The sequence below is a fragment of the Pseudomonas sp. 2,4-D genome, assembly GCF_030418155.1.
Taxonomy (GTDB): Bacteria; Pseudomonadota; Gammaproteobacteria; order Pseudomonadales; family Pseudomonadaceae; genus Aquipseudomonas; species Aquipseudomonas alloputida.
The window spans coordinates 1-56,615 of the sequence record NZ_JAUHUI010000012.1; the positions used below are offsets into that span (position 1 = coordinate 1).

Below are 56,615 nucleotides of genomic sequence, written 5' to 3' on the forward strand. Positions count from 1 at the left end.
GCCTCTTCGCGGGTAAACCCGCTCCTACGACGGCCTGTGCATGTGTGTAGGAGCGGGTTTACCCGCGAATACGGTGGCGGCGGCAACGGTGAACGGCGGGTGGAGATTGGCCAGCAAGGCCGGCCCATTCGCGGGTGAACCCGCTCCTACGAAGGCCTGTGCATTTGTGTGTAGGGGCGGGTTTACCCGCGAATACGGTGGTGCCGGCAACGGTGAACGGCGGGTGGAGATTGGCCAGCCGGCTTGGCCCATTAGCGGGTTTACCCGCGAAGAGGCCCGACCGGGCGACCGCTAGTTCAGATCACAGCCTGAACCGCCCAACCAACCCTTGCAAATGGGTACCCAACCGCGCCAGTTCTATGCTGGAGCTGGCGGTCTCCTCACTGGCCGCCGAGGTCTGGTCGGAAATATCACGCACATTCATCACGCTGCGGTTGATCTCCTCGGCCACCGCCGTCTGCTCCTCGGCCGCCGTGGCAATCTGCTGGTTCATCGCCTGGATCGACGACACCGTGCGGGTGATGGTTTCCAGCGAGCTGCCGGCGCGGCGGGTCAGCTCGACGCTGCTGTCGGTCAGTTGGCGGCTGTTGTCCATCACGCTGGCCACCCGTTGGGTGCCGCTTTGCAGGCCGGCAATCAACTCTTCGATCTCTTCGGTCGACTGCTGTGTGCGTTGGGCCAAGCTGCGCACTTCGTCGGCAACCACGGCAAAGCCACGCCCGGCCTCACCGGCGCGGGCGGCTTCGATTGCCGCGTTGAGGGCCAGAAGGTTGGTTTGCTGGGCCACCGATTTGATTACGTCGAGTACGCTGCCGATCTTGTCGCTTTCGGCCTTGAGCAGGTTCATCGCTTCGCTGGAGTTGACCACTTCGCTGGCCAGGCGCTCGATCTGTGCCACTGCCTCGCCCACCACGCGATCACCCTCGCGGGCCTGCTGGTCGGCCATCAAGGCGGCTTCCGAAGCCTGTTCGGCATTGCGTGCCACTTCGTGCACGGTGGCAGTCATCTGGTTCATCGCAGTCGCCACCTGGTCGGTTTCGACCTTCTGGTTGTTGACCCCGGCGCTGGTCTGTTCTGTCACCGCCGACAGCTCCTCGGCAGCGCTGGCGATCTGCGTGACGCCGTCGCCAATGCCGCCGATCAGTTCACGCAAACCTTGGGTCATGCGATGCATGCTGGCCTGCAATTGGCCCAGTTCGTCGCGGCGTTGTACCTGCAGGCTCTGGGTCAGGTCTCCACTGGCCACTCGCTCTGCGGCGCGCAGTGTTTGGCGCAGCGGGATGATGATTTGCCGGGTAATGGCCCAGGCGGCCAGCAGGCCAAGGGCCAGTGCCAGCACGGTGGCAGCTGTGAGCAGTGTTTTGGCCTGCGCGGCAGCGGCATCGCGCACCTCGGTTTGCGAGGTGGTCATCATCTGGCTGGCCTGCAGCAGTACCGTGCCTTGTTCAACCATGCGTTGCAGCGCTTGCTCGCTGGCCAACTGGGCATTGCCGAACTGGGTCACCGCATCGCGGTAGCCGCCCATGGCCGTGGCGGCATCATCCAGGCTGGCAGCATGTTCGGCTGGCACTTTGGCCGGCAGTGTACGCAGCTCGGCCAAGGCCTGGTCGATGGCTTTTAGTGCCGTTTGCTGGTAATCGGCATTGCCGCTGTAGGTGTAGCCACGCACCTGGAAACGCGCTTGTTGCAGCAGGGCGCTGACGTCCACCGCGTACTGGTACTGGTTGATGTTTGCGCCTTGCAGCAGGCTACGCTGTACGCGGCCTATCAACTCCACGGCTTTATCGGCGCTGCTCCCCAGTACATCACGGCTGGCTTCGCGGCGTTGGTCGGCTTGCTTAAGCTCGTTGAATGCCTGCTGGTAGGTGCGCACTGCCTCGCGTTGCTGTTCGAGGCGTTGGCGGTCGGCGGGCTGTTCGATCTGGCCAAGCATCAGCTGCACCTGGCGGTCAAGGCTGCTCAGGGCTTTTTCCAGTTCTGCCAGCGAAGCGTCGTCGCGGCGGCGATCATACTGCTGGCGGGCGATGCGCAATTCCTGGGTGTATTGCTGGATGACAGAGATGTTTCCCAGTTTGTCGCCACGGTCGATGATGCTGTCCATGCCGTGCCAGCCGGTCAGGGTAATCGCCAAGGTCAGCAGCAGCACCAGGCCGAAACCCAGCCCCAGTTTGCGATTGACGCTCACATTGCCCAGCGATTGGGCTAACCATTGATACATGTTCGACTCCCCGGCGGCTTGGCAGCACAAATAATTGTATTGTTGCCAAGGCCATCGGCCCGTGAGAGGGAAACTTGATGGGCGAAGAAGGGGTGTTTGTGTCAGAAAATACGCGAAAGCAGCGCGGTGACGGCGGTCTCCACCCGCAAGATGCGATCACCCAGCTGTACCGGCGCCAGGCCTGCCTTGCCCAGCAGGTCGATCTCGTAGGGGATCCAGCCACCCTCGGGGCCAATTGCCAGGGTAACGGCTTGTTCTACGGCGCGCGGACAGGTTGGGTAAGGGCCGGGGTGGCCGACCAGGCCCAGGGTGCCGGCGGCGATGGTGGGCAGGCGGTCTTCGACAAAAGGCTTGAAGCGCTTTTCAATGATCACCTCGGGCAGCACGGTGTCGCGCGCCTGTTCCAGGCCCAGGATCAGGTTCTCGCGAATGGTGTCGGGCTGCAGAAAGGGCGTTTGCCAGAAGCTTTTCTCGACCTTGTAGCTGTTCAGCAGGATCAGCCGCGGCACGCCCAGCGTGGCCACGGTCTGGAACAGCCGTCGCAGCATTTTGGGGCGAGGCACCGCCAGCACCAGGGTCAGGGGCAGCTTGGCCGGTGGCTGCTGGTCGAAGGCCACTTCAAGTTCGGCTTCGTGCTTTTCCAGGCGCAGCACCGTGGCCTTGCCCATCAGGCCATTGATACGGCCCACGCGCAGGTTGTCGCCCACTGCCACGCGGTGGATTTCCTGCATATGGGTGAAGCGCCGATCAGCAAGAACGACACGGTTGGCCGAGACGAAGTCGGCCTCTTCAAGAAGCAGCAGGTTCACGGTTGGGTCGCTGGTGGCTGGTCGTTATGGTCATCGGCGGTTTCGTCGTGGGCGCTGCGCTTGCGGATCAGGCTGCCGCACAGCACGCCGATCTCGAACAGCAGCCACATGGGCACGGCCAGCAGGGTCTGGGAGAAGATGTCCGGTGGGGTGAGGACCATGCCGACCACGAAGCAGCCGATGATCACATACGGGCGGACTTTCTTCAGGTACTTCACGTCGACCACGCCGATCCACACCAGCAGTACGACCGCTACCGGGATTTCGAAAGCCACGCCGAAGGCGAAGAACAGCGTCATCACGAAGTCGAGGTAGCTTGCGATGTCGGTCATCATCGAAACGCCTTCTGGCGTGGCGCTGGCGAAGAAACCGAAGATCAGCGGGAATACCAGGAAATAGGCGAAGGCCATGCCGGCATAGAACAAGAAGATGCTCGACACCAACAGTGGAATGGCGATGCGCTTTTCATGGCGGTACAGCCCTGGCGCGATAAAACCCCAGATCTGCTGAAGGATGAACGGGATGGCCAGGAACAGCGAGACGATCATGGTTAGCTTGAACGGCGTGAGGAACGGCGAGGCCACATCGGTGGCGATCATCGTTGCATTGGCCGGCAAGTGCTCGCGCAGTGGCGCGGAAACCAATGTGTAGATCTGCTGGGCGAAGGAGAACAGCCCGGCAAAGATCAGGAAAATGACGGCAACGCAGCGCAGCAGGCGGGTGCGCAGTTCGGTCAGGTGCGAAACCAGCGGCATTGGCTGGTCGTGTTCCGGGTTCTCGCTCATGGGGCTCGCGGCGGTTGAGGCGGTTGAGGCGGTTCAGACGGTGCGGCCGGGGCAGCGGGTGCTTCGACCGGCTTGGCTTCGAGCCCGGCAGGTGGCTGCACGCTGGCCGTGGTGACCGGCGGCTGCGCGGGTGGCGTCATTGGGTTGAGGATACGCTTGGCTTCCTCTTCCATCTGCAGGATGTGCTCGTTATGCAGTTGGCGGCGGATGTCGTCGGCGCCTATTTCGCGCTCCACTTCCATCTTGATGCTGTTGAAGCTGCGTTTGAGCCGGCCGATCCACAGCCCTGCCGTGCGCGCGGCACCCGGCAGGCGCTCGGGGCCGAGCACCAGCAGGGCGACCAGGCCGACGAGCAGCAGCTCGCTGAAACTCATGCCAAACATGGGTCAGTCTTTCCGCTGCGGCTCTTGGACCGGGTGGGCCTGCCCTTCGATGGTGTGGCCTTGCTGCGGCTGCGCGGTGTTTTGCACCGGTGGCACAGGTTGGGCAGGCGGCGGAGTCTGCTCGGCCGGCTTGGTCTCTTCTTCGTTCATGGCCTTGCGGAAGCCCTTGATCGACTCGCCCAGGTCGCTGCCGAAGTTCTTCAGCTTCTTGGTGCCGAACACCAGGACCACGACGACCAGCAGGACGATCCAGTGTTTCCAGTCAAAGATACCCATTTCGTACTCCTGAAAATTGTGTGTACAGCATATCGATCCGGCAACCCGGCGCCTATGGGAGCGGGCGTCCCCGATAAAACATCAGGCAGATGGCTGGCGTGCGGCCTTTTCATCATGCCCGGAAAGACCGAAGCGGCGTTCCAGTTCATCCAGCACGGCTTGCGGATGCTGGCCCAGCGCACTGAGCATCACCAGGCTATGAAACCACAGGTCGGCGGTTTCGTAGATGACATCGCTGTAATCCTTGCTGATCTGGGCATCCTTGGCAGCAATGATCGTTTCGACCGACTCTTCGCCGAGCTTTTCAAGGATCTTGTTCAGGCCCTTGTGGTACAGGCTGGCCACGTAAGAGCTGTCAGGCGCCGCTTGCTTGCGTTCTTCAAGCACTTCGGCCAGGCGGTTGAGGGTGTCGCTCATGTCAGTGTCCTGCGCTGTAAATGGCATCCGGGTCCTTCAGGACCGGGTCGACGATTTTCCACTGGCCGTCTTCATAGACGCGGTAGAAGCAGCTTTCACGACCGGTATGGCAGGCGATATGGCCCAGTTGCTCGACCATCAGGATGATCACGTCGGCGTCACAGTCCAGGCGCAACTCATGCAGTTTTTGCACATGCCCGGATTCCTCGCCTTTGCGCCACAGCTTGCCACGCGAACGCGACCAGTAGATGGCACGCTGCTCGGCGGCGGTCAGGGCCAGCGATTCACGGTTCATCCAGGCCATCATCAGCACGCGTCCGGTCTTGTGGTCCTGGGCGATCGCCGGTACCAGGCCATCGCTGTTCCACTTGATCTCGTCCAGCCAGTCTTTCATCGTCGACTCCAAAGCGGGCCCGCTCCTGTGCCGGGCCCTTTGCGCTAGTGTGCCAGCCACAGGCGCGGCTGGCTATTGGCGCACGATCAGGTAAAGGCCCGCAGCCAGCATCAGCCAGGCGGGCCAGGCGGCCGGGGCGGCCAGGCTGGCGGTTTCTGCAGCGCCTGCGGCCAAGACTGCGCCACCGCCGAGCAGACCGGCGCCCAGCAGGCGCAGCGCCCAGCGGTCGCCCTGGCGGCGTCGTTCCGGCAATTGTGGATTGTGCAGGTGAGGCTGCGACAGGCGTTCGAGCAGGTCGCGGGTCATGCCAGCCAGGTGCGGCAGTTGCTCTACCTGACTGTGCAGGTTGCCGAACACGGCCTTGGGGCTATAGCGGTCGCGCATCCAGCGTTCGAGGTACGGCTTGGCGGTGCTCCACAGGTCCAGGTCGGGGTACAGCTGACGGCCCAGGCCTTCGATGTTGAGCAGGGTTTTCTGCAGCAATACCAGCTGTGGCTGCACTTCCATGTTGAAGCGCCGTGCAGTCTGGAACAGGCGCATCAGTACCTGCCCGAAGGAAATATCTTTTAACGGTTTCTCGAAGATCGGCTCGCAAACGGTGCGTATCGCTGCTTCGAACTCGTTGACCTTGGTGTTTGCCGGCACCCAGCCCGAGTCGATGTGCAACTGCGCCACGCGGCGGTAGTCACGCTTGAAGAAGGCAAACAGGTTGCGCGCCAGGTAGTCCTGGTCCTCGGCGGTGAGGCTGCCGACGATGCCGCAGTCGATGGCAATGTACTGCGGGCTCCACGGTTTGACCGTGCTGACGAAGATGTTGCCGGGGTGCATGTCGGCATGGAAGAAGCTGTCGCGGAACACCTGGGTGAAGAACACTTCCACGCCGCGCTCGGCCAGCAGCTTCATGTCGGTGCGCTGGTCGGCCAAGGTGGCCATGTCGGTCACCGGTACGCCGTAGATGCGCTCCATCACCAGCACCTTGGGGCGGCACAGATCCCAGTACACCTGGGGCACGTACATCAGCTCGGAGTCTTCGAAGTTGCGCCGCAGCTGGCTGGCGTTGGCAGCCTCGCGCAGCAGGTCGAGCTCGTCGTAGATGGTTTTTTCGTAATCGCCGACGATTTCCACCGGGTGCAGGCGACGGGCATCCGCCGAGGCGCGTTCGGCGGCCTTGGCGATCAGGAACAGCCAGGCCAGGTCTTGGGCGATGACCGGCTTCAGGCCCGGGCGCACCACCTTGACCACCACCTCTTCGCCGGTTTTAAGGCGTGCGGCGTGCACCTGGGCCACCGAGGCCGAGGCCAGTGGCTCGACGTCGAAGCGGCTGAACACCTCGCCGACCTTCGCACCGAGCTGTTCCTCAATCAAGGCCACGGCTTGTTTTGGGTCGAACGGTGGCACACGGTCCTGCAACAGCATCAACTCGTCGGCGATGTCGGGGGGCAGGAGATCGCGGCGGGTGGACAGCAGCTGGCCGAACTTGATGAAGATCGGCCCCAGGTCCTGCAGTGCCAGGCGCAGGCGCGCGCCACGGCTGAGTTCGGTGGGCTTGCGTGGCAGCCAGCGCCACGGCATCAACAGGCGCAGGCTGGCCAGCCACCAGGGCAGCAAGGGTTGGTCGAACAGCAGGTCATCGAGGCGGTAGCGGATCACCACACGCTGGATGCGAAAAAGACGTCGGACGGCGAGCAGCTTCATGCGTTATCGCTGGTATCAAGGGATCGGGACAGGCGCCTGAGGCGCGCTTCGAGGCGTTCTGTATCAAGCTTCAAGGCATCGAGCTCGCTGAAGGCGGCTTCGGCCTCGCGCTTGCCGACCAGGGTACGGGATTCTTCGGCCAGGTACTCGGACAGGTTCTGGCTGAAACGTGCCAGGCCTTGGCGAGTCCAGCGAGCGCGCAGGCGGATATGACCGGCCAGCATTGCCGTGGCGACCGGGCCAAGCCAGCGTTGCAGCTCGTGCTCCCAGTCCAGCTCCAGGTCCTGCAGCACACCGAACAGGTCGAGCAGTACGGCGCTGTCGCCGTGCAGTTCGACCTGCGGGCTGTGCAGCACGGCGGTCTTGTCCTTGGCCAGGGCCAGTTGCGCCAGGCTACCGGCGGGGGCGCGCAGGCTGCAGTCGACCTCGCCCTGCCAATGGGCGGCGAGCATCAGGCCCTGCTCATCGGGCAGGATGAACACCTGCAGGGCCGGTTGGCGGCAGTCGATTTCGATGACCTTGCCTTCCAGCGCGGCCAGCCGCGGCAGGGCCGTGCTGTCCAGGCGCAGGATGCGGTTCAGGCCATGTTCGACGCTGGCGAGCAGCCCGGCCAGCAACATCAGGGTTTGATTCCCCGGTGCACGGCAACGATGCCGCTGGTCATGTTGTGGTAGGTGACGCGGTCGAAACCGGCCTCGACCATCATGCTCTTCAGGGTTTCCTGGTCAGGGTGCATGCGGATCGACTCGGCCAGGTAACGGTAGCTCTCGGCGTCATTGGTGATCAGCTTGCCAGCCAGCGGCATGAAGGCGAACGAGTAGGCGTCGTAGGCCTTGGACATCAGCTTGTTGGTCGGCTTGGAGAACTCCAGGATCAACAGGCGGCCACCGGGCTTGAGCACGCGCAGCATCGAACGGATGGCGGCGTCCTTGTGGGTGACGTTGCGCAGGCCGAAAGCGATGGTCACGCAGTCGAAGTGGTTGTCCGGGAACGGCAGCTTTTCAGCGTCGGCCTGGACGAACTCGATGTTGCCGGCCACGCCACGGTCAAGCAGGCGGTCTCGGCCAACCTTGAGCATCGAATCGTTGATGTCGGCCAGCACCACTTGCCCGGTCGGCCCGACAAGACGGGAGAACTTGGCCGCCAGGTCACCGGTACCGCCGGCGATGTCCAGCACGCGGTTGCCGCTGCGCACGCCCGACAGCTCGATGGTAAAGCGCTTCCACAGGCGGTGCATGCCGCCGGAAAGCACGTCGTTCATCAGGTCGTATTTGGCTGCCACCGAGTGGAACACTTCGGCGACTTTCTTCGCTTTCTGGCTTTCAGGCACGTCCTGATAGCCGAAATGGGTGGTGGGTTCGGCGTGGTCGCCTTTGCGCTGGTCGTTCATATCGCTTCACCGAAAAAAATTACCGCCATTCTAGGGCGAACGGGCGGATTTGTCTTGGCGGGGTGTGCCAGTGGGCAGGGGCGGGCATAATGCTCATTATGTCTACATCTTCAGGAACGCCCGCATGACCCAGATCAGCGTCGAACGCAAACACTCCCTCGGCCGTGATGCCGCCCGCGCCAAGGCCGAAGCGCTGGTCGACAAGCTCAGCCGCGAGTACGACCTCAAGGCCACCTGGAACGGTGACCGCGTGGACGTTGCGCGCAGTGGCGCCAATGGCAGCGTGCACATTGGCGACGACAGCATCCGCGTCGAACTGAAGCTGGGCATGATGCTGTCGATGATGAGCGGCACCATCAAGGGTGAGATCGAGCGGGCGCTGGACAAGGCCTTGGCCTGAGCCGGCGCCGCTCTCTGGCTACTGCGGCGCGTCCGTCGGGAAAGGAATGATGCCAATTACCTGCTCCAGGCGCAGATCGCCGCGGTAGATCGCGATGCGCTCGTGTGCGTCTGCGGCCTGCTCGAGCATGGCCTTGCGGCCCCTTACGCCTGCATCCCAGAACTTGAGGTGGCCCTTGACGAAGTCATGCCCTCTCGCTTCGAGGCTGGGATAGTGAAAATGCGCCTCCCACAGTAACCGCTGTGGCGCTTGCACATCGCGAATCTCGTAGACGTCGAGGTAATCATTGGCGTGACGTAGCTGCCGGCGAATCACGGTCTGCCTGATCCGAATCCGCTTCTGCTCAGCCAGGAAGCGAAGGGCCTTGCCGTCGGGATGGCGGGTGTTCAGATACGCGTCGGTGAGCAGCCGAAGCCTTTCGTGATGGATGCGGTCTACCGCTGCCCGAAGGAGGTCGACCAAGCTGGAATCCAGTGGATTGTTCAGCGCGGTCAGTTGCTGCTGCACTTCGCGCATGTCACCTGCTGGCCATTCCAGAAAGTCGGCCAGGCTGTTGGGCTCATCGGCATAGTGCGCGGCGAAGGCAATTTTCCCATCCACCTCTGCCAGCAGGCGGTTCGCTCGTTGGCGCACCTGGGCCCGGTCACGTTGGGTGGGCCGCGCTTGCTCAGGCACGGCATGCCACACCCCGTCGCGTTGCGCGAAACTGCCCGCAGGCTCCTGGTTGAATGCACTGCGCTGGATGGCCCGGTTGCCCATTTGGTCGATTTCCACCAGCAGCGGTCGACCTCGGTCAACACGGATGACCCGGCGCCTGATCGTTGCGGGGCGATGATAGGACGCTGGCGAGGGGGGACTGATGCCGCTGTCGAGGTTGGTCAAGGTCGCGCTCAGTTGCTGCTCCGTGATCTGGGTAATGGTGGACAGTTCGCGTATGTATTCGTCCAGCACGTCAGCGACCAGCGCAGGCGAGTCCAGTGTCCTCATGTATTGGGCGCGATCCAGCACGGTACGGTATTTCTGAAGGATATCCTCAAGCAGTTCGGCTTTGACCTGGGCCGTCTCTTCGGTGGCTGCCAGCCCGTCGTGGCTCCAAACCGTTCGGCTAAATTCGATGCCGCTGAGCGGCGCGCGCATCGCAAGCAAATGCTCGGCCGTGTCCGCAGAGAGCCGGGTCTTGTCCACGGCGAGGTAGGCCAGGTCACTGAGTAGCTGGGCCCGAATGACCAGTGTCGAATACGTCCTGCGTCGAATGGTCTGGGCGAGTTTCGTGGCTTTATTGGGAAAATCGATCTTGGGGTCCTGCAGTGCTTCCGCCAGGGTCCGGTCCAGCCGCTGGCTGACGACAAGCAGGCGGCGGCTGGCCTGACTAGAATCGCGTACCCGTTCGCGATAATCGAGGTATTGCTGTATCTGCTCGGCAGTCTCTGGAACGCGGGGCAGCCCGATGGACTGTGCGCTCAGTGCCTGGTGGTCGACCTGCTCCAGCAAGCGGCGGCACAGCAGCATGTCGTTCTCGATGGCTGCACCGTACCAATTGCCGTATCGGCGTCGACTCGGGGCACGGGTGTCGAATTTGCTGAATCGTGGTTCGGCCATCTCCTTGAATACTTCGATATTCCCATGCAGTAGCGTGCTCTGCCGTTCCAGGTAGAGTGCGGATGCCCTGATTTTCGGTAAGTGGCGTAGGCGCTGGGCTTTGAGTGCCTGCTTCTGAAGCTGCAATGCTGGCGGCGGTGTAGCACGCTCATGTGCAGGTAGTGCATCGACAGCCAGGCTGTATTCCAGAGCGAGGTCGTCATAAGCCTGCAGTTGTACTTGGCTGCGTTCCATAAGTGGCGCCATCTGATTCAGCTCTTGTTGGTTCGCCGCGGCGGTTGTAGTCAACGTGTCGAACCGCTGGCGGTTTTCAGCGTTGATGGATTGCCTGTTCCTTGGCATGCCGCCAGAGAGTTTCAGATTCAATGTCCATTGGCCATTCCAGCGCGTCAACCAAGGGCCTTTTTGGCGTTCACGACCAACGATATGGTAGCCGTCCCGGGCGCCATCCCATTGGGACACCCATTCGCTGCTGCTCGGCTCGGGGCCGATGATCTGCATGCCGTTCCAGGTCTCGATGACTTCATAGGCGCCATCGCCCAGTTTGACGTAGTAACGGCCGGCGATATTGAACAACCCACGCAAACGGCCACTTGCCAATGGTGCGTGCCCTTCCAGTGGCTGCAAGGCTTGCAGCTGTGCCAGTGACTGGCGCTCCTGTACTGACAGGTTGCTCAGGCGCTGCTCGTCATGCCAGCCATCTACACGCACGCGCGTGGGCTGCTGCGCCTCGACGGGGGCCTGCCACGGTTTCTCCTGTGGCTGCTCGAGCGCTGGGGGCGGGGATTCTTCCTTCGGCGCAGGGCCTGAAAAACGCAACGTAACGGCCGCTTCGCTGTTGGCAGGTGGCGTTGCGGGGCGGTGGGCAAGGAGCAAGGCCAGGTTGGTGAGCAGGTCTATGGCGGCGACGATCTTATCGTCACCGCTGCGCTTGATCAGCGCTTCTACGTCTTCCTTGGCCGCCGACAGTGCCACGACCAGCCACACCAGGGTGGTCATCGGGCCATGCCAAAGCTGGGTGACGGTATTGAAGATCGCCCAGGCAGCCTCCTTCACCAAAGCCCGCACTTCCTGGGCATTGGAGACGCTGTTGCTGGCTGAGGCCAATAACATGGTCTCGATGCGGGCATTGAACAGGTGAGTGTCCAGATCATCCGTCCAGGCCTGGAACGAGGCCTGGACCGGGCGTATTAGTCGTTGCAAAAGACCGTCCAGCAGCTCGACCGGCACATTGAGCAGGTGCGTCAGCGTGGTAATGTTCGGGTGCAGGTGGGGGTGCTTGAACCCGTCGTTCTGGTAAATCGGACGCGCGTCATCGTCGAGCCAGGCCAATACGCTCTCTTGCAGTTCGCCCCTGCGGCGGATTGCGTCCATCAGCAATTCGAGGGTCGGAAACTCCTGCAACGCCCTGTCGACATAGAAGGGGCGGTACAAGACCCAGCTGCCGCTTGCCGGTATTTCGATAATGAACATCCCGTGCGCCACATCGCTTGCCGAAGCGCCAGGTGCGCAAAGAAACGCCAGGGGGGCGATGCGCAGAAGGTCCGCGCCATTGTCCATGCCCTGGCAGAACCTTAGCATTGCCTGGCTTGCCGTTTCGCTAAGCTGACGCTCGATCTTGGCCTTCAGGGTGCTGAAGCGAAGGGCGTAACGCCACTCCCTGGCATGTTGCCTGATTCGTTGGGACCTGCGCGGTTCGGCTCTTACTTGATCTTGCAGGTAAGTGGCGTAGTGACCGCCGATATCGACCTGATGAATCAGCGCCCTGATCTGCTCGATGCTTAGCCAGTCCTTCACGGGCGAGCCATCCTCGAAACTGAGCCCGGTCATCACCTCGCCAGCCTCAAGGCGCAGGCGGGAGATCGCCAGGTCGGTCAGGGATACCGTGTGCAGGAACAGGGATTGCCCTTGCGTGCCAGGGCCGATGATGGCCTGGGAGATGCGGATGTGCACTTTGTCCGGGTCGTGTACCGCCTTGTCTGGATGGCTGGCCTGCAGTTGCTCGCGCAAACGGCGAGCGGCGTAGCGACGGATATCTTCGACATCCGCCAGCGATGTCGAGCCGTTCGACTGACCTTGGTTCGCCGCCAGGTCGAGCAGTGCGGTGTGATAGGCGTAGCGGTCCTCAGCGCTGGCATTGAGCAGCCATCGCGGCGGGCTGACAGCGGGTGCGGTTCGTTCCTGCGAAGGCAGGTCGAAGAAGTAAGCTGACGGGTCGCTCACCTGGCGCAGTTGTCGCTCTAGCTCGTCGACGGTTGCCAGGCCACCAAGACGCAGGTGTCCGATGTCGTCAAGGATATCGTTCAGCAGTTGCCTGGCCTGGAAGGCGAAAGGGCGTCCGATCACCGGTGTGTGCGCCCAGGACAACGCTTCGAAGCGATAGCGTTGCGCTAGCTGCCGTTGCAGCGCAGTGGCAAAGCTGGGCAGGTCGACATGGCGACGAACCGAACCGCAGGGCTTGCATTGCAGAACCAGGTTGCGGGTGCCACTTGTAGTGATGAGCAACAGATCCGGTAGGGTGACGGTGCGTGCCTCGCCATCCGTTCCGAGCGTGACTTGTATCGCCTCGACAGCCAGGCTGTCGAATACCCCGTCGAGCAGGGCGTACATTGCAGCTTTTTCATCATCTGCAAGGCCTTGACGAGGGAGGTTCTCGAGTAATGCGGCCTTGATGGTGTGTTCCAGCCAGAGCATGCGCGAGACTTGGCTGTCTTCGTCGAGTCCGTTCCAGAAGCCGATCTGGGCTTGCTGGAAGGCGGGTATCAACGCGCCAAGCACTGTATCGAAGTCATCGTTGAGCTTCGTCAGGTCCGGGATGATTTCGGGTTGGCGGATGTTGTCCTGGCCTTGCTCCTGAATTTTAAACACATGGGGCGGGCTGATGCTCAGCTTGTCTGCGGCGCTTGGTTGCGCACGTTCCTTGGCCAGAAAATGCCTGAGAAGCTCGTCCAGCAACCCGCTCTGACGTGGGAGATCACCTGTGCTGGCCGGTGCATGCAGGATGACGAAAGGATCGAGCGATGTGATGTGAGGGTGGTTGCGGTGCAACCATGGATACCGGTCGTTGAAAATCTGGAATGCTTCTTTTGATAAAACGTCCCGCACGCTGGGTCGTTTGGAGAAACAGGCTGCCACGCTTTGCTTGAACGTCAGCCTGGGTGGGTTTGCTACAGCAGTCATGGCGTCGATGTCCGTGAGGTGAAGCCTGCGACGCTAGCGCGATGGTCAACGGGGCTTGCGGTATATAGATGCGACAACGACGACCTTAGGGTGAGGTTTCTAATTTTCTTCCCTACCTTATGCTCAAGCCCAGCCTCCATGGGCGGTTTTCCACCACTCATGAGCATGAGGTACACAGCATGGCCAAAGTGATTGTGAAGAAAAAAGACGAAGCCCTGGGCACGCTTGGCGAGGTGCGCGGCTATGCGCGCAAGATCTGGCTGGCCGGTATCGGCGCCTACGCCCGCGTTGGTCAGGAAGGCTCTGACTACTTCAAAGAGCTGGTCAGGGCGGGTGAAGGTGTCGAGACGCGCGGCAAGAAGCGCATCGACAAAGAGCTCGATGCCGCCAACCACCAGCTTGACGAAGTCGGTGAAGAAGTGAGCCGCGTACGCGGCAAGGTAGAAATTCAACTCGACAAGATCGAAAAAGCTTTCGACGCACGGGTCGGTCGCGCCTTGAATCGCCTGGGTATTCCGTCTAAACATGACGTTGAGGCGTTGTCGATCAAGCTTGAACAGTTGCATGAGCTGCTTGAGCGCGTCGCGCACAAACCATAAGGAGAGCAGGATGGCTGGCAAGAAGAACACCGAAAAAGAAGGCAGCTCCTGGGTCGGCGGGATCGAGAAATACTCCCGCAAGATCTGGCTGGCGGGGCTGGGTATCTATTCGAAGATCGACCAGGACGGCCCGAAGCTGTTCGACTCGCTGGTGAAGGATGGCGAGAAGGCCGAGAAGCAGGCGAAAAAGACGGCTGAAGATGTTGCCGAGACTGCCAAGTCTTCGACCACTTCGCGGGTGTCAGGCGTGAAGGACCGTGCGCTGGGCAAGTGGAGCGAACTTGAAGAAGCCTTCGACAAGCGCCTTAACAGCGCCATCTCGCGCCTTGGCGTGCCGAGCCGCAACGAGATCAAGGCACTGCACCAGCAGGTGGACAGCCTGACCAAGCAGATCGAGAAGCTGACCGGTGCTTCGGTTACGCCGATTTCGTCGCGCGCTGCAGCAACCAAGCCGGCTGCAAGCAAGGCTGCGGCCAAGCCACTGGCCAAGGCAGCGGCAGCCAAGCCTGCGGCAAAAACGGCAGCGGCGAAACCCGCAGCCAAAACCGCAGCGGCAAAACCTGCAGCCAAGCCTGCAGCAGCCAAGCCTGCGGCGAAGCCGGCAGCGGCCAAGAAACCTGCGGTGAAGAAGGCTCCGGCCAAACCGGCAGCCGCCAAGCCAGCCGCCCCAGCGGCCAGCGCTGCGCCTGCTGCGACCACAGCACCGGCACCTGCCGCCACCCCGGCCGGCAGCACGCCATCGGCACCTACCGGCACCGGTACCCTGATCTGATACCGCGTTGCCCTCTTCGCGGGCTCGCCCGCTCCCACAGGTACAGCGCAGATCCGAAAATCAGCGCAGACCCTGTGGGAGCGGGCATGCCCGCGAAGGCCCCACCACGGATCTGCTCGGCCTAGCTCTCCAGGTACTTCACTGCCAGCTGCTCCGCCGCCGCCCGGGCCTGAGCCTGCAGATGCGGGGCCACCAGCATCATCACCTGGTACACCACGATCCCCACATCCCCCTCGCGCCCCAGCACACGCTGGTAATCCAGCGAGAACATCAGCGTCAGTGTGATCTGCTCAACCAGTTGCCCCAGCGCCTGGGTATCACTCTCCACCAGCCCTTGGCTCTTGAGGCTGGCCAACAGCGCCGCCAGCGTGCGTTTGATTGCATTGATCAGGCTGCGCATGCCTCGGGCGAGCTTGGGCAGGCGCCCGGTCAGGTTGGACAGGTCCTGGAACAGGAAGCGGTACTGAGCCATGCGCTCGACGATCAAGTGCAGAAACAGCCAGTAATCCTCTGCGTCCAGCCGCACCTCCAGCGGCGGGTCCAGCAACGGCATCAACGCTTCTTCAAAACGCTCGAACAAGCCCAGTACCAAGGGCTCCTTGCCATGGAAGTGGTAGTACAGGTTGCCTGGGCTGATGCCGAGTTCGTTGGCAATTTCCAGGGTGGATACGTTGGGTTCGCCCTGCTGGTTGAACAACTGCAGGGCGCATTCAAGGATACGGTCGCGGGTTTTCATCCAGTCAGCAGCTCATCGGGTCAGCACGTAGGTGCCTGGCGCGGGGCCTAGCGGTGGATAAGTGGCGTTGCCCAGTTCAGTGCGCGGCGTCTTGAGCAGGCCGGAGCGGGCGGTGATCCACTCCAGCCACAATGGCCACCAGCTGCCTTCGCTGCGCTTGGCGTCGTGGAACCAGGCGCGTGGGTCGCTGCTCAGCTTGGGGTTGGCCAGGTAGTAGGCCTTGGGGTTGCCTGGCGGGTTGATGATGCTCTGGATATGCCCGCTGTTGGCCAGCACGAAGCGCCGCTCGCCACCCAGCAGCAAGGCCGAGCGGTACACCGCGTCCCATGGCGTGATGTGGTCGTTGCTGCCGGCCACGGTAAAGCTGTCGATATTGACCTGCTGCAGGTCGATCGGCGTACCGCACACCTCCAGCCCGGACGCGTAGGTCAAGGGGTTGAGCTTGAAAAACTCCAGCAGGTCGCCATGCAGCGCGGCGGGCAGGCGCGTGCTGTCGGCATTCCAGTACAGGATGTCGAACGCCGGCGGTGTCTTGCCGAGCAGGTAGTTATTGACCCAGTAGTTCCAGATCAGGTCGTTGGGCCGCATCCAGGCGAAGATCCGCGCCACTTCGCCACCATCCAGCACGCCGCGCTGATAAGAGCGGCGCTTGGCCGCTTCGATGGTCTGCTCATCGGCGAACAGGCTGGCCGGGCTTTCGAACTTGCTGTCCAGCAAGCTGACCAGGTACGTGGCACTGCGCACCCGGCGCAATTGCTTCTTGGCTTGCAGGTGGCCTTGCAGTGCGGCCATGGTCAGGCCGCCGGCACAGGCGCCCATCAGGTTGGGGTCGCGGTTGCCGCTGATACTGCGGCAGGCATTGAGCGCTTCCTCCAGGGCTTGCACGTAGCTGGAAAGGCCCCATTCACGGTGGCGTGGGTCGGGGTTGCGCCAGCTGACCATGAACACCTGCAAGCCGCTTTTGAGCATGTACTGGACGAAGCTGTTGGTGGCGCTGAGGTCGAAGATGTAGAACTTGTTGATCTGAGGCGGCACGACCAGCAGTGGGCGTGCGTGTTGCTTTTCGCTCATCGGCGAGTACTGGATCAGCTCCAGCAGCTCGTTGCGAAATACCACTGCGCCAGGGGTTGCGGCCAGGTTAACGCCCACTTCGAAGGCGCGCTCGTCCACCTGACGCGGCAGCCCATCGTTGTGACGCAGGTCGTCGAGCAGGTGGGCCACGCCGCGCACCAGGCTCTGGCCGCCGGTGTTGAACAGCTCCTTGACCGCCAGCGGATTGAGCAGTGAGTTGCTGGGGGCCAGCGCATCGTTGATCAGGTTGAACAGAAAGTGGGCGCGGGCTCGATCATCGTCGTTCAAATGGCTTTCATCGATCCACTGGCGTGTCTGCTTCTGCCAGGCCAGATAGGCCTGCAGGCCGCGGCGGTAGAACGGGTTCTGGCTCCAGGTCGGGTCACTGAAGCGTGCGTCACGCGGGTTCGGCTGGTAGGGCGTGTCCCCCAGCATCACCCGCCCCAGCTGCCCGCCAAGCGCCAGCAGATGATGCGCGGTATGCAGCGGGTGGCGCAGGCCGTGGCGGCCGACGTTGCGCAGCGTGGAAAGCAGGTCGCGGCCGCGCAGGCCGAGGATGGCGTTCTGCACGTTCATGCGGGTGCCGGGGAGCGTTGTCGATCCTTTGGCCGGTTTGTCTGTCATGGCAACACTCCCTCGTCTGATCCATTTCCCCTGTCAGGCCGCAGCTGTTTCACCCCCCCGAGGCCGGGCGGGGGTGCATGACCGCTCGCTGACGTTCTTCCTGCAGGAACTTCATGATGATCGGGGCGACGGCTTCGGCACGGGTGATCAGGAACAGATGGCCGTCGTCGATAATGTGTAGCTGGGCATTGGGAATACGCCAGGCCAGCAGGCGCATGTTGATCAACGGGATCAGCGGGTCGTCGTCGCCGGCCAGTACCAGGGTGGGCTGCTGGATCTTGTGCAGCCAGTGGATGCTGGTCCAGCCCAGCCCGGCGAACAGCTGCCAGTAGTAGCCCAGCTTGCCGCCGGAGCGCACCTTGGCGGCATGGTGCATGGCCAGGTCGGGGTCACGTCGGAAGCCGCCGCCATAGATCATCGGTGCAATGCGGATGACATGCGACGGCTGCACGTAACGCCGGGGGCTGGCCATCATCCACAGCACCTTGGGCTTGCCTGGCACCATTACCGCGCCAGCAGCAGTGGCGGCCAGCACCAGCTTCTTGCAGCGCTCGGGGTAATCGTGAGCAAACTGCTGGGCCAGGGCGCCGCCCCAGGAAACGCCGATGACGTTGACCTGACCGTAGTCGAGGTAGTCGAGCATCCGCGCGGTCAGTTTGGCCAGCCCGGGGAAGCGATACGGGTGGCGTGGTGTGGACGAGCCGCCGACCCCGGGCACATCGAAGGCGATGACTTCCAGGTCCTGGTCCAGTGCTTCGATGAACGGGAACACCAGCTCAAGGTTGGCGCCGATGCCATTGAAGATCAGCAACGGCGTCAGGTGCGGCTTGCCCGGGCGAACGGCGGTGCGGATTGACTGGTTGTCCAGCTGGACGGTCCTGAAAATATAGGGTTGCGGCATGCACGTGACTCTTGGGTGAAGTAAACACCGTGGCGCCCCACAGGCCGCCACGGCGCTGTAACTCAACGCTCGTGAACGTAGGTGCCTGGGGAGGCTTCGCCGGCGGTGTAGGCACGGTTGCCCAGGCGGGTCGGTGCCTTTTTCAGCGCGCCGGCGCGCTCGCCCAGCCAACTTTGCCAGTGCAACCACCAGGAGTCTGCATGCTTGGTGGCGTTTTCCTGCCAGGCCGCCGGGTCACCCGGGCGGTCGGCACCGGTCATGAAACGTGCTTTCGGGTTGCCCGGCGGGTTGAGGATGCTCTGGATATGCCCGCTGTTGGACAGTACGAATTCGATCTTGCCGCCGAACAGATGTGCCGAGCGGTAGCACGACTGCCATGGGGTGATGTGGTCGTTGGTGCCGGCGAGGCTGTAGATGTCGCATTTGACCTGTTTCAGGTCGATCGCGGTGCCGCATACCTCCAGGGCTTCGGGGCGGGTCAGCGGGTTGTTCTTGAACATTTCGATCAGGTCGCCGTGGAAGGCGGCAGGCAGGCGCGTGGTGTCGTTGTTCCAGAACAGGATGTCGAACACGGGGGGCTCATTGCCGAGCAGGTAGTTGTTTACCCAGTAGTTCCAGATCAGGTCGTTCGGGCGCATCCAGGCGAACACCTTGGCCATTTCGCTGCCTTCGAGCACGCCCGCCTGATAAGAGTGGCGCTTGGCGGCCTCCAAGGTCTGCTCGTCGACAAACAACGCAACCTGGTTGTCCATGGTGGTGTCCAGCACGCTGACCAGCAGGGTCAGGGCGTTGACCTTGTTCTCGCCAATGGCGGCATAGTGGCCCACCAGTGCGGTACAGGTGATGCCACCGGAGCAGGCGCCGAGCATGTTCAGGTCCTTGCTGCCGGTAATCGACAGCACCGCGTCGACGGCTTCTTTCAGCGCATCGATGTAGGTGGACAGGCCCCATTCGCGCTGGGCCTTGGTCGGGTTGCGCCAGCTGATGATGAAGGTCTGCTGCTGCGAGCGCAGGCAGAAGCGCGCCAGGCTCTTTTCCGGGCTGAGGTCGAACACGTAGAACTTGTTGATCTGCGGCGGTACCACCAGCAGCGGACGGGCATGCACCTGTTCGGTGATGGGGCTGTACTGGATCAGTTCCAGCACATCGTTGCGGTACACCACCGCGCCTTCGCTGGTGCCCAGGTTCTTGCCCACTTCGAAGGCATCCATGTTCACCTGGCTGGGCATGCCGCCGTTGTTGACCATGTCCTTGGCCAGGTTGGACAGGCCATCGAGCAGGCTCTTGCCGCCGGTTTCGAAGAAGCGTTTGACCGCAGCCGGGTTGGACAGGGTATTGGTCGGCGCCATGGCCTCGGTCATCAGGTTGATGACGAACTGGCCGCGGCTGATGTCCTGGGGGGACAGGTCGCTGCTGCTCACCCAGTCCTGCAGCTCCTTGCGCCAGGCCAGGTAGGTTTGCAGGTAGCGGCGGTACAGCGGGTTGTTGCTCCAGGCCGGGTCATTGAAGCGACGGTCGTCGCTGTCCGGGGCCAGGCTGGATTTGCCCAGCAACACGTTCTTCAGCTCCAGGCCAAAGTGAGCCACATGCTTGGCGCTGTGCAGCGGTTGGCGCACGGCCTGGCGCAGCACGGTGCGTGCCGAGCTCAAAAGGTCCTTGCGGCGGATGCCGATGACCGGGTTCAGCCCCAGGGTGTTTTCCGAGGCCTGCCGCTGCAGCTCATCGTTGTTCTTGTTACTCATCTACGACGCTCCGTTGTCCTGAGACGAGTACCGGTTGCTGTGGTGGGTGCACAGCCCTGAGCCCGGTACTGCTACTCGGGTGACCAGTGATAAGGAACAGCGGTGCTGCGTGGGTTCTGACGACCTGCAAAGTCATGCAGGGAACTTGCCACACCCATTGGTTACCCGACTTTCGTGTAATGCGCAAGACAGCCCTTCACTGGGCTGTCTGCAAGTCATTCAAACAGATGAATTTAGAAAATGCGCTCTAAACCCCGCAGGCCTTGCGCTAGAGCATGAGCTTGACCACAGATTCGGCTGGGTCGCGGGATTTGCCGGCCTTGTGCAACTCGTCGAGGTATTCCGCCCACAGTTGTTCCTGGCGCAGGCACAGTTGCTCAAGGTATTCCCAGGTGAACAAGCCGCTGTCATGGCCGTCGTCGAAGGTCAGTTTCAGTGCATATTGGCCGGCAGGTTCCAGGCCGCTGAGGCCGACGTTGATCTTGCCGAACTGCAGGATGGGATTGCCGTGGCCCTGGACCTCGGCGGAGGGAGAGTGCACGCGCAGGAATTCGGCGGGCAGGTGGTAGACCTCGCCGGGCGCGTAGGTGAGGCTGAGGGTTTTGGAGGCTTTGTGCAGGTTGATGGCGGTAGGCAGGCGGGCCATGGGCAGAATCTCTCGGGAGCTGATGAAGCACAGCTTCCAGCTTATGGGGGAGGGATTCAAGGCCTCTTCGCGGGCAAGCCTGCCCCTGCACGGATCACCACAGGCCCAAGGGATGGGGTGACATGTGCAGGAGCGGGCTTGCCCGCGAAACTGTCAGAACCGGTCTTACAGGATGTAACGCGACAGGTCTTCGTTCTGTGCCAGCTCACCCAGGTGGCTGTTCACATACGCCGCGTCGATCTGGATCGGCGCTTCGTCATGGGTGCTGGCCAGGTCGCCCGCACTGAACGACACTTCTTCGAGCAAGCGCTCGAGCAGGGTGTGCAGGCGGCGAGCACCGATGTTTTCGGTCTTCTCGTTGACCTGGTAGGCAATCTCGGCCAGGCGCTTGATGCCGTCGGCGAGGAATTCGATGTTCAGGCCTTCGGTCTTCAGCAATGCCTGGTACTGCTCGGTCAGCGACGCGTGCGGCTCCTGCAGGATACGCTCGAAGTCTTCCGGGGTCAGTGCCTTCAGCTCGACACGAATCGGCAGACGGCCTTGCAGCTCGGGCACCAGGTCGCTCGGCTTGCTCAGGTGGAACGCACCCGAGGCAATGAACAGAATGTGGTCGGTCTTGACCATGCCCAGCTTGGTGTTGACGGTGCAGCCTTCGATCAGCGGCAGCAGGTCGCGCTGTACGCCTTCACGGGACACGTCGGCACCGCCAACGTTGCCACGCTTGGCAACCTTGTCGATTTCGTCGATGAACACGATACCGTGCTGTTCGACTGCTTCCAGGGCCTTGGCCTTGAGCTCTTCCTCGTTGACCAGGCGGCTCGCTTCTTCATCGCGAACCATCTTCAGCGCTTCTTTCACCTTCAGCTTGCGCGCTTTGCGCTTGCCCTTGCCCATGTTGGCAAACAGGCTCTGCAGCTGGTTGGTCATTTCTTCCATGCCGGGCGGCGCAGCAATTTCGACACCGACGGCATCGGCCACTTCAATCTCGATTTCCTTGTCGTCCAGCTGGCCTTCGCGCAGGCGCTTGCGGAACAGCTGGCGGGTGTTAGAGTCGCTGCTGGTCTGTGCGGCTTCTTCGCTGAAGCTGGTGACGCGTGCCTGGGGCAGCAGGGCGTCGAGGATGCGGTCTTCGGCGGCGTCTTCGGCGCGGTGGCGCACGCGGATGATTTCCTGCTCGCGCAGCATCTTCAGCGCGGCATCGGCCAGGTCACGGATGATCGACTCGACGTCGCGGCCCACGTAGCCCACTTCGGTGAACTTGGTGGCTTCGACCTTGAGGAACGGCGCGTTGGCCAGTTTGGCCAGCCGGCGGGCGATTTCGGTCTTGCCGACGCCGGTAGGGCCGATCATCAGGATGTTCTTGGGGGTGACTTCGGCACGCAGCTCTGCAGGGAGCTGCATACGCCGCCAGCGGTTGCGCAGGGCAATGGCCACGGCGCGCTTGGCGTCGTCCTGGCCGATGATGTGGCGGTTGAGTTCGTGGACGATCTCGCGGGGGGTCATGGACATGATCAATACGGTCCTTGGGCAGGTGAGTCAGCGTGGAAAAGCCCCTTCACCGGGAAGGGGCGCCAGAACAGCTGAATCAGTCGGCCAAGTCCTGCTCCTCGATGGTCAGGTTGTGGTTGGTGAAGACGCAGATGTCGCCGGCGATGTTCAGGGCGGTCTCGGCGATTTCGCGGGCCGAGAGGTCGGTCTTGTTCAGCAGGGCACGGGCTGCGGCCTGGGCATAGGCGCCGCCGGACCCCATGGCGATCAGGCCATCTTCGGGTTCGACCACATCACCGTTGCCGGTGATGATCAGGGATGCATCCTTGTTGGCCACGGCCAGCATGGCTTCCAGGCGGCTCAGGGAGCGGTCGGTACGCCATTCCTTGGCCAGCTCGACGGCGGCGCGTACCAGGTGACCCTGGTGTTTTTCCAGCTGACCTTCAAAGCGCTCGAACAGGGTGAAGGCGTCGGCAGTAGCGCCGGCGAAGCCCGCGATGACCTGGCCGTGGTACAGGCGGCGCACCTTCTTGGCGTTGCCTTTCATCACGGTGTTGCCAAGGGATACCTGGCCGTCGCCGCCCATGACGACTTTGCCGTTACGGCGGACAGAAACGATTGTGGTCAAGGGGAGAGTCTCCACGCAGCGGGGCGAAAGTGCCTGATGCAGACTCATATGGGGGTGGGGGGAAGGATTTCAACCGGGGGGGATGAATGGTCGCGCTTGGCGGGGTGGCTATGTGAAGGCATTCGCGGGCGTGCCCGCGAAGCATGTTACTCAGGCCTCGTGGCAGATGTGCCCATCGACCAAGGTATAACGCACCGCGCCCGGCAGGCAGTGGCCGATGAACGGGCAGTTCTCGCCACGGGAGAACCATTGTTCGCCAGCAACGGTGGACGCTTGCGGGTCGAACAGCACCAGGTCGGCCGCGCCACCCACTTTCAGCTCACCGGCCGGCAGGCGCAGCGCGGCAGCCGGGCCGCTGCTCAGACGAGCCAGCAAGGTCGGCAGGTCGAGCAGGCCGTCCTGCACCAGGGTCATGGCCAGTGGCAGCAGCAACTCGACGCTGCTGATACCCGGCTCGGTGGCGCCGAACGGGGCCAGCTTGGCGTCGCGCTCGTGCGGCTGGTGGTGGCTGGAGATGGCCTGGATCACCCCTGACTTCACCGCCTCGCGCAACCCGTCACGGTCGGCAGCGGTGCGCAGCGGCGGCTGCACGTGGTACAGGCTGGAGAACTCGCGCAGCGACTCGTCCGTGAGGATCAGCTGGTACAGCGCTACATCGGCGGTTACCGGCAGGCCCAAGGCCTGGGCCTGGGCGATCAGCCGCGCGCCACGGGCGCTGGTGATCTGGCTGAAGTGCGCACGCACGCCGCTCTGTTCCACCAGCAGCAGGTTGCGCGCCAGGGCCACGGTTTCGGCGCTTTCCGGGATGCCCGGCAGCCCGAGGAAGCTGGCCATGGCACCTTCGTGGGCCAGGCCGCCCTGGGCCAGATCGCGGTCCTGGGAGTGGAACACCACCGTCAGATCGAAGGTGGCGGCATACTCCAGGGCGCGGGCCAGGGTACGGTTGTTGGGGATTTCCTTCAGGCCGTTGCCAAACGCTACGCAACCGGTGTCACGCAGGGCCACCAGTTCGGCCAGTTGCTCGCCCTCCAGGCCCTTGGTCAGGGCGCCGACCGGGTAGACCTTGCTGTTGGCGGCTTCGCGGGCGCGGTCAAGGATAAGTTCGGCTACCGCCGAGGTGTCCAGCACAGGCTTGGTCTGTGGCGGGCAGCACAGGCTGGTGACACCGCCGGCAACGGCAGCGCGGGTTTCACTGGCGATGTTGCCTTTACGGCTGTAACCCGGCTCGCGCAGGGACACGCCCAGGTCGACCAGGCCGGGCGCAGCGACCAGGCCATCAGCCTGGATCGTGCGGCTGGCGCTGAAACCGGCCGGTGCGGCGCCGATGGCGACAATGCGGCCGCCGTCCAGGTGCAGGTCGGTGACCTGGTCCAGGCCGCTGTTGGGGTCGATCACCCGTGCGCCGAGAATACTGATGGTCACTGGGCGTTCTCCTGGTCCAATTGACGTTGCGCGTTCTGCCCGCTCATGGCCATGGACAGCACGGCCATGCGCACGGCGATACCGTAGGTGACCTGGTTGAGGATCACCGAGTGCTTGCCATCGGCAACCGCCGACTCGATTTCCACGCCACGGTTGATCGGGCCCGGGTGCATGACGATGGCGTCAGGCTTGGCCCCGGCCAGGCGTGCAGTCGTCAGGCCGAACAGGCGGTAGAACTCGCCTTCACTGGGCAGCAGGCCACCGGCCATGCGCTCACGCTGCAGGCGCAGCATGATCACCACGTCGACGTCTTTCAGGCCTTCGGCGAGGTCGGTGTAGACCTTTACGCCGTACTGCTCGATACCGATCGGGATCAGGGTTTTCGGCCCGATCACGCGGATGTCCGGGCAACCCAGCGCTTTGAGCGCGAGCATGTCGGAACGGGCCACACGCGAGTGCAGGATGTCGCCGACGATGGCCACGGACAGGTTTTCGAAGCTGCCTTTGTGACGGCGGATGGTGAGCATGTCGAGCATGCCCTGGGTCGGGTGCGCGTGGCGGCCGTCACCGCCGTTGATCACGGCCACTTCCGGGCACACGTGCTCGGCGATGAAGTGCGCGGCGCCGGAGTCGGAGTGGCGTACGACGAACATGTCGGCGGCCATGGCTTCGAGGTTGCGCAGGGTGTCGAACAGGGTCTCGCCCTTGCTGGTCGAGGAAGTCGACACGTTCAGGCTGATCACGTCGGCCGACAGGCGCTGGGCTGCCAGCTCGAAGGTGGTACGGGTACGGGTCGAGTTCTCGAAGAACACGTTGCACACAGTCTTGCCGCGCAGCAACGGGACTTTTTTCACAGCCCGGGCACCGACTTCCAGGAAGGAGTCGGCGGTGTCGAGGATCTCGGTGAGCAGTTCGCGGGGCAAACCGTCAAGCGAGAGGAAGTGGCGCAGCTGGCCCTGATCATTGAGCTGCAGCGGGCGCTTGGCGTCGATTGGCGTCATCGCGGGGGACTCTTAAAGGGCGGAAGCGGAGGCGAGGTCCTGGCGCTCGAGGGCGAGCGGTGCGGGTCCGGTCAATTTTACCCGTTCATGGGCGCCCAGCGACAGGGTGGCGCCGAGCACGTTCGGGCGAATCGGCAGTTCGCCGGCATCCAGGTCCAGCAGGCAGACCAGGGTGACGCTGGCCGGGCGGCCGTAATCGAACAGTTCGTTGAGCGCCGCGCGGATGGTACGACCGCTCATCAGCACGTCATCCACCAGCACCAGATGCTGGCCTTCGACCTCGAACGGCAGCTCGGACGGGCGCACTTGTGGGTGCAGGCCGTTCTGGCTGAAGTCATCGCGGTAGAACGAGACGTCCAGGGTACCCATGGGGCTGGTGTCGGCCATGGCATCCTGCAGGGCCTGGGCAACCCAGACGCCGCCGGTGCGGATACCGATGTAACGGGGCTCGGTGATTGCCCGGCGCGCCAGGTGGGCACGAAGGTCGACAGCCATCTGCCGGATCAGCTCGGCGGGATTGGGTAGGCTCATTGCGGGCTCCTCGGAAGGGTGCGCCGGGTGGGCCCGGCGGCAAAGATGATCAGGTATTGGCCTCCAGCCAGCCTTGCAGCAGCAAGGCAGCGGCAATGGCATCGACCGGGTTGTCGCGGTAGCTGCCACGCTGGCCGCCACGGGCCATGCGCTCGCCTTTGGCCTCGAAGGTGGTCAGGCGCTCGTCGTGCGTGTGCACGGGCAGGTTGAAGCGGCCGTTCAGGCGGCGGGCGAACTTTTCGGCGCGGGCGCTCATTTCGCTGGGCGTGCCGTCCATGTTCAGCGGCAGGCCGACGACAATGGCATCTGGCTTCCATTCGGCAATCAGCTTTTCCACCTGGGCCCAGTCCGGTACGCCGTTCTGCGCCTTCAGGGTGCACAGTTCGCGGGCCTGGCCGGTAATCACCTGGCCGACGGCCACGCCGATCTGTTTGCTGCCATAGTCGAAGCCCAGCAGCAGGCGTAGCTCAGCCATCAGGCGTGGCCCGCCTGGCTGGTCAGCAGGTGCAGGTTGATCCCCAGGCTGGCGGCCGCAGCCTCAAGGCGCAGGTCGCTGGCCATGCCGAAGACGATTTCCGGGTCGAACGGGCAGTTCAGCCAGGCGTTGTCGGCCAACTCCGCTTCCAGTTGGCCCGCTTCCCAACCGGCATAGCCCAAGGTGATCAGGCTCTGCTTCGGGCCCACCCCGGCGGCGATAGCCAGCAGTATGTCCTGTGACGTGGTCAGCGACAGCCCTTCCAGCGCCACGCTGGCCTGGAAACTGCACTCGCTGCTGTGCAGCACGAAGCCGCGGTCGGTTTGTACCGGGCCACCCTGGTAGATCGGCACCTGCAAGGTGCTGGCCGGCGGCGTTTCGTCCGGGCGCAGTTGCTCGAGGATGTCGGCCAGGCTCAGTTCCTGTGGTCGGTTGACCACCAGGCCCATGGCGCCATGCTCATTGTGCTCGACGATATACGTGAGGGTCTGGGCGAAGTTCGGATCGGCCATGTGCGGCATGGCGATCAGGAACTGGTGCTTGAGGTAGCTGGGTGCGAGGGTTTTCATGGGGGATAGTGTGGCGCCAGGTGGCGAGACTGACAAGGTGGGCTTTGTGTCGCTGGTGCCGGCCCCTTCGCGGGGATGCCCGCTCCCGACGGTACGCCACAGGCTTCATGGCCGGCGAGCAACCTGTGGGAGCGGGCGTGCCCACAAAAAGAGGCCGGCACAGGCAGAAAATCAGTTACTGGACAAACGGTCCCCACGGGCAAACCGCCAGGTACGAATGATCTCCAGCCGGTCAAACTCGGCCAGATCCCCGGTAAACGGTGCAAACGGCGCGGCCAGCCGCACGATGCGTTGCGCCGCCTGGTCCAGCACGGGCTGCCCGGATGATTCCAGTACCAGCACCTCGTACAGCGAGCCATCGCGGTTGATCGACACCATCATGCGCAAGTTGCCGTAGATTTGCTGTCGGCGTGCTTCGTCGGGGTAGTTGAGGTTACCCACGCGCTCGACCTTCTTGCGCCACTCTTCCTTGTACCAGGCGCCCTTGTCGCGCATGGTCGACGCGGCGTTCAGGCGATGGATGCGCGGGCGCTTGGCGTACATTTGCTGCTCGTTGGACAGCTCCGCCTCCAGGCTGGCGATCTGGCTGGACAGCTGCGAGCTGTCGAAGTCCGGTGCCGGTGCGGCTGGCTTGGGCTGCGCTTTGCTTTCCTTGGGTTTGGGCTCGACCTTGTGCGGCTTGGGCGCCGTCGTCACCACTGCCGACTTTTTCGGGGGAGGGGGTGGGACTACCTCGGGCCTGGCCGCAGGCGGTGGGGTGATCTTGTTGATCTTGCTGTCCTGGAACGGCGCCAGCTCGGTGGTCTTGGGCACCGCTTTCTTGTCCAGGGTGCCGCTGCCTTGCTGGTTGTCCTGGGCCTGGAAGTCAGCCTTCTCGGGCGGTTTCTCGCTCTTGAAGGTGGCCAGGGTGATGTCCATGGTGTGGCGGATTTCGGCAGGCTTGACTACGGTGAAGCCGACGCCAAGGATCAGCGCCAGGTGCACCAGCGCAGCCAGGAACAGGGTGAAGCCAAGCCGGTCCGCAGGGCGAACACGGGGAGGCAGCAGGTCGGCAGGGACGTCAGCGGGGTGCGTCATCAGGTATCCAGCAACCGCAGGGCGGGGCAGCAGCTCAGTCGAATAGGACCGGCATCATACCCCACTCTACGGCTTTACTTCGCGTTGGCTGTCAGCGTGCCTTTAGCTTGCGATCAATGGCATCCATCAGCTTGCCACCGATATCGGTGTTGTAGGCGGCATCGATTTCGCGGATACAGGTGGGGCTTGTGACGTTGATTTCGGTGAGGTAGTCGCCGATCACGTCCAGGCCAACGAACAGCAGGCCCTTCTCGCGCAGCGTCGGGCCGACCTGGGCGGCGATCCAGCGGTCGCGCTCGGACAGTGGGCGGGCTTCGCCACGCCCGCCCGCGGCCAGGTTGCCACGGGTTTCGCCGCTGGCCGGAATGCGTGCCAGGCAATAGTCCACTGGCTCGCCATCGATCATCAGGATGCGCTTGTCGCCGTCCTTGATTGCCGGCAGGTAGGCCTGCGCCATGATCTGCTGGGTGCCCAGTGCGGTCAGGGTTTCCAGGATCACCGACAGGTTGGGGTCGCCAGCCCGGTGACGGAAGATCGATGTACCGCCCATGCCATCCAGTGGCTTGAGGATCACGTCGGCATGCTTGGCGGTGAATTCGCGAATGATGTCCGGGCGGCGGCTGACCAAGGTCGGGGTGGTGCATTGCGGGAACAACGTGGCGAACATCTTCTCGTTGCAGTCGCGCAGGCTTTGCGGGCGGTTTACCACCAGTACGCCATCGTTCTCGGCCTGTTCCAGCAGGTAAGTGCTGTAGACGAACTCCATGTCGAAGGGCGGGTCCTTGCGCATCAGGATTGCGTCCAGCTCTGCCAGCGGGCTGTCCTGCTCCTCGCCCAGTTCGAACCAGCGTGCAGGGTCGGCAAACACCTTCAGCGGGCGCATGCGGGCGCGGGCCTTGCCTTCGCCCTGATACAGGTCTTGCTGTTCCATGTAGAACAGGCTCCAGCCGCGTGCCTGGGCGGCCAGCAGCATGGCCAGCGAGCTGTCCTTCTTGTAGGAGATGGACGCGATGGGGTCCATCACAATGCCGAGGCGAACGCTCATGGGGGGTCCTCTTGGCGGCAGGTGGCCGCAGTGGATCGAAAGAAAAGTGGCTCAGGGTGGCGCCGCGAACGCCGACGGTCAAGGGGCGCGGCAGATGGAATGGCCACCCGGAGTATGCTAAAAATGCAGCTGCAAGCCTTGAGCTACAAGCCTCAAGAAAAGAGCATCCATGCGCCGAGCTGCTTTCTTGCAGCTTGCCGCTTGCAACTTGCGGCTTCAATCCTACTGGTAGGCGTCTATGGAACAACCCCTGAAGGTGATGGTGATCGACGATTCCCGCACGATCCGCCGCACCGCGCAGATGTTGCTCGGTGAAGCGGGCTGCGAGGTGATCACCGCCAGCGATGGCTTCGATGCCCTGGCCAAGATCGTCGACCATCAGCCCAGTATCATTTTCGTCGATGTGTTGATGCCACGCCTGGACGGCTACCAGACCTGCGCGGTAATCAAGCACAACAGTGCCTTCAAGGACACCCCGGTTATCCTGCTGTCGTCCCGCGATGGCCTGTTTGACAAGGCCCGTGGCCGGGTGGTCGGTTCCGATCAATTCCTGACCAAGCCGTTCAGCAAGGAAGAACTGCTCGACGCGATCCGCGCCCATGTGCCCGGGTTTGCCGCACCTCAACAACACGCACCCTGACCGAGCCCCGCCATGGCGCGGTCCTACTTTCCTGATGGGGAAACAGCATGGCCCGAGTTCTGATTGTCGACGACTCGCCGACAGAGATGTACAGATTGACCGAATGGCTGGAAAAGCACGGCTACCAGGTGCTCAAGGCCAGCAACGGTGCCGACGGCGTGGCCCTGGCCCGGCAGGACAAGCCCGACGCGGTGCTGATGGACATCGTCATGCCTGGCATGAACGGCTTCCAGGCCACCCGCCAGCTCAGCAAGGACCCGGAGACCAGCGCTATTCCAGTGATCGTGGTAACCACCAAGGACCAGGAAACCGACCGTATCTGGGCCACGCGCCAGGGTGCCCGTGACTTCCTGACCAAACCGGTGGAAGAGGAGGCGCTGATCGCCAAGCTCAAAGAAGTGCTGGGGGCTTGACCACCCGCCCGCAAGGCGCGTCGCTGACCGCCTTTGAGTTGTTGCTGGACATCGACCGGCGCTGTCGCCTGCTGGTCGCCGACCAGCCGCCGCAGGACAACCGCGTGCAGCAGTGGAGCGGCATTGGCTTTCGCATTGCCGGGCAGTGGTTCGTCGCGCCCATGGGCGAAGTGGCCGAGGTGCTGCGCGAACCGCGCAGTAGCCGCGTCCCCGGCGTGCAGCCGTGGGTGTGCGGGGTGGCCAACCTGCGTGGCCGGCTGTTGCCGGTGATGGACCTGAGCTGCTTCTTCGGCCTGGGTCACGCCGCACCGGGCAAGCAGCGGCGAGTGCTGGTGCTGGATCACGACGACCTGTTCGTCGGTTTGCTGGTCGACGAGGTGCTGGGCCTTCAGCACTTTGCCCTCGACAGCCTGCAGCTGTCGCCGCCGCAGCCGCTGATCCCTGCCGCTGCACGCTTTGTGCAGGGGTATTTTCCGCGTGAACGTAACTGGGCGATCTTCAGCCCCTTCGCCCTGGCCCAGGCGCCGGGATTTCTCGATGTGGCGTTATAGGACCTGCGAACGTGAACAAGCCTGCCACCCCCGTCACTGCCACTACCGTGAGCCCACGTACCCGCAGCATCGCGCAGATCACCGTGCTGTTCCTGATCCTGATCCTTTCGATCATCTTGCTGTTCGCCAACTTTGCTTACCTGAATACCCAATCCAACTACGACAAGCAGTACATCGGCCATGCCGGCGAGCTGCGCGTGCTGTCGCAGCGTATCGCCAAGAACGCCACCGAGGCGGCCACCGGCAAGGCCCTGGCCTTCAAGCTGCTGTCGGATGCACGCAATGATTTCGAACGGCGCTGGGGCTACCTGCGCCAGGGTGACAAGTCCACTGGCCTGCCGCCCGCGCCACCTTCGGTGCGTGACGAGATGGAATCGGTACGCCGCGACTGGGAAAACCTGCGCAAGAACACCGACATCATCCTGGCCAGCGAGCAGACCGTGCTGTCGCTGCACCAGGTGGCAGCGACCCTGGCCGAGACCGTGCCGCAGTTGCAGGTGGAATACGAAAAAGTGGTCGAGATCCTGCTGCAGAGCGGTGCCCCGGCCAATCAGGTTGCGGTGGCCCAGCGCCAGCTGTTGCTGGCCGAACGCATCCTTGGCTCGGTTAACACCGTGCTGGCCGGTGACGACAGCGCCGCCCAGGCGGCCGATGCCTTCGGCCGTGACGCCGGGCGCTTTGGCCAGGTGCTGGAGGGCATGCTCAATGGCAATGCGACAATCCAGGTCACCCGCGTCGAGGACGCCGACGCGCGTGCGCGGCTGGCCGAAATCGCAGAGTTGTTCCAGTTCGTTGCCGGTTCGGTGGATGAAATCCTCGAAACCTCGCCCGAACTGTTCCGTGTGCGGGAGGCTGCGGGCAACATCTTCAGCCTTTCGCAAACCCTGCTCGACGAAGCGTCGCACCTGGCGAACGGTTTCGAGAACCTGGCTGGCGGGCGCACCCTCGACACCGTTGGCGGCTATGTCCTGGGGCTGCTGGCGCTGGCCTCGATCATCCTCATCGGCCTGGTCATGGTGCGCACCACCAACCGACAACTGCGCGAGACCGCAGAAAAGAACGAACGCAACCAGCAGGCCATCATGCGCCTGCTCGACGAAATCGAAGAGCTGGCAGATGGCGACCTGACGGTGACCGTATCGGTGACTGAAGACTTCACCGGTGCCATTGCCGACTCGATCAACTATTCCGTGGACCAATTGCGCGACCTGGTCGCCACCATCAACCACAGTGCAGTGCAGGTTGCTGCCGCCGTGCAGGACACGCAGAACACTGCGCGGCAACTGGCCAAGGCCTCCGAGCACCAGGCTGCACAGATCAGCGAGGCGTCCGAGGCGGTGGGCGACATGGTCGAGTCGATCGACCGGGTATCGGCGCATGCCTACGAATCGGCCAAGGTGGCCGAGCGTTCGGTGGCCATCGCCAACAAGGGCAACGAGGTGGTGCACAACACCATCAACGGCATGGACAACATTCGCGAGCAGATCCAGGACACCGCCAAGCGGATCAAGCGTCTGGGCGAGTCCTCCCAGGAAATCGGCGACATCGTCAGCCTGATCGACGACATTGCCGACCAGACCAACATTCTTGCCCTGAACGCAGCCATCCAGGCCTCGCTGGCCGGTGAGGCCGGCCGCGGGTTTGCCGTGGTTGCCGACGAGGTGCAGCGCCTGGCCGAGCGCTCATCGTCTGCCACCCGCCAGATCGAGGCGCTGGTGCGTACCATCCAGGCCGATACCAACGAAGCGGTGATCTCCATGGAGCAGACCACCGCCGAGGTGGTGCGTGGCGCACGCCTGGCCCAGGATGCCGGGGTGGCGCTGGCCGAGATCGAAGGGGTATCGCAGAACCTCGCCGACCTTATCCACAGCATTTCCGACGCTGCCCAGTTGCAGACCTCGTCGGCCGGGCAGATCTCCCACACCATGGCGGTGATCCAGCAGATTACCGCACAAACCTCCGCCGGCTCCGGTGCCACCGCCGACAGCATCCGCCATTTGGCCCGCATGGCCAGCGAGATGCGCCGTTCGGTGTCCGGTTTCACCCTGCCACCCCCTACCGAGCCGCGTTAAGGAATAGTGACCATGGCTTCTGCAGTAAGCCCCGAGCGTCACGAAACAGTGGCGCTGGCCTGGACCAAGGCCGCCATCCTCGATTGCCTGGGCCAGGCACGGCAGGCGCTGGAGCGCTTTGCCGGCGAGACGGGCGACCTGTCGATGATGGCTTTCGTGGTCGACAACCTGCACCAGGTGCACGGCTGCCTGCGCATGCTCGAACTGCGCGGCGCCACGCGCCTGGCCGAGGAGTTGGAGCTGTTTGCCAGGGCGTTGGCCGACGGCCAGGTCAGCCCCCGGGGTGATTGCCTGGGTGCATTGTTCCGCGGCCTGGAGCAGTTGCCCTCGTACCTGGAGCGGTTGCGCGGTGCTCGCCATGACCTGCCACTGGTGATGCTGCCGTTGCTCAACCAGCTGCGCGCCTGCCGGGGGGAGGAACCGCTGGCCCAGGCCAGCCTGATGACCGGCGCCGCCCAACGCTTCGCGGGTGACGATGACCTTGCCAACCTCGACCTGTCGCTGGGCAACTGGCGTGACCAACTGCAGGCCGGGTCGGGGCGCGATGCGCTGCGTTCAGTGGTGACTGCACTGTGCGACGACTTGATGCGCATCAAGGAGCGCCTGGACCAGTACGGCCGCGGCGACCGTCAGCACCGCGAGCAGCTCGATGCGCTGCTGGCACCGTTGCGCCACGTGGCTGACACCCTGGCGGTACTGGGCTTTCAGCAACCGCGGCGGGTGATCATCGACCAGGTGCTGGCGTTGCAGGCATTGGCTCAGGGCGAGCGGGTGGTGGACGACGCGGTGTTGATGGATGTGGCAGGGGCCCTGCTGTACGTGGAGGCCTCCCTGAACGGCATGGTCGGCCCTTTGGAAGAAAACGGTCAGGGCAGCCTGCCGGGCTCGGACCTGGCCGAGATACGCCAGCTGGTGCTGAATGAATCGCTGAACGTGTTGCAGCAGGCCAAGGATCTGATCGGCGATTACCTAGAGTCCGACTGGCCGCGGCAACGCCTGCAACCCTTGCCGGGGCTGCTGCAGCAGATCCGCGGGGCACTGGCCATGTTGATGCTGCCCGCTGTGGCCGAGCTGTTTGTCGGCTGCGCAAGCTATGTGCAGCGTTGGCTGCAGCACCTGGAGGAAGAGCCGCCGATTGATGAGCTGACGCACTTGGCCGAGGCACTGAGCGCTGCCGAATGCTACCTGCAATGGCGAGCGGCAGACCCGCTGGCCGATGGTCAACCCTTTATCGAGATGGCACGGGCCAGCCTGGCGGCGCTGGGTGTGCAGTGCGCGGTGGTCGGGGCCAGCCCAGACCAGTACGGCAATGGCGATGGCATCGATGACAAGCTTCGCCAAGTGTTCCTTGACGAGGCGGGCGAACTGCTGCCGGAAATCGAGCGCCACTGGCTGCGCTGGCGTGCCGACAACCAGCAGCGCGAGGCACTGGGCGAAGTGCGTCGTGCGCTGCATACACTCAAAGGCAGCGGCCGCATGGTGCATGCCGAGGCGGTGGCTGAACTGGCCTGGGGCGCCGAGCACCTGCTGAACCGGGTGCTCGAGGGCCGCAGCGTGCTCAGCCCGGAAGGGGTTGTAGCGCTGCAGCAGGTGTTCGTTCACCTGCCTGACCTGCTGGCCGACTTTGCCGCCGGCCAGTTGCCGCAACTGACTGAAATCGAGCAATTGGCCGGGCATCTACACAGCCTGGCCGAAAACGATGCCCCGGCGGCTGCCGGTGTCGATGGCCTCGATCCGCAGTTGCTGGGCATTTTTCGCACCGAGGCGCAGGGTCATCTGGCCAGTCTTGAGGTTTATCTGCAAAGCGCCGGCGGCCACGACACGCCGGTCAGCGATGACTTGCAGCGTGCCTTGCATACACTCAAAGGCAGTGCCGCCATGGCCGGTGTGATGCCGGTCGCCGAACTGGCCACCGCCTTCGACCGCCTGGCCCGTGAATACAAGGGCCATCAGCTGCCACTGCAAATGGCCGAGATGGAGTGGCTGGAAGCTGCGCGCTCGTTGTTCCATCTGGGCTTGGCGCAACTCGATAGCACGCCCCTGGCCGCCATCCCCGGTGCCGCGGAACTGATCGAGCAGGTGGGCCAGGCCGTGGACAGCCGCCTGGCCAGCCTGCATGAAGACCCGCACCAGGCCGGCCGCAGCAAGCGTGATCCGCAGTTGGTCGCCAGCTTTCTGGCCCAGGCCATGGACATCCTGCTCGATGCAGAGACGTTGTTGTCGCGCTGGCAGCAACAGCCCGGCCAGCGTGCCGCACTGGATAACCTGCTCGACCAGATGACCACCTTGGGGCACGCCGCGCACCTGGCCGACCTGTGGCAGATGGATGAGGTGTGCGAGGCGTTGCTGGACCTGTATGGCGCGGTGGAGGAAGGCAGCCTGCCTGCCGATTCCCGCTTCTTCAGCCAGGCGCAGCGGGCCCATGAAGCGTTGCTGGACATGCTGGACGAAGTGGCGGCCGGGCAGGATATTCCACCGCGCCCGGAGCTGGTCGAAAGCCTGCGCAACCTGCTGGACCAGGCCCTGGCACCGGATGCCACCGGCCTGGTGGGCATCGATACGGTCACACCGCTGCATCCGGACATGGACCTGGCCGATACCTTGGGGTTGCCACACCCACCGTTGCAGCCGCAGGTGGCCGAGCCGCTTGCCGAGGAGGCGGAAAGCCCTGGCGAAGAGCTGCTGGAAGTGTTCCTGGAAGAAAGCTCGGACATCGTCGAGAGCGCCGCGGCGGCTCTGGCGCGCTGGCAGGCCGACCCGCGCAGCAGCGTCGAGGTGGACAACCTGATGCGTGACCTGCACACCCTCAAAGGCGTGGCGCGCATGGTCGAAATTACCCCGATCGGCGACCTGGCCCACGAACTGGAGTTCCTCTACGAGCTGTTGGCTGCGGGTAGATTGCCGCCAAGCGCGCCGCTGTTCGCACTGCTGCAGAACTGCCACGACCGGCTGGCGCATATGCTTGACGCTGTGCGCCTGGGGCAGCCGCTGCATGCCGCTACAGCGCTGATCGACTACATTCGCAACTTCAGCAGCGCCGCACTGACAGACAGTGCCGCGGGCCAGGGGCCGCCAGAAGCTGCTACTGCCGAAGTACCGGCAGTAGCGCCAGAGCGGGCACCGGGTGACATGGTCAAGGTCGACGCCGAGCTGCTCGACGACCTGGGTAACCTGGCCGGCGAGCACTCGATCATCCGGGGGCGCATCGAGCAGCAGGTCAACGACGCGCAGTTCGCCCTTAACGAGATGGAAACCACACTCGAGCGCATGCGTGATCAGTTGCTGCGTCTGGATGTCGAGACCCAGGGGCGAATCTCCAGCCGGCAGCAGTTCGAAGGCGATGCCTATGACGACTTCGACCCGCTGGAAATGGACCGCCACTCCCAGCTGCAGCAACTGTCACGGGCCCTCTTCGAGTCTGCCTCGGACCTGCTCGACCTGAAGGAGACCCTCGCTCAGCGCGCTCAGGAGGCCTACAGCCTGCTGCAACAGCAGGCGCGGGTGAACAGCCAGTTGCAGGAGGGCCTGACGGCCACTCTGATGGTGCCGTTCGAGCGCCTGGTGCCGCGCTTGCAGCGCGTGGTGCGGCAGGTAGCCAGCGAGCTGGGCAAGCAGGTGGAATTGGTGGTTGGCAATGCCGAGGGCGAACTGGACCGCAGCGTGCTGGAACGTATGGTGGCGCCGCTGGAGCATATGCTGCGCAACGCCGTTGACCACGGCCTGGAAAGCCGCGCAATGCGCCTGGCCGCCGGCAAGCCGGAGCAGGGCACCATTCACCTGAATTTGCTGCATGAGGGCGCCGATATCGTCATCGAAATGACGGATGATGGTGCCGGCGTGCCCTTGGAGGCGGTGCGGCGCAAGGCCATCAAGCGCGGCCTGCTGGACCCGCAGGCGCAGTTGAGTGACCACGAGATCCTGCAGTTCATCCTGCGGCCAGGCTTTTCCACCGCCGAAAAGATCACCCAGATTTCCGGGCGTGGGCTGGGCATGGATGTGGTGCACGAGGAGGTCAAGCAACTGGGTGGCTCGATGAGTATCGAGTCGGCGCAGGGCAAGGGGGCGCGTTTCCTGATCCGCCTGCCGTTCACCGTGTCGATCAACCGTGCGCTGATGGTGCACCTGGGCGAAGAGCAATACGCCATTCCGCTCAATACCATCGAGGGCATCGTCCGTGTGCCACCTGCCGAGCTTGCGGCGTGCTACCAGCTGGACTCGCCCCGCTATGTCTATGCCGGCCACGAATACGAGCTGCGCTACCTGGGCGAGTTGCTGCAAGGCCTGCCGCGCCCGGCGCTGCTGGGGCAGAGCGTGCCGTTGCCGGTGCTGCTGGTGCATTCCAAGGAGCAGTCGTTCGCCATCCAGGTCGACAGCCTGTCGCCCAGCCGCGAGATCGTGGTGAAAAGCCTGGGACCGCAGTTTGCCGCGGTTGCCGGGTTATCGGGGGCGACACTGCTAGGCGATGGCCGGGTGGTGCTGATTCTTGACCTGCTGGGCCAGCTGCGCGGCCAGCAGCGACGGCTGGCCCGCCTGCCCGGTGGTGGTAGCCAACGCCAGTTGCTTGGCCCGGCACCGCGCCGTGCCTTGCTGGTGATGGTGGTGGACGATTCGGTAACCGTACGCAAGGTGACCAGCCGCCTGCTGGAGCGTCACGGCATGAGCGTGCTTACGGCCAAGGATGGTGTCGATGCCATGGCCCTGCTGGAAGAGCACCGGCCTGACGTGTTGTTGCTGGACATCGAAATGCCGCGCATGGACGGCTTCGAGGTGGCCACACGCATTCGCCGTGACGCACGGCTGAAAGACTTGCCGATCATCATGATCACCTCGCGCACCGGCCAAAAGCACCGGGACCGCGCCATGGCCATCGGCGTCAATGAATACCTGGGCAAGCCGTACCAGGAATCGCTGCTGTTGCAGAGCATCGCCCATTGGAGCCAGGCCCATGCTTGAACTGATTTCCGGCCAGCGCAGCAGCCTGACCGGGCTGTTGCTGCCGTTGGGCGACCGCACGCTGGTGTTGCCCAACGTGGCGGTGGCCGAGTTGAGCGGGCAGCGTAACCTGGTGTGCCAACACGGCGACCCCGCCTGGCACCTGGGGTGGATCGACTGGCGTCAGCAACGCCTGCCGTTGATCGGTTTCGAGGCCGCATGCGGTGGTGAGACGCCGTGCGGCGAGCGGGCTCGCGTGGTGGTGCTCAATGCGTTGGGCGATACCGGTTTGCGGTACCTGGCGCTGTTGCTGCAGGACATTCCGCGCTCGTGCAAGCTCGACAGCCAGCTTAACTACGTGGATGTGGCGCTGGGCAGGTTGGAGCTGGCAGCGGTGCAGGTGGGTGAGCAGGTGGCGCGGGTGCCGGATCTGGTCGCATTGGAAAGGCTGGTGCGTGACGCGGATCTGCAACCTGACCTTGGTTAGGATGTGAAGCGCAGGGTCTGGTGGTCTGGAGTGGGAGCGGCCTTGTGTCGCGATAGGGCTGCGCAGCAGCCCCGGCGGTTCATGCAGTGGCAATGAAAGCCTGGGGCCGCTTCGCGCCCCTTTCGCGACACAAGGCCGCTCCCGCAAAGAGCGAGGTCATCAACATCACAACAGGAACCCAGCCCACCTCAGGAGGTCTGTGTTTGCATGTATTACGGTGAACGCTTCAACGCCTGGACCCACCTGGTCGGTGCCGTCCTCGCTGCTATTGGTACCATCTGGCTGATCGTGGCCGCGGGCCTGCAAGGCGACCCGTGGAAGATCGTCAGCTTCTCCATCTACGGCGGCACGCTGCTGTTGCTGTACAGCATTTCCACCCTGTACCACAGCACCCGTGGGCGGGCGAAAGTGATCATGCGCAAGCTCGACCACCTGTCGATCTATCTGCTGATTGCCGGCAGCTACACGCCGTTTTGCCTGGTCAGCCTGCGCGGCCCTTGGGGATGGAGCCTGTTCGGCGTGGTCTGGGGGCTGGCGATCATCGGCATGTTGCAAGAGATCAAGCCGCGCTCTGAGGCGCGGATCCTGTCGATCATCATCTATGCGGTAATGGGCTGGATCGTTCTGGTGGCAGTCAAGCCACTGCTGAACTCGCTGGGCACTGCCGGCTTCGCCTGGCTGGCTGCCGGCGGCGTGTTCTACACCGTCGGCATCATCTTCTTCACCTTCGACAGCCGCTTCCGCCACTGGCATGGCATCTGGCACCTGTTCGTGATCGCTGGCAGCCTGATGCACTTCGTGGCGGTGTCGCTCTACGTGCGCTAGTTAAAAATCGCCCCACAACTGCTGTGCCACCGACAGCGCCACCACCGGTGCGGTCTCGGTGCGCAGCACGCGCGGGCCAAGGCGTGCTGCGTGGAAGCCGGCGGCTTTGGCCTGCTCGACCTCGGCTTCGCTCAGGCCGCCTTCGGGGCCGATCACGAAGGCCAGGGTGGCGGGCTTTTCATGGCTGGTGAGCGGCTCGGCCACCGGGTGCAGGACCAGCTTCAGGTCAGCCTTGGTGCTGCTCAACCATTCGGCCAGGGTCACGGGTGGGTGGATGACGGGCAAGGTAGAACGCCCGCATTGTTCACAGGCGCTGATCGCCACTTGGCGCCAGTGGGCCAGGCGCTTGTCGGCGCGTTCGTCTTTCAGGCGCACTTCGCAGCGTTCGCTGACGATCGGGGTGATTTCGTTGGCACCAAGCTCGGTGGCCTTCTGGATCGCCCAGTCCATGCGCTCGCCACGCGAGAGGCCCTGGCCCAGGTGCACATGCAGCGGTGAATCGGCCTGGCCGGCAAAAGCCTGGTCAAGGCTGACGCGGACAGTTTTCTTGCCCACCTCGAGCAACTGACCACGGTATTCCTGGCCGCTGCCATCGAACAGCTGCACGGCGTCGCCGGGGGCCATGCGCAGCACGCGGCCAATGTAATGGGCCTGGGCCTCGGGCAGGTCGTGCTCGCCAAGGCTCAGGGGGGCGTCGATGAAGAAGCGGGACAGTCTCATGGGTTTGCTCGGTAAATAGAGAGACGCAGATCCCCTGTGGGAGCGGGCGTGCCCGCGAATCAGGCGCCGCGGTGCCTGGCAAGGGCTTCGCCCTTGTTCGCGGGCTCGCCCGCTCCCACAGGAAAAGTGGTGTGGCGAATTGCCGGGCCTAGCCCGGGTCGCGGAAGTCGGGGTGGAAGTTGGCCGGCACTGCGACACTGACGCTGTCGCGGGTGGCGATATCGATGCCTTCGCTGGCCACTTCGGCAAGGAAGTCGATCTGCTCGGGGGTGATCACGTACGGCGGCAGGAAATACACCACGCTGCCCAGCGGTCGCAACAGGGCGCCGCGGGACAGGGCGTGCTCGAACACCTTCAGGCCCCGGCGCTCCTGCCAGGGGTAGGCAACCTTGCCTGCCTTGTCTTGAACCATTTCGATGGCCAGGGCCATGCCAGTCTGGCGTATTTCGGCAACGTGAGCATGATCGGCCAGGTGTGCAGTGGCTGTGGCCATGCGCGTGGCCAGGGCCTTGTTGGCCTCGATCACGTTGTCCTGCTCGAAGATATCCAGGGTCGCCAGCGCTGCAGCGCACGCCAGCGGGTTGCCGGTGTAGCTGTGCGAGTGCAGGAATGCACGCAGTGTCGGGTAATCATCATAGAACGCCTGGTACACCTTGTCGGTGGTCAGGCAGGCGGCCAGCGGCAGGTAGCCGCCGGTCAGGGCCTTGGACAGGCACAGGAAATCCGGGCGGATGCCGGCTTGCTCGCAGGCGAACATCGTGCCGGTGCGGCCGAAACCTACGGCGATCTCGTCGTGGATCAGGTGCACGTCGTAGCGGTCGCAGGCCTCGCGCAACAGCTTGAGGTACACCGGGTGGTACATGCGCATGCCACCGGCACCCTGGATCAGCGGCTCGACGATCACGGCGCTGATCGAGGCGTGGTGTTCGGCCAGGGTCTGCTCCATGGCCTGGAACATATTGCGCGAGTGCTCCTCCCAGCTCATGCCCTCGGGGCGCAGGTAGCAGTCAGGGCTTGGCACCTTGAGGGTGTCGAGCAGCAGCGCCTTGTAGGTCTCGGTGAACAGCGGCACATCACCCACCGACATGGCGGCAATGGTTTCGCCATGGTAGCTGTTGGTCAGGGTGACGAAGCGCTTCTTGTCCGGTTTGCCGATGTTCTGCCAGTAGTGGAAGCTCATCTTCAGCGCCACTTCGATGCACGAGGAGCCATTGTCGGCATAGAACACACGGTCGAGACCGGCCGGGGTCATGGCGACCAGGCGTTCGGACAGCTCGATCACTGGCTGATGACTGAAACCGGCCAGGATCACGTGCTCGAGCTGGTCGACCTGGTCCTTGATGCGCTGGTTGATGCGCGGGTTGGCATGGCCGAACACGTTGACCCACCAGCTGCTTACCGCATCCAGGTAGCGTTTGCCCTCGAAGTCTTCCAGCCACACGCCTTCGCCGCGCTTGATCGGGATCAGCGGCAGCTGCTCGTGGTCTTTCATCTGGGTACAGGGGTGCCACAGGACCTTGAGGTCGCGTTGCATCCACTGATCATTGAGGCCCATGGGCACTTCTCCTGGCTTTGCGGCGTGGTTCGACCGCGTAAGCCTAAGCAATGCCGCAGGGCAGGACAACCGCTGCCGTTCAATGGCTGTGGGTGCCGGTCCATTCGAGCCTGCTGCCATGCACAGAGCAAAGCCCTGCAGGATGTGTTGCCGGAGTGAAGGCTCAGGCCTGAGGCTGTGCGAAGTCACCAGCCTCATGCAGAGGTCCCCTGCTACTGTGTGCCATAGCTACCGACAAAAATATGAGCTGCCAAAAGGACTTGATGTCACTGCGCTGGCAGGGTGCTCGGACCTGACGTATTCTTAACGCATCTTCCTGGGGCATTCCTGCCTCTCCCCGTTTCTGTAACCTCTGACTCGGAGTTCGCCGACATGGCTGCTGCTTGGGTGCGCCTGTGCGCGTTGGTATTGATTGGTGTGTCCAGCGGCGCTGCGCTGGCAAAAGACAAGACGCCCACGGCGATTGTCGTGGGGGGTGGCCTGGCAGGCCTGACGGCAGCCTACGAGCTGCAGAACAAAGGCTGGCAGGTGACCCTGCTGGAGGCCAAGGCGGGCATGGGCGGGCGTTCGGGCCTGGCCACCAGCGAGTGGATCGGCAACGCCAAGGCACAGCCGGTGCTCAACCAGTACCTCGACCGTTTCAAGCTTGAAACACTGCCGGCGCCCGAGTTCGTGCGAACCCCGGGTTACCTGATCGACGGCGAGTACTTCAGCGCCAGCGACCTGGCCACCAAGCAACCGGCCACTGCCGAGGCGCTCAAGCGTTACGAGAAAACCCTCGATGACCTGGCCCGTTCGATCGATGACCCGCTGAACCCGCAGGCAACCAGCACGCTGTTCGCCCTTGACCAGATCAACGTCTCCACCTGGCTGGACAAACTGCAACTGCCGGCCACCGCCCGTCAGTTGATCAATCAGCAGATCCGCACCCGCTACGATGAACCGTCCCGCCTGTCGCTGCTGTACTTCGCCCAGCAGAACCGCGTCTACCGCGGCGTCAGCGACCGCGACCTGCGCGCTGCGCGCCTGCCCGGTGGCAGCCCGGTGCTGGCCCAGGCTTTCGTCAAGCAGCTGAAAACCATCAAGACCAACTCTCCGGTTACCGCCATTGTCCAGGACAAGGATGGTGTCACGGTAAAAGTCGGCAGCCTCGGCTACAAGGCGGATTATCTGGTCATGGCCGTGCCCCTGCGCGCACTGGCCAAGATTCAGATGACCCCTGGCCTGGACAGCCAGCACCTGGCGGCGCTCAAGGGTACCAACTATGGTTGGCGCGACCAGATCATGCTCAAGTTCAAGAAACCCGTTTGGGAAAGCCGTGCACGCATGTCGGGCGAAATCTACAGTAACGCCGGCCTCGGCATGCTGTGGGTCGAGCCGGCGCTCAAGGGGGGGGCCAACGTGGTGATCAACCTGTCCGGCGATAACGCTCGCCTGCTGCAGGCCTTTGGTGAAAAGCAGATGGTCGACCAGGTGCTGATCCGTCTGCATGCGTTCTACCCCCAGGCCCGTGGTGCTTTCACCGGTTATGAGGTCAAGCGATACAGCGCGGACGCTGGCATGGGTGGTGCCTACCTGGCCTACGGCCCAGGGCAGATCAGTAAATACTGGCGCCTGTGGGAACGTCCGGTGCAGCGCATGATCTTTGCCGGTGAGCACACGGATGCCCTGTACCCGGGCACCCTGGAAGGCGCCCTGCGCAGTGGCCAGCGTGCGGCCAGCCAGGCACAGGACCTGTTGGCCGGCAAGTCGTTCGACCCGGCCAAGGCGCTGCCGGTTGCGGCGGCGGCAGGTGCGGTGGCCGCCAAGGAGAGCAAGGGCGGGTTCTTCTCCAATATGTTCGGCGGTTCGTCCGACAAGGGCGACAAAGCTGACAAAGCGCCGGCCAAAGCTGAGCCTAAGCAGGCCGAAGAGGCCAAGCAGGACAAGCCAGGCTTCTTCAAGCGCCTGTTCGGCGGGGCGCAAACGCCAGAGGCGAAGGCTGAGCCAATAGCCAAGGCTGAGGAAGTGGCGTCTGCACCTGCGCCCGCTCCACAGGCAGCTCCGGCTCCTGCAGCGCCTGCGCCTGTGGCCAAGGAAACGGCGGCCAAGCCTGCGGCAACCAAAGCCGCTCCCGCCAAGCATGCGCCCGCGCACAAGCCAGCCCACAAGCCTGCCGAGACGAAGAAGGCGACAGCCAAGACCGACCCAGCGAAGAAGGCTGTAACCACTACCCAGGCCAAGGCGGGCTGATTGATCGACAGTGCCGGCCTGATCGCAGCCTAGGGGCCGGCACTGCCAACTCTCCTACTATCGTTAATGTTTTCTTAATGGTAAGAGAATAAATATCGGATTCCTCGATAATCCAAAGCAATTTTTTCCGCTTTTCTTCGATACGTTACGCGTTAGTCTGTGCATAGCTTTCACGGGGAAACACGCAACATGCAACTGCGCAATTCACCTTCTCGCTACGGCGTGGTCAGCATCATCCTGCATTGGGGCGTGGCGCTGGCAGTTTTCGGCCTGTTTGGCCTGGGCTTGTGGATGGTCGGCCTCGACTACTACAGCCCTTGGCGCAAAGCTGGCCCGGACCTGCACAAGAGCATCGGCCTGGTGCTGCTGGCGGTGATGCTGCTGCGGCTAGTCTGGCGTTTCATCAGCCCGCCACCATCGGCACCAACCAACCATGGTGCGGTCACACGCCTGGCGGCCAAGTTGGGCCACCTGGCCCTGTACCTTGGGCTGTTTGCGGTGATGGTTGCCGGTTACCTGATTTCCACCGCCGACGGCGTCGGCATTCCGGTGTTCGGCCTGTTCGAAGTGCCGGCACTGATCAGCGACCTGCCTGACCAGGCAGATGTGGCGGGTGTGGTTCATTTGTGGCTGGCTTGGGGGCTGGTGATTTTTGCCGTGCTGCATGCCCTTGCCGCGCTCAAGCATCATTTCATCGACCGTGACGCGACCCTGACTCGCATGCTGGGCCGCAAAGCTTGACTCTCAACCTCAATTACACAGGAAGGAACAGGATGTTGAAAAAGACTTTTGCCGCTCTGGCGCTCGGTACCGCTCTGCTCTCTGCTGGCCAGGCCATGGCTGCCGAGTACAAGATCGACAAGGAAGGCCAGCACGCGTTCGTTGACTGGAAAATCAGCCACCTGGGCTACAGCTTCATCCACGGTACTTTCAAGGATTTCGACGGCAACTTCAGCTGGGACAGTGCCAAGCCTGAAGCCAGCAAGATCAGTGTCGACTTGAAAACTGCCAGCCTGTGGTCGAACCACGCCGAGCGTGACAAGCACATCGCCAGCGCCGACTTCCTGGACGTGAAGAAGTACCCGGACGCCAAATTCGTCTCCACCAGCGTCAAGTCGACTGGCGACAAGACGGCTGATGTGACTGGCGACCTGACCATGCACGGTGTCACCAAACCGGTGACGTTCAAGGCTACCTTCAACGGTGAAGGCAAGGACCCATGGGGTGGTGAGCGCGCAGGCTTCAACGCCACCACGACGTTGAACCTGAACGACTTCGGCATCAAAGGCCCAGGCGCTACTTCGCAGACCCTGGACCTGGATATCAGTGTCGAAGGTGTGAAGCAGAAGTAATTTCTGCTAGCTGAAGACCGAGGGGGCCGCTTTGCGGCCCTATCACGACACAAGGCCGCTCCTGCAGAGATCAAGAAATTCTCTGCAGGCGCGGCCTTGTGTCGTGATAGGGCCGCGAAGCAGCCCCCTCGGTATTTCTCTCAGCCCTTGCGGGTCAGCAGCGCCGGGCGCTCACCGCGTGGGCGGCTTGGCAGGTCATCCAGTTGCTCAGGCGTCGGGAAGCGGTCCAGTTTGGACTCCTTGCGAATGATCACTGGCTGTTTTTCCGGCTGACGCGTGTTGCGCACGGCCGGCTCTTGCCGGGCAGCATCGTCACGCGCAGGGCGACCACGGCCACCGCCGCCATCACGACGGGCACCGCCACCGTTGTTGGCGCGGGGCGGGCGTTTTTCTCCGGCACCACTGCGTGGCTGGCCGCCATTGCGGGCTTGGCCCTGGCCGCCAGCGTTGCTGCGTTGGCTATTGCCTTGCCCCTGACCTTGGCCAGCACCACCCGGGCGGCGGTTGCGGCCCTGGTTCTTGCCCTGGTACGGGCTGACATAGTCGGCGCGGTTACCGAAGTTATCGAGCTCGTCGTCCAGGAATTCTTCCGGGTCGCGGTCTGCCGGCGGCTTCGGAACGCTGTTACTGCTGGCTTGCTGCGGGCGTGGCTTCTTGTCACGCGGCTTGCGCGGTTGCTGCTTGTCGCCGCTCTTTTCCTTGTCGTCCGGCTTGGCCGCAGCTTGCTGCCTGGCTTTGCCTTTGTCCTTGCCTTTGTCCTTGCGGCCGCCGTTGCTGTCTTTACCACCTTCGCCACGGGCTTGCTGGTTGCGGCCGCCGCGGCCGTTGTTCTGCGGGCGCTCGCGTGCTTCGGGCTTCTCGGCTTCTACCTGGCTGGCGTCGAAGCCCATCAGGTCGCCATCCGCGATGCGCTGCTTGGTCACCCGCTCGATGCTCTTGAGCAGCTTCTCTTCATCTGGCGCGACCAGGGAAATTGCTTCGCCCGAACGACCGGCACGGCCGGTACGGCCAATGCGGTGGACGTAGTCCTCCTCGACATTCGGCAGCTCGAAGTTGACAACGTGGGGCAACTGGTCGATGTCCAGGCCGCGGGCAGCGATGTCGGTGGCGACCAGTACGCGCACGCTGTTGGCCTTGAAGTCGGCCAAAGCCTTGGTGCGGGCGTTCTGGCTCTTGTTGCCGTGGATCGCGGCGGCGGTCAGGCCTTGCTTTTCCAGGTACTCGGCCAGGCGGTTGGCGCCATGCTTGGTTCGGGTGAACACCAACACCTGTTCCCAGGCGCCCAAGGTGATCAAGTGCGCCAGCAAGGCACGCTTGTGGCTGGCAGGCAGGCGATACACCCGCTGCTCGATACGCTCGACGGTGGTGTTCGGCGGGGTGACCTCGATACGCTCCGGGTTGTGCAGGAGCTTGTCGGCGAGGTCGGTGATGTCCTTGGAGAAGGTGGCCGAGAAGAGCAGGTTCTGGCGCTTGGCCGGCAGGCGGGCGAGGACCTTCTTGACGTCGTGGATGAAGCCCATGTCGAGCATGCGATCGGCTTCATCAAGTACAAGGATTTCCACGTGGGCCAGGTCGACCTTGCCTTGACCGGCCAGGTCGAGCAGGCGGCCTGGGCAGGCGACCAGCACATCAACGCCTTTGGCAATGGCCTGGATCTGCGGGTTCATGCCAACGCCGCCGAAGATGCAGGCGCTGACCAGTGGCAGGTCACGGGCATAGACCTTGAAACTGTCATGCACCTGGGCTGCCAGTTCGCGGGTCGGTGTCAGGACCAGCACGCGAGGCTGGCGTGGGCCGTGGCGCTGCGATTTGTCGGGATGGCCGGCCGGGAACAGGCGCTCGAGAATCGGCAGGGCGAAGCCGCCGGTTTTACCCGTACCTGTCTGTGCGGCAACCATCAGGTCGCGGCCTTGCAACACGGCGGGAATAGCCCGCTGTTGCACGGGGGTCGGCTGGGTGTAGCCCGCAGCCTCGATAGCGCGGACAAGAGCCTCGGAGAGACCGAGGGAAGCAAAGGACATGGGCGATCCTGTTCTCGTGTGGGCTGGGCCCGTTGGGATGTTCTGCCTGGCGCGACGGGCATCGGTGAAATGCGATCGCGTCCGGTCCAGCTGGGCTTTCACTGCACATCCGGGAAACGGAGGCTGGACGCGAAGGGGCGTCGGTACCGATCGGGATGCCTGTTGCGAGGCCGAGCGTCCGGGCGTGAGCCGGGCGGGAAGGCCCGAGTATAACAGAGCTATCGCGCTGTGCTGCTTTCCTGCTGCTCAACGGCGTTGAGAATGTTTCCAGTGTCGCTTGTATAGCGGTTGCTGATCGCTGCATAGGCCGGTTCCTGCTTGAACCGCTGCAGCTCTTCAGCAAAGGCCACGGCCAGTGCCTCGCGTCCAGGCTTGCGCACCAGGCCCAAATACTGCGCCTGGCGGCTGACTACCAGCGGCAGTTCTTCGACTTGCTGTTGCAGGCCGAGCTGGCGGAGCAGGTAATGCCCGACCCTGCGGTCGGTGATCGTCAGGTCGATACGGCCCAGCACCAGCTTGCCGAAGTTGGCTTCGTGGGTGGGTGCGGCTTCGCGCTTGAAGTGCGGGGCCTCGGTGAACTCTTTACCGTAGGCGTAGCCTGGCGATGTGCCGACGGTGAGGCCGGCGAGGTCGTCCAGGTGGGTGACGGCATGGCGGCGCGTGCGGCTTTGGAACAGGACGAATTCGACCTCCGACATGGGTTCGGAGCCGTACACCATGTAGGGTTGGCGCGCATCCGTCTGGAAGATGTCGAGAATGCCATCGGCCAGGCCCTGCTCAGCCATCGCCAAGCAGCGCTTCCAAGGCAGGAATTGCCACTCCACCTCGACGCCGAGGCGTGCGAAGACCTGGCTGGCGACTTCGTAGTCGATGCCGCGCGGTTGGCCGTTGTGCTGAAACACATAAGGTGCCCAGTCGTCGGTTACCAGGCGCAAGCGTTCGCCCAGAGCCAACGGGCTCAGGCAAACGAGCAGGAGGATCCAGAATAGACGGGCGATATGTGGCATGGCCGGAGATTACGCGCTCGGCCGGTGTACGGTAAAGGCATGCACGATCGATGTGGGAGCGGGCGTGCCCGCGAACACCGGCGAAGCCGGTGCCAACGATCGGGTTGCTCTCTTCGCGGGCACGCCCGCTCCCACAAGACCGCGCAAGGCAATGAGTTTTGCGGGCACATCAGGCTTGAGTGGTTCGCAGCAGATGCGCCTCGATATCCTTGCGCCGCTCGCCCAGCGATAGCCGTAGCCCCGGATGGCGCAGGCACTGACGCAGCCGCTCGGGCTCCACGTGGCCGTAGCGGTCATTGAGGTTTTCCAGGGCCTTGTCCCACCAGGCGGACGCACAGGCGCGATCGAACTCATTGGGGTAGGGGTAGCAGCCATAGAGCAATTCGCGGGCGAACTGGCGCTCGTGGCTGGGCAGGGTCAGGCTCAACGCCTTGTAACCCAGGCGGTGCAGGGTGGGTGGCCGCGGCAGTTGGTCGTTGACCCGCGCAACGTCGGCCAGGGCCGAGGGGCTGAGTGGGTCGTGGTCATGCTTGCGCAGCCAGGCCTGGATCTTGGCGCGGAACTGCGCCTTCCGGCTCCAGTAGTGATGGATGACATCGGTACACTCGGCCAGCTCCAGGTTGCGGTAGGCCGCTACTGCCAGGCAGAACTCCTCAAGGGTATAGGCCTCTCGAGCCAAGGGGTAGAATTCGTCCATCATGGCGATGGAGCGGTCCAGGGTGTCGGAGTTCTCGGCAGTGAGGCCGATAACGCCGGAATTGACGAGTGGCATCTGGCAGTCGGCCAGTCCCCGGGACTCGAGAATGGCCAGCAGGTTCTTGTACAACAGGCACTTCTGGTCAGCGCCGTAGCGCGTGCCGATGGCGTTGCACAGCAGGCGGTTGGGCGCCACACGGGCGAACAGATGCAACGGCGAAGTGCGGAAGAAGGTGTCGGTGTCGATCAGCACTGCAAGCGGGTGTTGCTGCAGTACCTGGCGCAACAGCACATGCTTGCTGCGAAAGTGATAACCGTGCGGGGCATTCCATGCCTGGCGCGTGGCCTCGTCCAGCAGGTGGACGGTGACGGGCAGCCTGGCGTAGGGCTGCGCATTGTCGGTGTAGACCTGGATGTCCATGGCCTCGCCGGCTGCGCTGCCTAGCTGGGCGAGGGCGCTGACGATGCTGAAGCAGGCTTCCTGATGGTAGGTTGCCGGGCCAAAAGCCAGGTATACAAGCTGTGGGCGCGAAGGTTGGGTGTGCTGCATGGCAGGCAAGACCTGTTTAACCCGAAAATGAATAAGGCTTTAGTCTATGACCAAAGCCTTAATCATTTCTTAAGCAGACTTTGCCAAAAGATTTCAGCGCGGCAGCTTCAGGTTGTTCCAGATCGCCAGGCTCGGTTCGGCCTGGTTCAAGGTATAGAAGTGGAGCCCCGGCGCGCCGCCTTGCAACAGCTGTTCGCACATGTGGGTAATCACTTCTTCGCCGAAGGCCTGGATGCTGGCAGTGTCGTCGGCATAGGCTTCCAGCTGCTTGCGGATCCAGCGCGGGATCTCGGCGCCACAGGCATCGGAGAAGCGGGCCAGCTTGCTGTAGTTGGTGATCGGCATGATGCCCGGTACCACCGGAATGTCTACGCCCAGCTTCTGTGCACGCTCGACGAAGTAGAAGTAGCTGTCGGCGTTGAAGAAGTACTGGGTGATGGCGCTGTCGGCACCGGCCTTGACCTTGTGCACAAAGTTGGCCAGATCCGCCTCGAAGTTGCGCGCCTGCGGGTGCATTTCCGGGTAGGCAGCCACTTCCAGGTGGAAGTGATCAGCGGTTTCCTGGCGGATGAACTCGACCAGGTCACTGGCATAGCGCAGTTCACCACTGGCCATGCCCATGCCCGACGGCAGGTCACCACGCAAAGCGACAATGCGTTTGATGCCGGCGGCCTTGTACTCGGCCAGCAGGGAGCGCAATTCGGCCTTGGTGTCGCCCACGCACGACAGGTGCGGCGCGGCAGGTATCTTCACTTCGCTTTCCAGCTGCAGCACGGTATTGAGCGTGCGGTCGCGGGTCGAGCCACCGGCACCGTAGGTGCAGGAGAAGAAGTCCGGGTTATAGGTGGCCAGCTGGCGGGCGACGCCCATCAGCTTTTCGTGACCGGCATCGGTCTTGGTCGGGAAGAACTCGAAACTGTAGCGGCGTTCTTGTGACATCAGGCGTTCCTCTGGCAACAAGCGTCTGGCGGCAAGCTGCAAGTAAAAGCCAGATCGGTGATGGCCGGTCTGGCTTGGGCGTCGTTCAAGATCTGTGTTTCCGGAGCTGCAAGTGGCAACGGCACGTCGCCGCTTGCAGCTTCAAGCTTGCCGCTTAGTAGCGGTAGGCGTGCGGCTTGAACGGGCCTTCGACGGTCACGCCGATGTAGTCGGCTTGCTGCTTGGTCAGCTGGGTGACCACGCCGCCGAAGCCGCGGACCATTTCCAGGGCCACTTCTTCGTCGAGTTTCTTCGGCAGCACTTCAACGGTCAGGCGCTCGGCTTTCTTTTCGGCCGGCAGGTCAGCGAACTTCTGCTCGAACAGGAAGATCTGTGCCAGAACCTGGTTGGCGAACGAGCCGTCCATGATGCGGCTTGGGTGGCCAGTGGCGTTGCCCAGGTTGACCAGGCGGCCTTCGGCCAGCAGGATCAGGTAGTCGTCGTTCTGCGGGTCGAAGCTGCCAGCGCCGGTACGGTGGATCTTGTGAACCTGCGGCTTGACCTCTTCCCAGGCCCAGTTCTTGCGCATGAAGGCGGTGTCGATCTCGTTGTCGAAGTGGCCGATGTTGCAGACTACGGCACGCTTTTTCAGGGCCTTGAGCATGTTGGCGTCGCAGACGTTGACGTTACCGGTGGTGGTCACGATCAGGTCGATCTTGCCCAGCAGGGCCTTGTCGATGCTGGCTTCGGTGCCGTCGTTGATACCGTCGATGAACGGCGAGACCAGCTCGAAGCCGTCCATGCAGGCCTGCATGGCGCAGATTGGGTCAACTTCGGAAACCTTGACGATCATGCCTTCCTGACGCAGGGACTGGGCCGAGCCCTTGCCCACGTCACCGTAGCCGATCACCAGGGCCTGCTTGCCCGACAGCAGGTGGTCGGTACCACGCTTGATGGCATCGTTCAGGCTGTGACGGCAGCCGTACTTGTTGTCGTTCTTGCTCTTGGTGACCGAGTCGTTGACGTTGATCGCCGGGACTTTCAGCTCGCCCTTGGCCAGCATGTCCAGCAGGCGGTGTACGCCGGTGGTGGTCTCTTCGGTCACGCCGTGCACGCGGTCCAGTACCTGCGGGTACTTCTTGTGCAGCAGTTCGGTCAGGTCACCACCGTCGTCGAGGATCATGTTGGCGTCCCATGGCTGGCCATCTTTCAGGATGGTCTGCTCCAGGCACCACTCGTACTCTTCTTCGGTTTCACCTTTCCAGGCGAACACCGGGATACCGGCGGCGGCGATCGAAGCGGCGGCCTGGTCTTGAGTCGAGAAAATGTTGCAGGACGACCAGCGCACTTCGGCACCCAGGGCAACCAGGGTTTCGATCAGCACGGCGGTCTGGATGGTCATGTGGATGCAGCCCAGGATCTTCGCACCCTTGAGCGGTTGCTCGGCCAGGTACTTGCGACGCAGGCCCATCAGCGCAGGCATTTCCGATTCGGCAATGATGGTTTCGCGACGGCCCCAGGCGGCCAGGGAGATGTCGGCGACTTTGTAATCGGTAAAACCAGCAGGCATGTTTGCAGCGCTCATGAGAGCCTCCATTCGTAATGTGCGAATGGGCGCCGTTGTGCGTTAAGCGCTCGCGGGAGCGAGCAACGCCCCATCCGAGCCTGACAGGCCTAGCCTGCTGCAGCGCCCCTCGGACAGGTGGCGGGCATGGCACCGCTGTGGGCAACCATGTAAAACGGCGCAGATTATAGCTGCCCCCGCCGGCTTGCCCAAGGTTTTCCGTCGATTAATCGCGACGATAGTCGATGTTCAATGGAGCGAAGGCAGCCGCTCTGCCATCATTGCTACACGTTAGCCAAGCAGGTCAGGAGTACAGATGAACTTTCACACCCGCAAGTGGGTTAAACCCGAAGACCTCAACCCCAATGGCACCCTGTTCGGTGGCAGCCTGTTGCGCTGGATCGATGAAGAGGCGGCGATCTACGCCATCGTCCAGTTGGGCAACCAGCGTGTGGTGACCAAGTACATGTCGGAAATCAACTTCGTCAGTGCTTCGCGTCAGGGTGACATCATCGAGCTGGGCATCACCGCTACCGCGTTCGGCCGCACCTCGATCACCCTCAAGTGCGAAGTGCGTAACAAGATCACCCGCAAGAGCATTCTGACTGTCGACAAGATGGTGTTCGTCAACCTGGGTGAGGATGGCTTGCCGGCAGCCCATGGGCGCACCGAGATCAAGTACGTGCAGGACCAGTTCCCGGATTCGGCAGTCGAATAGGCCCTGGTTGCCAGTGTCGGCCTCTTCGCGGGTGAACCCGCTCCTACAGGGGGACGCGAACCTGTAGGAGCGGGTTTACCCGCGAATGGGCCGCAAAGCGGCCCCGGCATTCTCAAGGCTGGGCGCTGACCTTGCGCACCACCCGCCCAATGCTCAACCCCTGCACCAGAATCGACGACAACACCACGATGTAGGTGATCGACAGCAGCAGGTCCCGTTCATCGCCCAGGGGTAGCGACAGCGCAAGTGCCACCGACACGCCACCGCGCAGGCCACCCCAGGTCAGCACCCGCACCGTGCCTTTGGGCACCGGGCGCCAGCGCCGCAGCAGCACGATCGCCGGGGCCACCGTCAGCAGGCGCGACAGCAGCACTGCCAGCGCCAGCACGCCGCCGGCCGCCAGGTGCATCCAGTTGAACGGCAGCAGCAACAGCTCCAGGCCGATCAATGCGAACAGCAGCGCATTGAGCATGTCGTCGATCAGCTCCCAGAAACCGTCCATGTAACGGCGGGTCATGTCATTCATCGCCAGGTTGCGCCCCAGGTTGCCGATGATCAGGCCTGCCACCACCATGGCGATCGGTGCCGACACATGCAGCTCGTAGCACATCGCCGAACCACCGATTACCAGCGCCAGGGTCAGCATGACTTCCACCTGGTACTGCTCGACGCTCTTGATCATGCGGTAGGTGGCGTAGCCGATCAGGCCACCGAACACCACACCGCCAATGGCCTCGCGGGCGAACAGGATCGCCGTGTCGGTCATGCTCGGTGTTTCACCCAACTGGATGATGCCCAGCAACACGGTGAATACCACAACTGCCGTGCCGTCGTTGAACAGTGACTCGCCGACGATGGTGGTTTTAAGCGGTTTGGACGCATTGGCAGTACGCAGCGCGCCAAGCACGGCAATCGGGTCGGTCGGTGAGATCAGTGCACCGAACAGCAGGCAGTAGATCAGGGGGACCTGCCAGCCGAACAGGGCAAACACCCAATGCGCCAGGTAGCCGATGACCATTGTGGCAATCAGCACGCCCAAGGTGGCCAGCAGGCCGATCGGCCAGCGGTAGCTGCGCAGGTCGCTGAGGTTGACGTGCAGAGCGCCGGCAAACAACAGAAACGCCAGCATCCAGTGCATGAGCAGATCGTTGAAGTCGATCTGGTTCATCAGCCCTTCGACGCGCTCTTCCAGGCCAGGGAAGCCGATAAGGCTCAGGCCTTGCAATATCAGGGAAAACAGCAGCGCCGTGACCATCACGCCGATGGCGGGGGGCAGGCCGATGAAACGGTAGTTCACATAGGTCAGAAGTGTGGTGAGGCAGATAAACGCGGCAACTAATTCAAGCATCCCGAATCCTGTAACAGTGGCTTCCAAGTCGTTACCCGAGTGGCTCGGGCAGTTCTTTGATGACCTGGCACGGGGTTCGGGGCACAGGGTTTGACCGAATTAGTCCAAATCGTTCCCGTGACAGTCTGCACTGGTTACCCTGTGGGAGCGGGCGTGCCCGCGAACACCGGCAAAGCCGGTGCCATACACCGAGTTGCATTCTTCGCGGGCATGCCCGCTCCCACAAAGCCCCCCTGAACGCTATATATTCACAGCCATGAAAAGCCATAAGGACAAGAAGGCGTGTTGGCAACATCTCTGGTGCTGGTTGCCGCCCTGCTGCATGCAACCTGGAATACCCTGATCAAATTCAGTGGCGAGCGCTTGCTGGTCATTGCCAGCATGGACACGGTAGCGCTGGCCTTCGCGGTTCTGGCGGTGCCCTTCGTGGATATTCCGCCTGCTGAAATCTGGCCCTGGTTGGTAGCTTCGGCACTGGCTGAGCAGTTGTACCGTTATCTGCTGATCCAGGCCTACCGCGTGGGCGATCTGGGGCTGGTCTATCCTCTGATGCGCGGGCTGTCACCGCTGGTGGTGCTGGGGCTGACCCTGGCCTTTGCCGGGGAATCGCTGAGCCAGCAGCAGATCATCGGTATCCTGATGATCCCCTGTGGCATGGCCTGCCTGTTGTGGCAGGGCGGCGGCGGTGACCGGTTGCCATGGTCGATGCTGCCGGTAGTTGCCTTGATTGGCCTGTGCATTGGTTGCTACACCTGGTTCGACGGCCAGGCCGTGCGCCTGTGGGGCAAGCCGTGGGATTACCTGGTCTGGCTGACCCTGCTCAGCGCCTGGCAATTCCCGTTGTTGGCGGGCGTAGCGCGGCGGGCGCCATTCGTACTGTTCTGGCGAAGCCAGTGGCGCCTTGGGTTGGCGGTAGGGTTCTGCGTATTGTTCAGCTATGCCTTGGTGCTTTGGGCCATGCACCTGGGGTCTGTGGCCGAAGCGGCGGCACTGCGGGAGTTGAGCGTGATCCTGGTGGTGGTGCTGGGTATGCGCTACCTCAAAGAACCTTTTGGCGGGCCGAGACTCCTAGCTTGCGGGCTGGTGTTGGCCGGCATGCTGGTAATGAAGCTTTGACCTGAAGACTGAACAAGGAGTCCTGTCCATGACTGTTGCCCTGTGGTGCATCCTGATTGCGCTGCTGTTGAACCCGCTTTGTGCCTTGATCGCCAAGGCGAGCAGTGGCCGCTTCGGCCTCAAGGACAATCACGATCCGCGAGCCTTCCTCGATACCTTGTCGGGCCTGCCGCGGCGTGCTCATGCTGCGCAGCAGAATGGCTACGAAGCGTTTCCGGCATTTGCTGCGGCGGTGCTTGTGGCGGATATCGTCGGCAATGCCGAGCAGGTGACCCAGGATGTGCTGGGGGTGATGTATATCACCAGCCGCTTGCTTTACATCATCTGCTACCTGGCCGACTGGGCTGCCTTGCGGTCGCTGGTGTGGTTTGCCAGTCTGGCACTGATCGTGTCGTTCTTCGTGGTTTCCATCTGAAACCGGCTGGCCATCTTCGCGGGCAGCCCCCGCGAGGATGGCCACAACGATCACGGTACCTTGGGTACCTCAGGCAGTGGCTGGCCCTTGGGCCACAGCATCCAGATCTGCCCTTGCTGCTTCATGTTCCCGGCCAGTTCGCCGGCTTCCGGGCCGGTGCCCCAGAACAGGTCGGCACGCACTTCGCCGGTAATCGCCCCGCCGGTGTCCTGCGCGCCAACCGGTCGTACCACCGGCGAGCCGTCCGGGCGTGTGGTAGACAGCCACAACAAGCTGCCCAGGGGAATCACCTTGCGGTCAATGGCCACGCTGTAGCCGGCGGTAAGCGGTACGTTCAGCGAGCCGCGCGGGCCTTCGTTACTGTCCGGGCGGGTGCTGAAGAATACGTAGCTGGGGTTGCTGGCCAGCAGCTCTGGTACGCGCTGCGGGTTGGCCTGGGCCCAGGCATGAATGGCGCCCATGCTCACTTCTTCTTTTTTCAGCTGACCCTGCTCCACCAGCCAGCGGCCGATCGGCCGATAGGGGTGGCCGTTCTGGTCGGCGTAGCCCAGGCGCAGTTGACGACCGTCTTCCAGTTGCACCCGGCCAGACCCCTGGATCTGCAGGAATTGCAGGTCCATCGGGTCGGTCAGCCAGGCCAGCACCGGTGCCTTGACGCCGTTACGGTTGATGACTTCGGCCGTGTCGTAGGGCTTGAGCACCCGACCCTCCAGACGGCCGCGCAGGCGTTTGCCCTTCAGTTCGGGGTACACGCTGGCCAGGTCGACCACGATCATGTCATCAGGGATGCCGTAGACCGCCACATGGTTGGTTGCCGATTGGCTCAGGCTGCCTGGGTAGACCGGCTCGTAGTAGCCGGTAATCAGGCCGTTGGCATTGTTCTGTGCAGAGCGCAGGCCGTACACCTGCAGGTTCTGTTCAAGGAAGGTTCGCACTTGGGTGGCGCTGGCTGTGGCGCTGCCGGCCGCTTCGCAGGTGGCGGCCCACACCGGGTCGCGCTTGAGTTTTTCGCAGCCGTTGCGCCATGCATAAAAGCCTGCCAGCAGGTCTTCATCGCTGACGGCCGGCAAGTCTTTCCAAGTGGCCGGGGCATAGGTGGCGACAGCGTGGGGCTCGGGCTTGGCGCTCTCGCCGCCGTTGCAGCCGGCCAGCAAAGCCAGCACCGGCAGTGTCCAGGCCAGGTGGCGCAGGGCAGATTTCATGTGTGCATTCCTGTCATGAGCGAACATGAAGGTTCGCCCCTGTCTTTTATGTGGCTATTGGTGTTTGGCCCAGGGGCAGCGATACTGGCCGCCCATTTGCGTAGGCCGAAGTGAGCGTGATGTTTAAGCGATTGACCGTTGTTCTGCTGGCAGCACTTGCCCTGGGAGGGGCTCTGACGGGTTGCGACCGGGTTGACCCGAACTCGCCGCTGGGCAAACGCAAGGTGATCTTCAAGGACATGCTCAAGACCAGCGAGGACCTCGGCGGCATGCTGCGTGGCCGGTTGCCGTTCGACGGGGTGAAGTTTGCCGACGGTGCGCTGAAGCTGGACAGCCTGTCGCATCAGCCGTGGCAGCATTTTCCACAGGTGCGCGATGGTGGTGACAGCGCCGCCCGTGCCGAAGTGT

General features: G+C 63.1%; 51 protein-coding genes and 1 riboswitch (1 of these 52 running past the window's edge). Of the genes, 17 read left to right on the top strand and 34 right to left on the bottom strand.

From position 1 onward, the window contains the following. Window positions 1–301: 301 nt before the first annotated feature. The 10 genes from QYE47_RS11235 to ubiE form a co-directional block, all read right to left on the bottom strand. On the bottom strand, window positions 302–2,218 hold the full coding sequence (locus QYE47_RS11235; RefSeq protein WP_070384429.1) for a methyl-accepting chemotaxis protein: 1,917 nt from the start codon (window positions 2,216–2,218) through the stop codon (window positions 302–304). A 101-nt stretch (window positions 2,219–2,319) separates the two neighbouring features. After that, on the bottom strand, window positions 2,320–3,027 hold the full coding sequence (locus QYE47_RS11240; protein WP_014592673.1) for a 16S rRNA (uracil(1498)-N(3))-methyltransferase: 708 nt from the start codon (window positions 3,025–3,027) through the stop codon (window positions 2,320–2,322). Continuing rightward, the gene (tatC, locus tag QYE47_RS11245; RefSeq protein WP_010955577.1) at window positions 3,024–3,812 is read right to left on the bottom strand and encodes a twin-arginine translocase subunit TatC; all 789 of its coding nucleotides are present in this window, start codon (window positions 3,810–3,812) and stop codon (window positions 3,024–3,026) included. Before tatC ends, QYE47_RS11240 begins: the two co-directional genes overlap by 4 nt. Further along, on the bottom strand, window positions 3,809–4,195 hold the full coding sequence (gene tatB, locus QYE47_RS11250; protein WP_014592672.1) for a Sec-independent protein translocase protein TatB: 387 nt from the start codon (window positions 4,193–4,195) through the stop codon (window positions 3,809–3,811). Before tatB ends, tatC begins: the two co-directional genes overlap by 4 nt. A 3-nt stretch (window positions 4,196–4,198) precedes the next feature. After that, the gene (locus tag QYE47_RS11255) at window positions 4,199–4,471 is read right to left on the bottom strand and encodes a twin-arginine translocase TatA/TatE family subunit (RefSeq protein WP_010955575.1); all 273 of its coding nucleotides are present in this window, start codon (window positions 4,469–4,471) and stop codon (window positions 4,199–4,201) included. 81 nt (window positions 4,472–4,552) lie between these two features. Further along, a complete protein-coding gene (locus tag QYE47_RS11260) occupies window positions 4,553–4,888 on the bottom strand; it encodes a phosphoribosyl-ATP diphosphatase (protein ID WP_003249283.1) in 336 nt (111 codons plus the stop codon). A 1-nt stretch (window position 4,889) separates the two neighbouring features. Then, on the bottom strand, window positions 4,890–5,282 hold the full coding sequence (gene hisI / locus QYE47_RS11265; protein WP_003249284.1) for a phosphoribosyl-AMP cyclohydrolase: 393 nt from the start codon (window positions 5,280–5,282) through the stop codon (window positions 4,890–4,892). A 72-nt stretch (window positions 5,283–5,354) separates the two neighbouring features. Then, entirely contained in the window at window positions 5,355–6,977 is a 1,623-nt protein-coding gene (gene ubiB, locus QYE47_RS11270; protein WP_014592670.1) for a ubiquinone biosynthesis regulatory protein kinase UbiB, read from the bottom strand. Beyond that, window positions 6,974–7,597 carry an SCP2 domain-containing protein gene (locus tag QYE47_RS11275; RefSeq protein WP_014592669.1) on the bottom strand — a complete coding sequence of 208 codons (624 nt, stop codon included), beginning with the start codon at window positions 7,595–7,597 and terminating at the stop codon, window positions 6,974–6,976. The genes ubiB and QYE47_RS11275 overlap by 4 nt, the downstream gene beginning before the upstream one ends. After that, entirely contained in the window at window positions 7,597–8,367 is a 771-nt protein-coding gene (gene ubiE, locus QYE47_RS11280) for a bifunctional demethylmenaquinone methyltransferase/2-methoxy-6-polyprenyl-1,4-benzoquinol methylase UbiE (protein WP_004576729.1), read from the bottom strand. The genes QYE47_RS11275 and ubiE overlap by 1 nt, the downstream gene beginning before the upstream one ends. Before the next feature lie 124 nt (window positions 8,368–8,491). Between ubiE and QYE47_RS11285 the strand changes: the two genes are divergently transcribed. Beyond that, window positions 8,492–8,767, top strand: a complete 276-nt coding sequence (locus QYE47_RS11285) for a polyhydroxyalkanoic acid system family protein (RefSeq protein ID WP_003249289.1) — start codon at window positions 8,492–8,494, stop codon at window positions 8,765–8,767. 18 nt (window positions 8,768–8,785) lie between these two features. Here QYE47_RS11285 and QYE47_RS11290 read toward each other — a convergent pair whose 3' ends face one another. After that, window positions 8,786–13,546, bottom strand: a complete 4,761-nt coding sequence (locus QYE47_RS11290; RefSeq protein WP_335726715.1) for a hypothetical protein — start codon at window positions 13,544–13,546, stop codon at window positions 8,786–8,788. A gap of 179 nt (window positions 13,547–13,725) precedes the next feature. On the opposite strand from QYE47_RS11290, the gene QYE47_RS11295 reads away from it, so the two are divergent. After that, on the top strand, window positions 13,726–14,145 hold the full coding sequence (locus QYE47_RS11295) for a phasin family protein (RefSeq protein WP_014592667.1): 420 nt from the start codon (window positions 13,726–13,728) through the stop codon (window positions 14,143–14,145). Window positions 14,146–14,155: 10 nt separating this feature from the next. Then, window positions 14,156–14,917, top strand: a complete 762-nt coding sequence (locus QYE47_RS11300; protein ID WP_014592666.1) for a phasin family protein — start codon at window positions 14,156–14,158, stop codon at window positions 14,915–14,917. 121 nt (window positions 14,918–15,038) lie between these two features. On the opposite strand, the gene QYE47_RS11305 is transcribed toward QYE47_RS11300, so the two are convergent. From QYE47_RS11305 to gshB, 14 genes are all read right to left on the bottom strand, one after another. After that, a complete protein-coding gene (locus QYE47_RS11305; RefSeq protein ID WP_019437385.1) occupies window positions 15,039–15,653 on the bottom strand; it encodes a TetR/AcrR family transcriptional regulator in 615 nt (204 codons plus the stop codon). 12 nt (window positions 15,654–15,665) lie between these two features. After that, entirely contained in the window at window positions 15,666–17,348 is a 1,683-nt protein-coding gene (gene phaC / locus QYE47_RS11310) for a class II poly(R)-hydroxyalkanoic acid synthase (RefSeq protein WP_023390258.1), read from the bottom strand. A gap of 49 nt (window positions 17,349–17,397) precedes the next feature. Next, window positions 17,398–18,249, bottom strand: a complete 852-nt coding sequence (gene phaZ / locus QYE47_RS11315; protein WP_014592663.1) for a poly(3-hydroxyalkanoate) depolymerase — start codon at window positions 18,247–18,249, stop codon at window positions 17,398–17,400. A gap of 62 nt (window positions 18,250–18,311) precedes the next feature. Further along, window positions 18,312–19,991, bottom strand: a complete 1,680-nt coding sequence (gene phaC, locus QYE47_RS11320; RefSeq protein WP_070384427.1) for a class II poly(R)-hydroxyalkanoic acid synthase — start codon at window positions 19,989–19,991, stop codon at window positions 18,312–18,314. Window positions 19,992–20,259: 268 nt separating this feature from the next. Beyond that, complete coding sequence (locus QYE47_RS11325) at window positions 20,260–20,637, bottom strand: gamma-butyrobetaine hydroxylase-like domain-containing protein (RefSeq protein WP_003249306.1); 378 nt, start codon at window positions 20,635–20,637, stop codon at window positions 20,260–20,262. Window positions 20,638–20,802: 165 nt separating this feature from the next. Continuing rightward, window positions 20,803–22,146, bottom strand: a complete 1,344-nt coding sequence (gene hslU, locus QYE47_RS11330) for an ATP-dependent protease ATPase subunit HslU (protein ID WP_003249308.1) — start codon at window positions 22,144–22,146, stop codon at window positions 20,803–20,805. Window positions 22,147–22,222: 76 nt separating this feature from the next. Beyond that, entirely contained in the window at window positions 22,223–22,753 is a 531-nt protein-coding gene (gene hslV / locus QYE47_RS11335) for an ATP-dependent protease subunit HslV (protein WP_003249309.1), read from the bottom strand. Window positions 22,754–22,903: 150 nt separating this feature from the next. Further along, window positions 22,904–24,175 (bottom strand): dihydroorotase, encoded by a 1,272-nt coding sequence (locus QYE47_RS11340; RefSeq protein ID WP_010955564.1) that lies wholly within the window; start codon window positions 24,173–24,175, stop codon window positions 22,904–22,906. Then, a complete protein-coding gene (locus tag QYE47_RS11345; RefSeq protein ID WP_003249311.1) occupies window positions 24,172–25,176 on the bottom strand; it encodes an aspartate carbamoyltransferase catalytic subunit in 1,005 nt (334 codons plus the stop codon). Before QYE47_RS11345 ends, QYE47_RS11340 begins: the two co-directional genes overlap by 4 nt. A gap of 12 nt (window positions 25,177–25,188) precedes the next feature. Next, window positions 25,189–25,707 (bottom strand): bifunctional pyr operon transcriptional regulator/uracil phosphoribosyltransferase PyrR, encoded by a 519-nt coding sequence (pyrR, locus tag QYE47_RS11350; RefSeq protein WP_014592661.1) that lies wholly within the window; start codon window positions 25,705–25,707, stop codon window positions 25,189–25,191. Window positions 25,708–25,756: 49 nt separating this feature from the next. After that, entirely contained in the window at window positions 25,757–26,182 is a 426-nt protein-coding gene (gene ruvX / locus QYE47_RS11355) for a Holliday junction resolvase RuvX (RefSeq protein WP_003249316.1), read from the bottom strand. Next, window positions 26,182–26,751: a YqgE/AlgH family protein gene (locus tag QYE47_RS11360; RefSeq protein WP_003249318.1), complete on the bottom strand. Its 570-nt coding sequence runs from the start codon at window positions 26,749–26,751 to the stop codon at window positions 26,182–26,184. Before QYE47_RS11360 ends, ruvX begins: the two co-directional genes overlap by 1 nt. A gap of 171 nt (window positions 26,752–26,922) precedes the next feature. Then, window positions 26,923–27,828: an energy transducer TonB gene (locus QYE47_RS11365; RefSeq protein ID WP_014592660.1), complete on the bottom strand. Its 906-nt coding sequence runs from the start codon at window positions 27,826–27,828 to the stop codon at window positions 26,923–26,925. A 91-nt stretch (window positions 27,829–27,919) separates the two neighbouring features. Then, window positions 27,920–28,873: a glutathione synthase gene (gene gshB / locus QYE47_RS11370; RefSeq protein ID WP_070384426.1), complete on the bottom strand. Its 954-nt coding sequence runs from the start codon at window positions 28,871–28,873 to the stop codon at window positions 27,920–27,922. 238 nt (window positions 28,874–29,111) lie between these two features. Here gshB and QYE47_RS11375 point away from each other — a divergent pair, with 238 nt between their 5' ends. The 7 genes from QYE47_RS11375 (at window position 29,112) to QYE47_RS11405 (ending at window position 38,793) form a co-directional block, all read left to right on the top strand. Continuing rightward, window positions 29,112–29,513 carry a PleD family two-component system response regulator gene (locus tag QYE47_RS11375; RefSeq protein ID WP_010955560.1) on the top strand — a complete coding sequence of 134 codons (402 nt, stop codon included), beginning with the start codon at window positions 29,112–29,114 and terminating at the stop codon, window positions 29,511–29,513. Window positions 29,514–29,560: 47 nt separating this feature from the next. Next, window positions 29,561–29,926 carry a twitching motility response regulator PilH gene (gene pilH, locus QYE47_RS11380; protein ID WP_014592657.1) on the top strand — a complete coding sequence of 122 codons (366 nt, stop codon included), beginning with the start codon at window positions 29,561–29,563 and terminating at the stop codon, window positions 29,924–29,926. Further along, entirely contained in the window at window positions 29,923–30,477 is a 555-nt protein-coding gene (locus QYE47_RS11385) for a chemotaxis protein CheW (RefSeq protein WP_010955559.1), read from the top strand. Before pilH ends, QYE47_RS11385 begins: the two co-directional genes overlap by 4 nt. Before the next feature lie 47 nt (window positions 30,478–30,524). Further along, window positions 30,525–32,549, top strand: coding sequence for a methyl-accepting chemotaxis protein (locus QYE47_RS11390; protein ID WP_223279128.1), 2,025 nt, complete (start codon window positions 30,525–30,527; stop codon window positions 32,547–32,549). Window positions 32,550–32,561: 12 nt separating this feature from the next. Further along, window positions 32,562–37,502: an Hpt domain-containing protein gene (locus QYE47_RS11395; protein WP_070384425.1), complete on the top strand. Its 4,941-nt coding sequence runs from the start codon at window positions 32,562–32,564 to the stop codon at window positions 37,500–37,502. After that, window positions 37,495–37,968, top strand: coding sequence for a chemotaxis protein CheW (locus QYE47_RS11400; RefSeq protein ID WP_003249336.1), 474 nt, complete (start codon window positions 37,495–37,497; stop codon window positions 37,966–37,968). The genes QYE47_RS11395 and QYE47_RS11400 overlap by 8 nt, the downstream gene beginning before the upstream one ends. Window positions 37,969–38,175: 207 nt before the next feature. Then, complete coding sequence (locus QYE47_RS11405; RefSeq protein ID WP_070384424.1) at window positions 38,176–38,793, top strand: hemolysin III family protein; 618 nt, start codon at window positions 38,176–38,178, stop codon at window positions 38,791–38,793. On the opposite strand, the gene QYE47_RS11410 is transcribed toward QYE47_RS11405, so the two are convergent. Both QYE47_RS11410 and QYE47_RS11415 read right to left on the bottom strand, forming a co-directional pair. Continuing rightward, window positions 38,794–39,513 carry a 16S rRNA (uracil(1498)-N(3))-methyltransferase gene (locus tag QYE47_RS11410; protein WP_019436737.1) on the bottom strand — a complete coding sequence of 240 codons (720 nt, stop codon included), beginning with the start codon at window positions 39,511–39,513 and terminating at the stop codon, window positions 38,794–38,796. A 148-nt stretch (window positions 39,514–39,661) separates the two neighbouring features. Continuing rightward, window positions 39,662–41,068 carry an adenosylmethionine--8-amino-7-oxononanoate transaminase gene (locus QYE47_RS11415; RefSeq protein ID WP_014592653.1) on the bottom strand — a complete coding sequence of 469 codons (1,407 nt, stop codon included), beginning with the start codon at window positions 41,066–41,068 and terminating at the stop codon, window positions 39,662–39,664. Window positions 41,069–41,440: 372 nt separating this feature from the next. Between QYE47_RS11415 and QYE47_RS11420 the strand changes: the two genes are divergently transcribed. The 3 genes from QYE47_RS11420 (at window position 41,441) to QYE47_RS11430 (ending at window position 44,652) form a co-directional block, all read left to right on the top strand. After that, window positions 41,441–43,300: a flavin monoamine oxidase family protein gene (locus tag QYE47_RS11420; protein ID WP_014592652.1), complete on the top strand. Its 1,860-nt coding sequence runs from the start codon at window positions 41,441–41,443 to the stop codon at window positions 43,298–43,300. A gap of 189 nt (window positions 43,301–43,489) precedes the next feature. Continuing rightward, complete coding sequence (locus QYE47_RS11425) at window positions 43,490–44,041, top strand: cytochrome b (RefSeq protein ID WP_014592651.1); 552 nt, start codon at window positions 43,490–43,492, stop codon at window positions 44,039–44,041. A 32-nt stretch (window positions 44,042–44,073) separates the two neighbouring features. Then, the gene (locus tag QYE47_RS11430; RefSeq protein ID WP_003249350.1) at window positions 44,074–44,652 is read left to right on the top strand and encodes a YceI family protein; all 579 of its coding nucleotides are present in this window, start codon (window positions 44,074–44,076) and stop codon (window positions 44,650–44,652) included. Between the two features lie 140 nt (window positions 44,653–44,792). Here QYE47_RS11430 and QYE47_RS11435 read toward each other — a convergent pair whose 3' ends face one another. The 5 genes from QYE47_RS11435 to ahcY form a co-directional block, all read right to left on the bottom strand. Then, window positions 44,793–46,673 carry a DEAD/DEAH box helicase gene (locus QYE47_RS11435; protein WP_070384423.1) on the bottom strand — a complete coding sequence of 627 codons (1,881 nt, stop codon included), beginning with the start codon at window positions 46,671–46,673 and terminating at the stop codon, window positions 44,793–44,795. 218 nt (window positions 46,674–46,891) lie between these two features. Further along, window positions 46,892–47,680, bottom strand: a complete 789-nt coding sequence (locus QYE47_RS11440; RefSeq protein ID WP_041167103.1) for an ABC transporter substrate-binding protein — start codon at window positions 47,678–47,680, stop codon at window positions 46,892–46,894. 169 nt (window positions 47,681–47,849) lie between these two features. After that, entirely contained in the window at window positions 47,850–48,926 is a 1,077-nt protein-coding gene (locus QYE47_RS11445) for a hypothetical protein (protein ID WP_019436744.1), read from the bottom strand. Between the two features lie 93 nt (window positions 48,927–49,019). Then, window positions 49,020–49,865, bottom strand: a complete 846-nt coding sequence (gene metF, locus QYE47_RS11450) for a methylenetetrahydrofolate reductase [NAD(P)H] (protein WP_014592647.1) — start codon at window positions 49,863–49,865, stop codon at window positions 49,020–49,022. Between the two features lie 154 nt (window positions 49,866–50,019). Beyond that, complete coding sequence (gene ahcY / locus QYE47_RS11455) at window positions 50,020–51,429, bottom strand: adenosylhomocysteinase (protein ID WP_014592646.1); 1,410 nt, start codon at window positions 51,427–51,429, stop codon at window positions 50,020–50,022. 20 nt (window positions 51,430–51,449) lie between these two features. After that, window positions 51,450–51,546: riboswitch (S-adenosyl-L-homocysteine riboswitch) on the bottom strand. A gap of 178 nt (window positions 51,547–51,724) precedes the next feature. Here ahcY and QYE47_RS11460 point away from each other — a divergent pair. After that, on the top strand, window positions 51,725–52,126 hold the full coding sequence (locus tag QYE47_RS11460) for a hotdog domain-containing protein (RefSeq protein ID WP_003249362.1): 402 nt from the start codon (window positions 51,725–51,727) through the stop codon (window positions 52,124–52,126). A 112-nt stretch (window positions 52,127–52,238) separates the two neighbouring features. On the opposite strand, the gene QYE47_RS11465 is transcribed toward QYE47_RS11460, so the two are convergent. After that, on the bottom strand, window positions 52,239–53,474 hold the full coding sequence (locus QYE47_RS11465; RefSeq protein WP_014592645.1) for a sodium:proton antiporter: 1,236 nt from the start codon (window positions 53,472–53,474) through the stop codon (window positions 52,239–52,241). Between the two features lie 282 nt (window positions 53,475–53,756). Here QYE47_RS11465 and QYE47_RS11470 point away from each other — a divergent pair, with 282 nt between their 5' ends. Both QYE47_RS11470 and QYE47_RS11475 read left to right on the top strand, forming a co-directional pair. Continuing rightward, complete coding sequence (locus QYE47_RS11470; protein WP_014592644.1) at window positions 53,757–54,590, top strand: EamA family transporter; 834 nt, start codon at window positions 53,757–53,759, stop codon at window positions 54,588–54,590. Between the two features lie 28 nt (window positions 54,591–54,618). Next, window positions 54,619–55,005 (top strand): MAPEG family protein, encoded by a 387-nt coding sequence (locus tag QYE47_RS11475; RefSeq protein WP_010955544.1) that lies wholly within the window; start codon window positions 54,619–54,621, stop codon window positions 55,003–55,005. Window positions 55,006–55,055: 50 nt separating this feature from the next. Here QYE47_RS11475 and QYE47_RS11480 read toward each other — a convergent pair whose 3' ends face one another. Then, the gene (locus QYE47_RS11480; RefSeq protein WP_019436743.1) at window positions 55,056–56,207 is read right to left on the bottom strand and encodes a murein transglycosylase A; all 1,152 of its coding nucleotides are present in this window, start codon (window positions 56,205–56,207) and stop codon (window positions 55,056–55,058) included. A gap of 119 nt (window positions 56,208–56,326) precedes the next feature. On the opposite strand from QYE47_RS11480, the gene QYE47_RS11485 reads away from it, so the two are divergent. Next, window positions 56,327–56,615 carry the 5' portion of a cytochrome c gene (locus QYE47_RS11485; RefSeq protein ID WP_014592642.1) on the top strand. It continues 170 nt past the right edge of the window, so only the first 289 of its 459 coding nucleotides appear in the window; the start codon lies at window positions 56,327–56,329; the stop codon falls past the right edge of the window.

Coding starts and splice junctions, on each gene's coding strand:
- QYE47_RS11235 (WP_070384429.1), bottom strand. CDS start 2,218: ATGTATCAATGGTTAGCCCAATCGCTGGGCAATGTGAGCGTCAATCGC.
- tatC (WP_010955577.1), bottom strand. CDS start 3,812: ATGAGCGAGAACCCGGAACACGACCAGCCAATGCCGCTGGTTTCGCAC.
- tatB (WP_014592672.1), bottom strand. CDS start 4,195: ATGTTTGGCATGAGTTTCAGCGAGCTGCTGCTCGTCGGCCTGGTCGCC.
- QYE47_RS11255 (WP_010955575.1), bottom strand. CDS start 4,471: ATGGGTATCTTTGACTGGAAACACTGGATCGTCCTGCTGGTCGTCGTG.
- QYE47_RS11260 (WP_003249283.1), bottom strand. CDS start 4,888: ATGAGCGACACCCTCAACCGCCTGGCCGAAGTGCTTGAAGAACGCAAG.
- hisI (WP_003249284.1), bottom strand. CDS start 5,282: ATGAAAGACTGGCTGGACGAGATCAAGTGGAACAGCGATGGCCTGGTA.
- ubiB (WP_014592670.1), bottom strand. CDS start 6,977: ATGAAGCTGCTCGCCGTCCGACGTCTTTTTCGCATCCAGCGTGTGGTG.
- QYE47_RS11275 (WP_014592669.1), bottom strand. CDS start 7,597: ATGTTGCTGGCCGGGCTGCTCGCCAGCGTCGAACATGGCCTGAACCGC.
- ubiE (WP_004576729.1), bottom strand. CDS start 8,367: ATGAACGACCAGCGCAAAGGCGACCACGCCGAACCCACCACCCATTTC.
- QYE47_RS11285 (WP_003249289.1), top strand. CDS start 8,492: ATGACCCAGATCAGCGTCGAACGCAAACACTCCCTCGGCCGTGATGCC.
- QYE47_RS11290 (WP_335726715.1), bottom strand. CDS start 13,546: ATGACTGCTGTAGCAAACCCACCCAGGCTGACGTTCAAGCAAAGCGTG.
- QYE47_RS11295 (WP_014592667.1), top strand. CDS start 13,726: ATGGCCAAAGTGATTGTGAAGAAAAAAGACGAAGCCCTGGGCACGCTT.
- QYE47_RS11300 (WP_014592666.1), top strand. CDS start 14,156: ATGGCTGGCAAGAAGAACACCGAAAAAGAAGGCAGCTCCTGGGTCGGC.
- QYE47_RS11305 (WP_019437385.1), bottom strand. CDS start 15,653: ATGAAAACCCGCGACCGTATCCTTGAATGCGCCCTGCAGTTGTTCAAC.
- phaC (WP_023390258.1), bottom strand. CDS start 17,348: ATGACAGACAAACCGGCCAAAGGATCGACAACGCTCCCCGGCACCCGC.
- phaZ (WP_014592663.1), bottom strand. CDS start 18,249: ATGCCGCAACCCTATATTTTCAGGACCGTCCAGCTGGACAACCAGTCA.
- phaC (WP_070384427.1), bottom strand. CDS start 19,991: ATGAGTAACAAGAACAACGATGAGCTGCAGCGGCAGGCCTCGGAAAAC.
- QYE47_RS11325 (WP_003249306.1), bottom strand. CDS start 20,637: ATGGCCCGCCTGCCTACCGCCATCAACCTGCACAAAGCCTCCAAAACC.
- hslU (WP_003249308.1), bottom strand. CDS start 22,146: ATGTCCATGACCCCCCGCGAGATCGTCCACGAACTCAACCGCCACATC.
- QYE47_RS11345 (WP_003249311.1), bottom strand. CDS start 25,176: ATGACGCCAATCGACGCCAAGCGCCCGCTGCAGCTCAATGATCAGGGC.
- pyrR (WP_014592661.1), bottom strand. CDS start 25,707: ATGAGCCTACCCAATCCCGCCGAGCTGATCCGGCAGATGGCTGTCGAC.
- ruvX (WP_003249316.1), bottom strand. CDS start 26,182: ATGGCTGAGCTACGCCTGCTGCTGGGCTTCGACTATGGCAGCAAACAG.
- QYE47_RS11360 (WP_003249318.1), bottom strand. CDS start 26,751: ATGAAAACCCTCGCACCCAGCTACCTCAAGCACCAGTTCCTGATCGCC.
- QYE47_RS11365 (WP_014592660.1), bottom strand. CDS start 27,828: ATGACGCACCCCGCTGACGTCCCTGCCGACCTGCTGCCTCCCCGTGTT.
- gshB (WP_070384426.1), bottom strand. CDS start 28,873: ATGAGCGTTCGCCTCGGCATTGTGATGGACCCCATCGCGTCCATCTCC.
- QYE47_RS11375 (WP_010955560.1), top strand. CDS start 29,112: ATGGAACAACCCCTGAAGGTGATGGTGATCGACGATTCCCGCACGATC.
- pilH (WP_014592657.1), top strand. CDS start 29,561: ATGGCCCGAGTTCTGATTGTCGACGACTCGCCGACAGAGATGTACAGA.
- QYE47_RS11395 (WP_070384425.1), top strand. CDS start 32,562: ATGGCTTCTGCAGTAAGCCCCGAGCGTCACGAAACAGTGGCGCTGGCC.
- QYE47_RS11400 (WP_003249336.1), top strand. CDS start 37,495: ATGCTTGAACTGATTTCCGGCCAGCGCAGCAGCCTGACCGGGCTGTTG.
- QYE47_RS11405 (WP_070384424.1), top strand. CDS start 38,176: ATGTATTACGGTGAACGCTTCAACGCCTGGACCCACCTGGTCGGTGCC.
- QYE47_RS11410 (WP_019436737.1), bottom strand. CDS start 39,513: ATGAGACTGTCCCGCTTCTTCATCGACGCCCCCCTGAGCCTTGGCGAG.
- QYE47_RS11415 (WP_014592653.1), bottom strand. CDS start 41,068: ATGGGCCTCAATGATCAGTGGATGCAACGCGACCTCAAGGTCCTGTGG.
- QYE47_RS11420 (WP_014592652.1), top strand. CDS start 41,441: ATGGCTGCTGCTTGGGTGCGCCTGTGCGCGTTGGTATTGATTGGTGTG.
- QYE47_RS11425 (WP_014592651.1), top strand. CDS start 43,490: ATGCAACTGCGCAATTCACCTTCTCGCTACGGCGTGGTCAGCATCATC.
- QYE47_RS11430 (WP_003249350.1), top strand. CDS start 44,074: ATGTTGAAAAAGACTTTTGCCGCTCTGGCGCTCGGTACCGCTCTGCTC.
- QYE47_RS11435 (WP_070384423.1), bottom strand. CDS start 46,673: ATGTCCTTTGCTTCCCTCGGTCTCTCCGAGGCTCTTGTCCGCGCTATC.
- QYE47_RS11440 (WP_041167103.1), bottom strand. CDS start 47,680: ATGCCACATATCGCCCGTCTATTCTGGATCCTCCTGCTCGTTTGCCTG.
- QYE47_RS11445 (WP_019436744.1), bottom strand. CDS start 48,926: ATGCAGCACACCCAACCTTCGCGCCCACAGCTTGTATACCTGGCTTTT.
- metF (WP_014592647.1), bottom strand. CDS start 49,865: ATGTCACAAGAACGCCGCTACAGTTTCGAGTTCTTCCCGACCAAGACC.
- ahcY (WP_014592646.1), bottom strand. CDS start 51,429: ATGAGCGCTGCAAACATGCCTGCTGGTTTTACCGATTACAAAGTCGCC.
- QYE47_RS11460 (WP_003249362.1), top strand. CDS start 51,725: ATGAACTTTCACACCCGCAAGTGGGTTAAACCCGAAGACCTCAACCCC.
- QYE47_RS11465 (WP_014592645.1), bottom strand. CDS start 53,474: ATGCTTGAATTAGTTGCCGCGTTTATCTGCCTCACCACACTTCTGACC.
- QYE47_RS11475 (WP_010955544.1), top strand. CDS start 54,619: ATGACTGTTGCCCTGTGGTGCATCCTGATTGCGCTGCTGTTGAACCCG.
- QYE47_RS11480 (WP_019436743.1), bottom strand. CDS start 56,207: ATGAAATCTGCCCTGCGCCACCTGGCCTGGACACTGCCGGTGCTGGCT.